Consider the following 56,128-nt stretch of genomic DNA (forward strand, 5'->3'; position numbering starts at 1 on the left):
GCACCAGGCGGTGCAGATCCACGGCGGCATGGGGTACTCGAAAGAGATGCCGCTCGAGCGCTATTTCCGCGACGCCAAGATCACCGAGATCTACGAAGGCACCAGCGAGATCCAGCGTCTGGTCATCGCACGCAACGAAACCGGCGTGCGCTGAGTCTGCGGCAATCGCCGCCGCCTCGCGCGAGTGCCGAGGCGGCGGCGGGAAAACCCTATCCAGACGTGGCTCCGCGTGCGATCGTCGCAGCACGCAAAGTGCGAGTCTCTTCGTATTGACAGGCCGCTTCGCAGGCGCAGAGACTGCCGCTGCGCGCACTCTCCCGCGCGCAGCCGTCGTCTTCGAAACCTGGGGTGCTTCCATGTCGCAACGCGTCCGCCGCGTCTCCTTTCCTTTTGTCTTGACCCTCGTCGCGACGCTGCCGCCGGCGTTTGCCGGCGACGATCCGAACGACCGCATCTTCGCCAACGGTTTTGAGCCGATCGCCTCCGAGTGCGCGCCGGTGCAAGCGACGATCGGCACCGAAGGCGGCACGCTGAGCTTGTGCGGTGCCGAGCTGAAAGTGCCGGCCGGCGCGGTCGCGCAACCGACCACGTTCGGCATCGAGCGCCTCGAGCAGCCGCCGCCGCCACCGTTCGACATGAGCTTTGTCGGGCCGGTGTTCCGCTTCACGCCGGCCACCGTTTCCTTGCAGGAGCCGGTCAGCATCACCGTGCCGCGCACGGACACCGCCCGCGGCGGCCTCGCTCGCTTCGACGCCGAGCAGGACGGCTTCATCCTGATCGAAGCCTGCGGCGTCACTCCCACCAGCCTGCAGCAATTCCAGTTCGCCTTGAACACGTTCGCCGCCGCGCGCTACGTCGGCGACCTGCCGGCCGACACGCAGGGGCTCGGCGACGGTACCGCGACAGGCACGGTCGACGGCCAGGCGCGCAGCTACGACGCCGACGAACCGGGCAACTACGCGATCTACGAAGATCGTTCGGACGGGGGTCGTCTGGTCACGGTGTCCTTCTTGCGCTCGCCTGCGGAAGGCGATTTCGAGAGCTTGCGCATGCTCTTGGTGGTGAACGCGGCCGACGCCAGCGGCGAGGTCATCCAGATCGAATACCTCAGCAGCATCGGCGGCGAATTCGTCGGCGGTACCTACATCACCGGCATCTTGGGCACCGCCTCGATCCATTTCGGCGATCTCAGCGATGGGCGCGTGCGTGCGAACGTCGACGCCGGCCTGGCTCGTTCCGGCCAAGCCGATCTTCCGCTGCAGATGACGCTCGATCTCGGCGTCGAGCGCTTCATCTTCCCGCCGTCGTTGTCGTGCCCCGGACCGGAGTGAAGCGCTCAGTCGAAGCCGTCGGCGAAGATGCCGTCGCCGCTGGGAGTGTCGAGTTCGACCACGTACTCGCTGGCGCCGCCGGCGACGTCGATGCGCCAGCCTCGGTTGTAGGTCTCGTCGTCGTCGCTGCGCGTGCTCCAGTCGAGCGCGCTCAGCGTCGCGTTCGCGGGTGACAGCACGCGCACGCGCAGCGCACCCGCTTGTGCGGTGTTGCCGGCGATGACCGGCTGCACCGGCACGTTGACCTGAAACACCGCCTGCGTATTCGCGCCGAGCGTGAAGCGGTCGTGCACGGTCAGTTTGCGATTGGCGAAGTCGAGCGTGCGCTGCCAGTTGGGTACGGCCGCATCGCCGTCGTAGGCCGGCGTCAGATTCGCTTCGACGTGAACCGCGCCGCCCGTGCCGGGCGTGACCGTCATGGTCGAGGTCGTGCCGACGCGCTGCGGCACGATATCGCCGCCGCGCTCGAAGCGCACGAGGTTGTGCACGTCGGTGCCTTGCTGGATGCCGCTGTGCGTCCAGATGTTTTCGGTCACCGCGAGCCAGCTGTTTTGGTACAGCGTGAACGAACCTTGGTCTTGATGCGCATGGCTCTCGACGTAGGGGCCGGCCGAGAATTGCAGCCACATCGCGCCGACGTCCCAGCCGGTGCGCGCAAACAGTTGGCCGGTGCCGGTCGCGTGGTAGACGAGTGCGGCCGGCGGCGCGCCGGCATCGCCGGCCGGCAGCAGGTCGTGGCGGAAGTTGAAGCCGCTTTCCATCTGCGCCTGCGAAACCGAGTGCAGCCACCAGGACGCGTTCGAGCGCGCGGTCGCGTCGTTGGTCATGCGGCGCGCTTCCAGCATGAGATGCCGGTGATAGTCGTACAGCACCGGTTCGGACACGCGCGACTGGTCGCCGATCGGCGCGACGCGATCGAGCGTCGGCACGGTAGCGTGAATCCACCACGCGATGCTGTCGGTCAGGTGCGTGTTCGCGTTGGCCAGATCGCTGCCGCTCGCGTCGCGCCAGAGCCGGTACAGCGAGAACAGCGAGCGGTGCGAAAGGCCGTAGCCGCTGCCTTCCTGGCTGCCGCCGCCGGCCAGCGTCGCCATGTATTGCTCGAGCGCAGGCAGCTTGTCGGTCTGCAAGAGCTGCGTCCAGGTCGCGCTGTTGCTGGCCAGCGCCCACGTCATCGTCGCTTCGACGAAGCTGTAGTAGTAGTTGTTGGCCGGGTTGTCGATCGACCAGCCCGACCACGGATGCGGATGCCCGCCCCATTGCGCCTGCGCCGGATGCCACACGTTCCACACGGCCTGCTCGGCGTAGGCAGCCCAGCGCGCACGCTGCGGCGCGGTGGTCGAAGCGGCGCACCAGTCGTAGGTCAGCGCCAGGTCGCGCAGCATCTCGCCGACGTGGAGATAGGAGTCGCCGGAAATTTCCGGGCGATCGCCCTGGGCGATGACGGCCTCGGCCGCGGCGACTTGCTGCTCGACCATCTGCACCGCCAGCGTCGCGTATTGCGCCTGGCCGCTGAGCTTGTACATGTAGGCTGCGTCGGTGGCCGAGAACGCGTAGCCGGGGTTGCCGGCGACGGCCTGGTCGACCCAGCTCTTGAAGCGCTGGTAGGCCGGCGATTGCAGATCGACGTAGGACAGATCGAGATCGATCGCTGCTCGACAGGGTGGGGCGGCGGACATCGACAGAACTGCCGCGAAGACTATGGGCAGAAGGGCGCGTGACATGGTTTCACTCCGAAAGGTGAAGGCCGGATTTCGTGCCGACGCTGGATACGCTGTAACGAGACGATTTGCGACATCCGGCCCCACTTGCGCGGCACGGTGACGACCCGCACTTCCGGCCGCATGAACCGTCGTGGCAGGCTTCCCCCCATGATCCGCACCGGACTCCCAGCCCTGTTGCTGGCCGCCGCGCTGTTGCCGGGCGCAGTATCCGCGCGCACGGTCTATCGTTGTGTGCGCGATGGCACGGTTAGCCTGGCGACGGCGCCGGAACCGGGCTCGGAATGTTTCGCCAAGCAGCTCGACGACGGCGCCGCCGCGGTGCCGAATCTGTGGGGTGCGCTCGGCGTCGTGCACGGCAAGTTGTACCGGCGCGAGCAGGACGGCAAAACTGTCTACAGCACGCGCAACTTGCCCGGCTCGACACCGCTGCTCGCGTTCACCGTGGCGACGCCGCCCGGTTCGCCCGCGCACGCAGGTCTGGGCAAGATCGGCCAGCCGCGCCTGGCCGAGTTCAAGCAGCAGTTCAAGGCGGCGGCCAAGGCGACCGGCATCGACGAAGCCTGGCTGCGTGCGATCGCGCACGCGGAAAGCGCGTTCGATGCGAATGCGCTGTCGGAAAAGGGCGCGCAGGGCGTGATGCAGCTGATGCCGCAAACCAGCCGCGAGTACGGCGTCAAGGATCCGTACTCGGCCAAGGCTTCGATCGACGGCGGCGCGCGCTTGCTGCGCGACCTGCGCAAACGCTACGAAGGCGACCTGACCCTGGTCGCCGCGGCCTACAACGCCGGCATCGGCGCGGTCGAACAATACGGCGGCGTGCCGCCGTACGCGGAAACGCAGGCCTACGTGGTCAAGGTTCAAACCTTGTACGCGCGCTATCGTGTCGCGATGGGCTTGAAGCCGCTGCCTGCGCAGCTGCAGGCAGCGGAGTAGCAGCGGAACGGTCGAACACGGAGTGCGCCGAGAAAACTTCGAATCGGCTCGTTCTTCGTGTTTCAGGCGTTTCTCTCGACGGCGATCGAGATCAGTCGACGTAGCCGGCGACCATCACGCGCTTGCCGTAGCGCAGCTGCTCGTAAGCGTCTTCCGGCGGCGGCACCAGTTCGACGCGGGTGAAGCCGACCTTGCGCATGATCCAGAACAGCGCTTCCAGGCTCGGCACCAGGCAGATGCCGGTGGTGCTGGTTTCGGGGCCGTGGGTTTCCTCGGTCTCGTCGATGATGCCGAACGAGCCTTTCAGCGGGCGCACGAAGCGGTAGCTGCCGTAGTCGACCATGCCGGTCATGCCGGGCACGATCTGGGTTTCGACCAGGCATACCTGGCGCGTCAGCGCGCGTGCCTGGCGCAGCGCGCCGACCGGATTTTCCAGGTGGTAGATCAGCCCGAGCATCAGTACGACGTCGAAGGTGCCGAGCGCTTTCGCGTCGAGCGCATGCACGTCGCTTTGCGCGACGCGCAGATTGGCGAGGCCCAGCGTGTCGCGCACCAGGGTGGTGTCGGCGACGTGTTCGGCGCGGGCGTCGATCGCGAGTACGTCGTCGGCGTGCGCTTGCGCGAGCTGAGTCGCGAACCATCCTTGATGACAGGCGATGTCGATCGCGTTGCGCCCGACCAGGCTGGCGCCGAAGCGCGCGCGCAGCACGCCCTGCATCATGGCCAGGCGGGTGTCGTGGATCGCGTCGAGTGCGCCGTCGTCGTAGGTGGCGGTGACGCGTCCGCTCGGCAGCCGGAAGCGGTAGAACCAGATCTTGTCGAGCAGGGCTTGTTCGTTCGCGCTCATTGCAGGCAGAAAGGAAGGGCAAGGCGCGCGATTGTAGCGCTCACAGCGAGATGCCGACGAAGAAGGTGACGTCTTGCGCGTGCCGCGCCGGTAAGTCCTCGACCAGGCCGGCGCGCACGGTCCAGCCGGCGCGCGCGTGCCAGGCGGTCGACAGGCTCAGGTTGCCGGCGGCACGCAGCAGCGGAATGGCCGAATCGTAGGGCGCGTCGTGCCATTGGTACTGCGCCGCGACGTCCCATTGTGGCGTCAGCAAATAGCCGAGCGTGGCATCGACGAACGCCACGGTGTCGTTCGCGCGCCGCGGCAGCAGGTCGGTGTCGCCGCGGCGCATGAGACCTGCGCGCACGCCCCACGGCAGTCGTGTCGCGGCGGTCGATTGCGCGGCCAGCCACAGGCTGAGATCGGTTGCGCGGTCGTCCAGCAGCGTGCTCGCGTGCGAGGTCGGCAGCTTCAGCGTCGCGCCGTACAACCACTCGTAGCCGTCCGCCGGCGCGCGCCATGCCAGGTCGAGCACGAGCGGTGCGACGCCGCTGCGCGCGCGCGTCAGCGCGACACTCTCGCCGCGCGTGTCGGCATAAGCGATCGTATGGCCGTTGCCGCCGAGCCGTCCGCGGTCGCCGTTGGTGAAGCCGAAGGCGCGATGGAAATCTTCGATGAACGAATCGAGGAAGCCGCCGTCGAAGCGCGTGCCGGCGAGCGTCGCACGTGCGATCCAATGCTCGCCGAAGCTGCGCGTCACCGCGACGCGCAGTTCTTGAACTTCCATGTCGTAGCGCAGGCTTTCGCCGGAGCGCTCGAAGGCGATCTCGGTATTGCTGGCCGCGAGCAGCGTCTCGACGTGCCAGCGATCGTCTGCGGCCGCCGCCGGTGGCGCGAACGGCAGGCCGCCGGCGGCGACGAACGGATTGGTGTCGCGATACAGCAGCCACGGCGCGGCAACGTAGTCGGCTGCCTGCGCCGTGCCGGTCAGACCGAGCGCGAGCAGCGCGGCGAGGCGATGCTTCGCGCCGAGCGCGTCGTTCGATGCGCGCGCTCGGAGCAGACCGGCAGCGCTGGAGAAGAAATTCATCGGCGTTCGAGCAGTGAGTCGAACGCCGATTTTGACACGGCGGACTCCCGCCGCCTTCAGCGCGTGCCGCCCGATGCGACGAGCTTCTCACCGGTCAGCCAGGCCGAATCGTTGGAGGCCAGGAATACCGCGATCGATGCGATGTCTTCCGGCTGGCCGAGTCGGCCGAGCGGCGTCTGCGCGATCATCTGCTTCTCGAAATCGCTGCCGATGATGCCGGCCGCGTGCGTGCCTTCGGTTTCGACGCCGCCCGGATTGATCGAGTTGACGCGAATCTTCTTCGACGCGAGTTCCTTCGACAGTACGTGCGTGATGGTGTCGACCGCGCCCTTGGTCGCTGCGTAGACGGAGGAACCGGGCAGGCCGAGCTGGCTGGCGACCGAACTGATGTTGATCACGTTGCCGCCTTCGGCACCGAAGTGCTTGGTCGCCTCGCGTGTCGCCTGCAGGAGGCCGAGCACGTTGATGTCGAACTGACGATGGAACAGCTCCGCGGTCGTCTCCTCGAGCGGCGCGAACTGATAGACGCCGGCGTTGTTCACCAGAATGTCGAGGCGGCCGTAGGTCGTTTTCGTTTGCGTGAACAGGCGCTCGACGTCGCTGCTCTTGGCGACATCGCCCTGCACCGCGACCGCCTTGCCGCCGGCTTGGGTGATTTCGGCGACGACGCGGTCGGCGCCTTCGCGGCTGGCCGAATAGTTGACGACGACGGCGGCGCCTTCCGCGGCCAAGGCCTTGGCGATGCCCGCACCGATGCCTTTCGAAGCGCCCGTCACCACTGCCACTTTGCCCTGTAACTTGCTCATGTCTTGGTCTCGATTGGAGGATTAACAATTAGATGATTATCTAATCGTCTAAGTGATAAGGGGCAAGGAAGGAGCCGTTTCAAGAGTTCGGCGAAGAAATTTTCGAAGCCCTGGTGGGCGGGATCAGATCGTCGCGAGACGGGCGAGATAGGCGGACAACACGTCGCGGCGCAGGCTCAGGCGTACGAACTTGCCTTCGCGCGTCATCTCGATCAGGCCGGCGGTTTCCAACTCTTTGATGTGATGCGAAATCGTCGCCGCGCTGACCGCGTGCGTGTCCTGCAGCGCGCTGCAGGCCATCGATTCGGTGCAGGCCCCGATCTGGCGCAGGATCTCGACGCGACGCGGCTCCGCCAGCGCGCGCGCGATGCGTTCGATCTGCCGTTCGTCGAGTTTGATCTTGGCGTTGACCACGACGCTAGGATGGGTGCGCGATGAGGCCGGTGCAAGTCGGACCGTCTACACCGGCGCTACTTGCGGAGACGAAACGGCCCGGAAATCCGGGCCGTTTGCGTCGATGCATGAGCAGCTGTCGGCGTCAGTGCGCGCCGTGCTCCGCTTCTGCCTCGGCCAGCGCTTTCTGCGTCTCCTCGCGCGATTCGAGCTTGTCGCCGAGCAGGCGGCGCACGAACACGTAGAAGACCGGAATGAACAGGAGTCCGAGGAATGTCGCGAACAGCATGCCGCCGATCACGCCGGTGCCGATCGCGTGGCGCGAGTTGGCGCCGGCGCCGGTCGAGATGGCGAGCGGGAACACGCCGAGGATGAACGCGAACGAGGTCATCAGGATCGGTCGCAGGCGCAGACGCGCCGCGTCGATCACGGCGGCGCCGAGCGGGCGGCCGCGACGCTGCTCGTCGACGCAGAATTCGACGATCAGGATCGCGTTCTTCGCGGCCAGGCCGATGATGGTCAGGATGCCGATCTTGAAGTAGACGTCGTTGCTGAGGCCGCGTCCCCAGGTCGCGAGCAGGGTGCCGGTGATGCCGAGCGGCACCACCAGGAGCACCGCAAACGGAATCGACCAGCTCTCATACAACGCGGCCAGGCACAGGAACACGACCAGGATCGATAGCGCATACAGCATCGGCGCCTGATTGCCGGAGATGATTTCCTGCAGCGACTGGCCGGTCCAGTCGAAACCGAAACCCGGCGGCAGGTCGTTGTTGATGATGTTCGTGATCGCATCCATCGCCGCGCCCGAGCTGCTGCCGGGCGCTTCGGCGCCGACGATTTCGATCGCCTCGAAGCCGTTGTAGCGAGTCAGCGCCGGCGAACCGAAGCTCCATTTCGTGTGCACCACGTTCGACAGCGGGATCATCGCCGGGATCGTCGCGGTGCCGCCGCCGCTGGTCGGCACCGACGTACTTTGCGTCGAAGACGGCAAGTAGAAGCGGCTCAGGCCTTCGGTCGACGCGCGATACTGCGCGTCGGCCTGCATGTTCACGCGCAGGACGCGGCCACCATAGAAGAAGTCGTTGGCGTAGACCGGTGCGAGCATCAACTGGATCGCGGTATAGACGTCCGACAGCGACAGGCCCATCGATTGCGCCTGCACGCGATCCACCTTCATCTGCAGCTGCGGCGCGCTCGGCAGTACGTTCGGGCGCACGTTGGCGAGCAGGTCCTTCTTCTCGGCGGCCTTGCCGAGCAAGGTGTTCTGCGCGTTGATCAGCGCTTCGTGGCCGAGGCCGGCGCGATCCTGCAAGTAGAGGTCGAAGCCGCCGAACTGCGACAGGCCGCGGATCGTCGGCAGATTGACGACGAAGACGGTCGCGTCCTTGATGCCTCCGAACAACTGCCCTTGGAACTTGTGGATCAGCTCGATCGCGGTGTGTTGGCGATCGTCCCAGGGTTTGAGCTTGGTGAACGCCATACCGACGTTCTCGCCGCTGCCGACGAAGCTGAAGCCGCTGATCGCGAAGACGTGGTCGACTTCGGGGTCTTTGCGCAAGGTTTCGGAGACCTGGTCCATGACCGCGTTGGTGCGCTGGATGCCGCTGCCCGACGGCAGCGTCGCGATGACCAGCGCGTAACCCTGATCTTCTTCGGGCACGAAGCTGGTCGGCAGGATCTTGAACAGGAAGCCGCACAAGATGGCGACGAGGAGGAACACACCCATCCACGACGGCATGTGGCGGATCGCGCCGGTGATGTGGCCGACGTAGGTGCCGCGCACCCATTCGAACACGCGGTCGAAGCCGCGGAAGGCGATGTTCTTCTTGCCCTGCGTGTGCACCGGCTTGATCAGCGTGGCGCACAGCGCCGGCGTGAAGGCGAGGGCGAGGAAGGCGGAGAATGCGGTCGACAGCGCGATCGTCAGCGCGAACTGCTTGTAGATCACGCCGACCGAACCGGACTGCAACGCGCTCGGAATGAACACCGCCATCAGCACCAGCGCGATCGCGACCACCGCGCCCGAGATCTGGTCCATCGCCTTGCGCGTGGCTTCCTTCGGCGACAAGCCTTCTTCGGTCATGATGCGTTCGACGTTCTCGATCACCACGATCGCATCGTCGACCACGATGCCGATCGCGAGCACCATGCCGAACAGGGTGAGCTGGTTGATCGAAAATCCGACCGCCCACATCGACAGGAAGCCGCCCATCAGCGCGACCGGAATGACCAGGGTGGCGATGATCGTCGCGCGGAAGTTCTGCAGGAACATCAGCATGACGATGAAGACGAGCACGATCGCTTCGAACAGCGTCTCCACCACTTCCTTGATCGAGATCTTGATGAAGTCGGTGGTGTCGTAGGGCAGCACGTAGACCACGCCGGGCGGGAAGGTCGGCTTGAGCTGCTCGAGCTTGGCGATCACCGCATCGCGCACGGTCAGCGCGTTGGCATCGCCCGACAATTGCACGCCGAGACCGGCGACGCCTTTGCCGTCGAAGGTCGAGCGCAGGCCGTAGCTGAACGGTCCGAGCTCGACGCGTGCGACGTCCCTCAGGCGCACCGAGGTGCCGTCGGCATTGGTGCGCAGGATGATGTTGCGGAACTCGTCGGGGCTGGTGAAACGGCCTTCGGCGATGACCGGCGCGGTGAACGCATCGCCCGGCGGCGCCGGCTCGGAGCCGATCGATCCCGCCGCGATCTGTACGTTCTGCGCGCGCACGGCGTTGAGCGCGTCTGCTGGCGACATGCTGTAGCCGTGCAGCTTGTCGGCATCGAGCCAGATGCGCATCGCGTATTCGGAACCGATCTGGCGGATGCTGCCGACGCCGGGAAGGCGCGCGATCTGGTCGGCCACGCTCTGCGACATGAAGTTGTTCAGCGCGGCCGAATCGTAGCGTCCGTCCTCCGACACCAGCGAGAAGAACATCAGGAAGTCGGGGTTGGTCTTCAGCACCGTGATGCCTTGCGCAGTCACCTCGGACGGCAGGCGCGGCGTCGCCAGCGAGACGCGGTTCTGCGTCTGCACTTGAGCGATGTCGGGATTGGTGCCGGGCTGGAAGGTCAGGGTGATGGTGGCGTTGCCGTTCGCGCTCGAGGTCGAGCTGAAGTACATCAGGTTGTCGATGCTGGTCAGCTGCTGCTCGATGACCTGGGTGACGGTCTTCTGCACCGTATCGGCGTCGGCGCCCTGATAGGTCGCGCTGACCGCGACCTGGGTCGGTGCGATCGCGGGGTAGGAGGCGATGTTGAGGTTGAGGATCGCGATCGCGCCGCCCAACGTGATCAGGATGGCGATGACCCAGGCGAAGATGGGACGGTCGATGAAGAATCTGGGCATGGGAAATTCCTACGAACCTTGGACTGTGCCGGTCGTTCCGGCTTGCGCCGGAACCCATCTGCTTGTCGCGCTATCGGATCGAACGCGGCGCTCGCGTGCGCAATCCCGCCGGCCCATAGACCGAGGCGCGGTGATTGCGGTTGGCGAGAGTCATGCTTCGATCCACCTTCGTTCTTCTGCCGTGGCGATCGCTACGCAGCGTCAGTGTTTTTCCGCCGGCGCCGCAGCCGTGGCTTGCGTCGGCGCGCCGGGCGTTGGGGCCTGGTAAGGAACCGCTTTCGCCGCTGCGCCCGGCTTCACCTTCATGACGCCGGAGACGACGATCTGATCGCCGTCGGCGAGGCCGTCGGTGACGATCCACTCGCTGCCTTTGAGGGTGTCGGTGGTAATCCGCTTTTGCACGACCTTGCCGTCCGCGCCGACCACGAACACGTAAGGGCCTTGCCCATCGCGCTGCACGGCGGCTTGGGAGACGCGCCAGGCCTGCGCCAAGTCACCCACGGTCAGGCGTACGCTGACGTATTGGCCGGGCAGCAGCCGGCGCTCGGTGTTCGCCAGGGTGGCGCGCAGCGTGACCGCACCGGTCGAGGGATCGACGGCGGTGTCGGAGAAATCGAGCACTCCGGCGACGCCGTTGGGATTGCCGCTCGGATCGAGCAGTTCGACCTTGGCTTTGTCCTGTTCGGCGAGCTTGACGCTGCCTTTGGCGGCGGCCTGGCGCAGCGAATCGATCTGTCCGACCGCTTGACTGAAGTTCACGTAGATCGGATCGATCTGCTCGACCGTGGTCAACAGCGTGGCCGATCCTTGACCGACCAGTGCGCCTTCGGTGACCTGCTGCTGACCGGAACGGCCGGAAATCGGCGCCACGACGTCGGTGTAGCTGAGGTCGATCTTGGCCGTGTCGACGCTGGCCTTGGCCTGCTGCACCGATGCCGCCGAAGTGCGCTCGGCGGCGATCGCATTGTCGACGTCGCTCTTGGACAACAGCCCCTTGGCGCCGACCGAGCGTGCGCGCTCGGCGGCGACGTGGTTGTTCGCGTAGGTCGCGTTGGCCGAGGCGAGATTGGCGAGCTGCACGTTCAACGCTGCGCGGTAGGGCGCTGGGTCGATCTTGAACAGCAACTGGCCTTCTTTGACGTCGCTGCCTTCGGTGTAGACGCGCTTCTGCAGCACGCCGGCGACGCGCGCGCGCACATCGGCGCTGCGCGTGGCGGACAGGCGCCCGACCAAATCCTGAGTCAACGGCACGACTTCCGCCTTCGCCGCGACCACGCCGACTTCGGGCGGCGGCATTTGCTGCTGTTGCTGCTGAGGCTTGCCGCAGCTGCTCGCAACGGCAGCGATCGCGGCGACGCCGGCGCAAGTCAAGGCGCTATGCAACTTCATGGCGAAGTCTTCCTCGTCTGTAGCTGGGGATGGGGTCGTGCCGCGAGAGGCTGCGGCAGTCCGACGTCAAAGGGGACGCGCTCCAGAGCGCGCCGCAGGCCGAGAAGCCGGGCATGCGCGGCCGCACCCACACGTCGTTCAGGGGCTCACTATACCGGCCGGTATAGAAATAGTCACGCATGACGGCGCGATTCTGACAGACCTTTTGTCGCAGGTAGCGCAAGCGTGCCACGCCAAACGTGGAAGATTCGTTTCATGGGAGCGACTTGGCGGTGCCGACGGCATGGTTACGAGGTGGAATAAGCAATGCCAGCGGCATATCCTTCGCGCCCCGTAGTTCCCCCTCTTCGGATGTCTTCATGACCGCTCAAGGCGCCGTTGCCAACACGCCCGTCGATTCGATCCTCGCCCAGCAAGCCGCGCAGCTCAGCGGCGCGCGTTTGCGCGACGCGCAGACCTTCACCAGCGAATTCCTAAGCCGCGTTCCAGCCGACGAGCTGGCCGAGCGCAGCGCTCCCGAATGGGCCGCTCTGGCGCAGAGCGTGCTCGAGTTCGCGCGCGAACGGCGCGCCGGCACGGCCAAGGTGCGTGTGGTCAACGCGGTCGAGGGCGAACACGGCTTCGAAGCCGCGCGCACCCTGGTCGACGTAGTCACCGAGGACGCCCCGTTCCTGGTCGATTCGGTCGGTATGGCGATCAACGCTTGCGGTTGGCAGGTGCACGCGGTGATCCATCCGATCTTCCGCATCACGCGCGATCCGGGCGGCCACCTGCTCAGCTTCGCCGCCGAGGGCGCCGCGGGGACGGCCGAATCGGTGATGCATTTCGAGGTCGATCGCATCACTGAGCCGGCGGAACTGGAGCGTCTCAAGCGCGTCGTTTGCGCGGCGCTCGAGGATGTGCGCGCCTGCGTCGGCGATTGGAAGGCGATGCGCCAGCGCATGCTCGACATCGCCGACGAGCTGACCCAGCGCAAGCTGCCGATCGATGCCGCCGGCGTGGCCGAGGCGCAGGAATTCCTGCGCTGGGCCGCAGACGACAATTTCACCTTTCTCGGCTATCGCGAGTATCGCGTCGAGAAATCGGGCAACGACGAAGTGCTGCAGGCGGTCGACGGTTCCGGTCTCGGCATCCTGCACGGTGGCGAGCGTTCGCTCGCGCCGCGCTCGCTGCGCACCCTGGTGGCGAAGGACCTGCCGCAGTCCGGCTCGATGGACGCGATCATCCTGACCAAGACCAATGCGCGCGCCAGCGTGCATCGTCCCGGCTACATGGATTACATCGGCGTGCTCAGCTTCAACGAGGCCGGCGTGCCGGTGGTCGAGCAGCGCTTCCTCGGCTTGTTCACCACCGCCGCCTACATGGCGCGGCCGCAGGACGTGCCGCTGGTACGGCGCAAGGTCGAAGCGGTCATGCAGCGTTCCGGCCTGCGTCGCGATTCGCACTCGGGCAAGGCGCTGCGCCACGTGCTCGAACTGTTGCCGCGCGACGAGCTGTTCCAGTGCAGCGAAGACGAGCTGTACGACGTCGCCACCGGCATCCTCGCCCTGCGCGAGCGCCCGCGTACGCGTCTGTTCGTGCGTCGCGACAAGTACGGCCGCTTCTTCTCCTGCCTCGTCTACCTGCCGCGCGACCGTTTCAATACCGACGTGCGCGAGCGCATCGAATCGACCCTCAAGCGCGCCTTCCACGGCGAGCGCATCGATTCGACCATCGCGATCGGCGAATCGCCGTTGGCCAATCTGCACCTGGTGATCCGGCCCAAGCCGGGCGACAAGACCAGCTACGACGTCGCCGAACTCGAAGCGAAGATCGTGCACATCGTGCGCAACTGGCACGACGACCTGCGCGACGCGCTGGTGCAGCGCCACGGCGAGGACAAGGGCCTCAAGCTCGCCGCGCGCTACGGCCGCGCGCTGCCGATCGGCTACATCGAGGAAGTCACGCCGCACGTGGCCGCGGCCGACGTCGAGATGGCGGCGAGCTTGCGCGATGCCGACGACATCCGCCTCAGCCTGCAACGCTCGCGGCGCAAGCCCGATGCGCTGCAGTTCAAGGTGTTCCGCGTCGGCAGCGCGATCGAGCTGTCGGAAGTCATCCCGCTGCTCGAGAACATGGGCGTCAAGGTGCTGACCGAGCAGTTGTACGAGCTCGACGTGCACGGCAGCCAGCTCTACATCCAAGACATCGCGGTACAGCCGGCGCAGCGCTTCGAGTTCGATCTCGATCAAGTGCGCGAGGCGTTCCAGAACGCATTCGGGCAGATCTGGCGCGGAGCGGCCGAGAACGACGCGTTCAACAAGCTGATTCTCGGCGCGCAGCTCGACTGGCGCCAGGTCGCCGTATTGCGCGGCTACTGCAAGTATCTCTTGCAGACCGGCGTGACCTATTCGCAGAGCTACATGGAGGAAACGCTCAATCGCTATCCGGCGATCGCGGGCCTCCTGATCGAGCTGTTCGAAGCCGGTTTCGACCCCAAACGCGAGAGCGCCGGCAAGCCCGCGATCGAGGCCGCGCGCAAGCGTCTGGCGAAGGAGCTGCAAACCCTGGTCGCCGAAGACGTGCTGAAGGCACAGCCGCGTCTGATCGACGACTTGGTGGCCGTGCGCAGCGAACCGCGCGCGCAGCAGATCACGGCCATCGTCAGCGCGATCAAAGCCTTGCTCGAGCACGTCGCCAGTCTCGACGAAGACCGCATCCTGCGTGCCTATCTCGGTGTGATCGGCGCGACCCTGCGCACCAACTACTACCAGCTGCATGATGGCGCGCCGGCGTCCTACATCAGCTTCAAGTTCGACTCCGCCAAGGTGCCGGAGCTGCCCAAGCCCAGGCCCTATCGCGAAATCTTCGTCTACGGCCCGCGTGTGGAAGGCATCCACCTGCGCTTCGGTCCGGTCGCCCGCGGCGGTCTGCGTTGGTCGGATCGGCGCGAGGACTTCCGCACCGAGGTGCTCGGCCTGGTCAAGGCGCAGATGGTCAAGAACACCGTCATCGTGCCGGTCGGCTCCAAGGGCGGCTTCTTCGTCAAGCGCCCGCCGGCCAGCGGCGAGCGCGACGCCGTGCTGGCCGAAGGCGTGGCTTGCTACCGCATGTTCATCAATGGCCTGCTCGACATCACCGACAACCTCGTCGACGGCGCCGTCGCGCCGCCGGAAAACGTGGTGCGCTACGACGGCGACGATCCGTACCTGGTCGTCGCCGCCGACAAGGGCACGGCGACGTTCTCCGACATCGCCAACGCGGTCAGCGCCGAGCACGGCTTCTGGCTCGGCGACGCGTTCGCCTCGGGCGGTTCGGTCGGCTACGACCACAAGAAGATGGGCATCACCGCGAAGGGCGCCTGGGAATCGGTCAAGCGCCATTTCCGCGCGCTCGGCCACGACAGCCAGAGCCAGGACTTCACCTGCGTCGGCATCGGCGACATGTCCGGCGACGTGTTCGGCAACGGCATGCTGCTGTCCAAGCACATCCGCCTGATCGCCGCGTTCGACCACCGCCACATCTTCATCGATCCCAACCCGGACGCGGCGACTTCGTTCGTCGAGCGCGAGCGCATGTTCAACCTGCCGCGTTCCTCCTGGGCCGACTACGACGCCAAGCTGATCTCGCAAGGCGGCGGCATCTACCCGCGCAGCGCCAAGACGATCGCGCTGTCGCCCGAAGCGAGCCGCGCGCTCGGCCTCGGCGACAGCAGCGAACCGTTGACGCCGGCGGCGCTGATGAGCGCGATTCTCAAAGCGCCGGTCGACCTGCTCTGGAACGGCGGCATCGGTACCTACGCCAAGGCGGAAACCGAAACCAATGCCGACGTCGGCGATCGCGCCAACAACGCGCTGCGCGTGAACGGCGGCGAGCTGCGCTGCAAGGTGATCGGGGAAGGCGGCAACCTCGGCTTCACCCAAAAGGGCCGCATCGAAGCGGCACGCAAGGGCGTCCTGCTGAACACCGACTTCATCGACAACTCGGCCGGCGTGGACACCTCCGATCACGAGGTCAACATCAAGATCCTGCTCAACGACGCCGTGCAGCGCGAAGAGCTGAACTACGAGCAGCGCAACGCGCTGCTGGCGGAAATGACCGACGAGGTCGGCCGCCTCGTGCTCAACGACAACTATCGCCAGAACCAGGCGATCACGGTGATGGAGCACATGTCGGTGCAGCGCCTCGGCTCGAACGCGCACTTCATCCGCGTGCTCGAATCGGAAGGCCTGCTCGATCGCCAGATCGAGTTCCTGCCCAGCGACGCCGAACTGGCCGAGCGCAAGGCGCGCCACCAGGGTCTGACGCGGCCGGAACTGTCGGTGCTGTTGTCCTACTCCAAGCTCAAGCTGTTCGAGCAGCTGCTCGACTCGGACGTGCCGGAAGATCCGTTCTTGTCCAAGGAGCTGGTGCGCTACTTCCCCGAACCCTTGCAGGCGAAGTACGCCGAGCACATGCAGCGGCACCGCTTGAAGCGCGAGATCATTGCCACCGCGGTGACCAATTCGATGGTCAATCGCATGGATGCGACCTTCGTGCTGCGCATGCAGGAAGACACCGGCCAGCCGCCGGCAGCGATCGCCAAGGCGTATTCGGCGGTGCGCGAGATCGTCGATGCGCGCGGCTTGTGGGCCGAGATCGAGGCGCTCGACGGCAAGGTCGCCGAAGACGTGCAGATCGACGCGTTGCTGAAGATCTGGGACCTGCAGCGCAACCTGACGCGCTGGCTGCTCAATCACCGCGGCGGCGTTCTCGACATCGCCGGCATCGTCGAACGCTACGCGCCTGGCGTGGCGCAGCTGCGCGCGGCGACGCCGAACGTGCTGACCGCCACCGGCCGCGCCGACTACGAAGTCGACGTTGAGAAGTGGCAGGGCATGGACGTGCCGGAAGCGTTAGGCAAGCGACTTGCGGCGCTGCCGGTGCTCGGCGTTGCGTTCGACATCGTCGAGGTCGCGCGCGAGGTCGGCAAACCGGTCGAGCGCGTCGCGGCGGTGTTCTTCGAACTCGGCCAGGCGCTCGAGATCGACGGCCTGCGCCGGCAGATCGAAGGCCTGCCGGTGGAAAGCCGCTGGCACGCGCAAGCGCGCGGTTCGCTGCGCGACGAACTCGCCGCGCAGCATCGTGCGCTCGCGGCGCAGATTCTCGCCGGCGCGTCGGACGAGGTTGCTCACCCGGTCGCGACGTGGCTGGAGCGCGACGATCCGACGCTGAAGTTCACCCTCGGCCTGCTCGGCGAGATCCGCACGCAATCGGTCGACTACCCGATCGCGTCGGTTGCGCTGCGCCGCTTCGCGCAGCTGGTGCAGGCATCGGCGAAAGCGTAGCGGCCGCGCAGCGGCTCGGATCGCCGACCCCTTACCCCGCCGTGCCGGCTTCCTCCGGCGCGGCGGAGATGCGAAGCTTCGCGTACTTCCGCTGATCCAGCCGCGCCATGTCCCGACGCATCGCGTTCGTCGCCAGCCCGACCGAGGAAGCGCAAACCGCGCTGGCCACACTGTCGGCGCGTTATGGCGATGCGCCGCTGGATCAGGCCGAAGTGATCGTCGCGCTCGGCGGTGACGGCTTCATGCTGCGGACCTTGCACCGGCATCGCGCGCGCGGCCTGCCGGTGTACGGCATGAAGCTCGGCACCGTAGGGTTCTTGATGAACCAGCACCTCCCGGACGAACTGCCCGAGCGTATCGCTCGCGCGCAGGCGACCGTATTGCGTCCGCTGTTGATGGAGGCAGTCACCGAATCGGGCAGCAACGCATCGGCGCTGGCGTTCAACGAGGTTTCGCTGCTGCGTCAGACCAAGCAGGCGGCGCACGTGCGCGTCGCGCTGAACGGTGTGGTCAAACTGCAAGAGCTGATCTGCGACGGCGTGCTGGTGGCGACGCCGGCCGGTTCCACCGCCTACAACCTGTCCGCGCACGGACCGATCCTGCCGTTCGGCTCGCAGCTCCTGGCGATGACCCCGATCAGTCCGTTTCGGCCGCGGCGCTGGCGCGGCGCGATCCTGCCGGCGCACAGCGAGATCACGATCGAGATCCTCGACCCGTACAAGCGCCCGGTCAGCGCCACTGCCGATTCGAACGAGGTGCGCGACGTGGTCGAAGTGCGCATCCGCGAGTCGCGCGAGCAGACCATGACCCTGCTGTTCGATCCGGAGCACGGATTGGAAGAGCGCATTCTCGACGAGCAGTTCGAACTCTGACGCGCGCTTCGATGTTGCTGCGTGCATTGGCGATCGTCGGCGTGCTGCTCGTGACCAGCGCCTGCACCAGCCTGCGCTACTACGCGCACGTCTCGCACGGCCAGCTCGCCCTGCTGGCCAAGCGCGAGTCGATCGAGCGCATCGTGGCCGACCCCAAGCGCGACGCGACCTTGCGCCAGCGCTTGGCGCAGGCGCAGGCGGCGCGCGCGTTCGCTGCGGAGCGGCTCGATCTGCCGCGCAACCGCAGTTATTCAAGCTACGTCGAGCTCGGTCGTCCGTACGTGACCTGGAATGTGTTCGCGACGCCGGAATTCTCGATCGAGCCGGTCACGCATTGCTTTCCGTTCGCCGGCTGCGTCGCCTACCGCGGTTACTTCGAGCGCGGGCTGGCTGAAGGGGAGGCGGCGCGGTTGGCCGGGCAGGGCGACGACGTCGCGGTCGAGGGCGCCGCCGCGTATTCGACCTTGGGTTGGTTCGCCGATCCGATCCTGTCGAGCATGCTGCGCTGGAGCGGCGACGAACTCGACGGCACGATTTTTCACGAGCTCGCGCATCAGAAACTCTACGTGCGTGACGACACCGCGTTCAACGAGTCGTATGCGAGCTTCGTGCAGGAACAGGGCCTGCGCGAATGGCGCGCTGCCCGCAACCTGCCCGCGCCCGACGAGAGCGGACAGGCGCGCGACGACGCCTTCACGCGCCTGGTGCTCGATCTGCGCGAACGGCTGAAGACGCTGTACGCCGGCGAGCAGGCACCGGCGACGATGCGCGCGGCCAAGCAAGCCGAATTCACCGCATTCCGCCAGCGCTACGCGCAGTTGCGCGACAGCCAGTGGAACGGCAGCCCGCGTTACGACAAGTGGGTTGCGGCGCCGCTGAACAATGCGAAGTTGCTGCCGTTCGGTTTGTACGAGCGCTGGGTGCCGGCGTTCGAGCGGCTGTTTCGCGAGGCGGGCGGGGCGTGGCCGGCATTCCATGCGCGGGTGAAGGCGCTGGCCGCATCGTCCAAAACCGAACGCGACGCCGAACTGGCGCGGCTGGCTCCCGCTTCCTGAACGGGCGTTCCGGCACGCGCTTGATCGTTTCAGGTCAGTACCTATTTATCGATGTGGGCGTAAGGTAGTCGCCTGGAAGTTGCGGAGGGTTGCGCCATGAAACGGTTCGGTAAGGCGGGTTTTCTGAAAGCGGTCGCGCTGCTGGTGTTGCTGTTGGGACTGGCTGGCTGTTACTACGAGCCGGGCTACTACACCCGCGGCGACGCCTACTACGGCACCGAGTACTACAGCGACGGCTACTACGGCGATTACTACGGGCCGGGTTACTACGGCTATGGGCCCGGCTATTACGGCTCCGTGGGGCTTGGCCTGTATTACGACAACGACTACTACTGGCGTCACCGCCACGATCACGGCCACGGCTGGAACGGCGATCGCACCAGCCGCAGCGGGCGCTGGGCCTCGCCGGTCGACGGCGACCGCGGTCGCGGCGCATCGGCGCCGCCGCGCGGAGTGGCTTCTTATCCGTCGCGCAGCCCCGGTGCCTCGATGCCGTCGCGCGGTGGCATGTCGTCGTTCCCCTCGCGCAGTTCGGGCGGCTCGTCGGCCCCTACACGCAGCATGGGCGCCTCGTCCGGCCCGCGCTCTTCGGGGTCGTCCCGCGGCGGGTCGAGTCGAAGTTCGGGACAGAGCGTGCGCTGAGTCATCGCGCTACGCCGTTTGAGCAATCGGCCCGCTTCGGCGGGCCGATTTCGTTTGTGGGGAGTTCTCCCGATCGCGGCGATCCGATCGGATGCGCGATACGCGTCCTCAGCAACGCGTCAATACCATTCGAGCAGGGACACGCCGAGACCGAAGTACCAGGCGCGGTGGTTGTAGTCGATCAGGCTCTGGCCGTAGCCGTCGAACAGTTGCAGGTGGCCGCGCAGCTCGCCGGAGATCGGAAACGCCCAGTCGAACTGCAGCGCACCGCGCGAACGGTCGCCGCCGCGCAAAGTGTGGCGCGCCATCAGCGAGAACTCGTGGCCATTCCATTCGTGCACGAGCTGCAGGTCGGCACGGCCGACGTAGTCGCTGATGTCGGGGTTGTCGTCGTCGCCGTCGTGCACGCGCCACCACGGTCGCAGCATCAAGGTCCAACCGTCGCGCTCGAAACCGAGGTTGAGCATCACGCGGTTCCAGCTGCGCGACAGCGGCTGGCTTTGCCCGTTCGACTGATGATTGACGGTCACGCCGAGCAGGCGCCCGTTCCAGCCGAACACGTCGTAGTTGGTGCGGAACATGAGCATCAACTCGGGCTCGTAGTTGGTCTCGCTGAACGGACGCGATTCCTTTTCGTTGTAGATCTGCCAGTGCGAAACCTGCGTGTAGCCGGTCCACAGATCGCCGTTGTCGCCGAACACGTTCTCCCACAACTTGGTCTTCAGGCTGAGCTGATAGAGCGCTTCGATCGCCTGCAGATCGCGCGAAGCGGTGACCGTGCGCCCCGGCGCTGGGCTCGACGGCCTCTGATTGGTGTCGCTGGTGTAGAACACCGGCAGCAGATAGACCGGCTTGTAGGCGCGGATGTGGAACTCACCCTTCTTGCTCGCCTCGTCGAGTTCCCAGCGGCTGTCGAGCAGCGAAGCGACCAGGGCGTGCTCTTCGGTGCCCGCCGCTGCGCGCTCATGCGGGAAAACCACGTTGCGCATCGCTTCCGCCGCGCGTGCCGGCGCCGCCGGCGCGGCCGGGCGTTTCAGTGCGAGGTCGTAGCAGCGCAGGCGTACCGCATCGTCGTTGATCCCGATGCAGCGCGCGGCGTCCTGTTCCGTGCCGGCCTGCACGCAGGTTGCGCCGAGCGCCAGCCACACGCTCGCGCCGATGCATCGCAAACGGAATTGGCGATGATCGTTGATCGGCATGCGTACACCTCGGTTGCGGGACTGGTGCCCCGCAGGTTCGCATACGCACGCGACCGAATGAAACCTTGCCCGATCCGCCGCGGTCGCTCAGCGACTACGCGCCCAGCGGTCGTACTCGGCCTTGGAAACGCGGCCGTCGCGATTGGCGTCGGCATGAATGAAGTCGTTCGCCAGCGGCGGATAGGCGGCCGCTTCCTCGCCGCTGATGTAGCCGGCGCCGCGACGGTCCAGTTGCGCGAACGCGGGCGGCGCACCGAAGTTGCGTGGCTCGGCCGGGCCGGTGTGCACGACCAATTCGCCTTGCGCGTTGCGGATCGTCGTGGTGTTCGAGTCGGCAGTGGACTGCGCCATCGCCGCGGCGCAGGACAGCAATAGTGAAATCGGGAAAAGTATGCGCGAATTCATGGGGTTACCTGCTCGTCTATGGGTGTTCGGCGACGGTGTCTGGCGCGCGCGGAAGTCGGCCTCGAGCGCTCGGAACGTCGTCCGGCCGATCCTATTCCAGCCAAGCTGAAGCGTTCTTGCAGCGGCGAATGCCTGCGCACGGTATCGTGCGGGATTGTTATCGAGAGACCTGCGTGCAGATGGCGAATCCGCAGACGAGCGCCCCGCGCCCCGCGTCGCTGCTGAAGTTGATCGCGGCGTTCAAGCTATTCAAGGCGCTGATTGCCGGGCTTCTGGCCGTGCTCGCATTCCACCTGCTGCAACCCGACTTCGCCGCGGCCGTCGGCGCGTGGCTCGAGTCGCTGCACTGGTTGACACGTTACGGTCTGGTCGTGCGCCTGATCGATCAAGTGCTCGGTCTCGATCCGCATCGCTTCCGCTTGTTCGGTTTGGTCGCGACCGCCTACTGCGTGCTCTATCTGGTGCAGGGAGTCGGCTTGTGGCGCGGCCGCCGCTGGGCCGAGTATCTGGTCGTGGTCGAGGGGGCCTTGCTGCTTCCGCTCGAACTGTGGGAGCTGTGGCATCGCTTCAGCGCGTTCAAACTCGGCGTGCTGCTGGCCAACCTCGCGATCGTCGCCTATCTGCTGCAGGTACTGCGCAGGTCGCGCACGCGATGACGACGCGTTTCCTTTCTCGCGGGTTGATGGTCGCGCTGACTGCGCTGGCCGGCTGTGGGCGCGACCTGCCGCCTGCGGCCGTCACACCGCCCACGCCTGGCGTCGCAGCTCCCGTGAACGCAGCGCCCGCGACGACGACGCAAGTACCGCCGCCCGAAGCGATCGTCGAGCAATTGACGGCGATCGCCCGCGCGATCGAAGTGCGGCCACCGCTCACAGCCGCTTGCCTGGCGAACTCTTCACCGCAGAAGGCACCCAGTTCACAGTCCGTGCACCGTTGGGTCGATGCGGCCGGCATCACGCACTATTCGGACCAGGCGCCGCCACGCGATGCACGCGAGCATCGTGTGATCGACGTGCGTAAGCAGGAACCGATCAGCGTGCAGGCATCCGGCTACGACGCGAACCTGCCGGTCGAACTGCAGCGGCGCGCGGTCGCCGATGCGCTCGGCGTGCAGCGCGTGTTGCGCGACGCGCTCGGTGTGTTGCCGCCGTCCGACATCTCGCTGCGCATTGTCTTCGTCGACGACGGCGCGACCTATGCGAGATTGATCGGCAATCCCGCGCTGGCCAGTTCGGCCGGCGCTTATTCGACCGCGCAACGCACGATCTTCGTACGCCGGCAAGCGCAGGAAGAGGCCAGTTTCGCCGTGTTGCGGCACGAGATCACGCACGCCCTGGTGCATGAGTCGATCGGCAGTCTGCCCACCGCGATCAACGAAGGCTTGGCCGAATACTTCGGCCGTTATCGCGTCGCCGGTCTCGGCGGGCAGGTCGACGTCGGCGCCGGCCGCGACATGATCGCCGCTGCCGCTGCGGAAGGCGACGGCGGCGATGCCTTGGTCGATCTGCTCGCGCGCGAGGGCGATGGTTTCTACGCGCTCGATGCCGGCGCCGCAGCGCGCGAGCGTCGTTATCTGCGCGCTTACTCGTTGATCGCGGTGCTGATGCGCGATGCGCCCGGCCGCACGGCCTTGAGCGAGCTATTGACGCGGCAGCGCGCCGATCCGTGTCGCGCGGTGGCCGCCGAACAGATTCTCGACCAGCGCTATCCCGGCGGCTTGGCTGCATTGGCCTCGGCCTGGGCCGTATTCATGCGCAATCCGCCGACGGATATCCGCGCCTATTAATCGCGTTTGCGCGGCGACGGAAATCGCAAATAGGCGAGAAGACTTCCGCGGCGCGGTTATTGGCGTCGAGCGAGCGCGATTTTGTGATCGAGTTCCCATAATCGAACGACGCCTACCTCCAAAACCCCGCCTCGGGTAGACTCGATTCGCTGTGTTTGCAGGGTCGCTCGCGCGTGCGGCCGGTGCAGCGTCGATCGACGATCCGCTTCATCGTTTGGCCGTGAAAACCTGCATGCTCAGTGTTCGGCATGCCCTGAGTGGGGAAGGGTGATTTCAATCTGGTCAATCAGCGGAGAGTTTCATGTCGGATCGTCAAACGGGTACTGTGAAGTGGTTCAACGAAAGCAAGGGTTTCGGTTTCATCAGCCGTGACAACGGCCCGGATGTGTTCGTGCATTTCCGCGCCATCAGCGGCACCGGTTTCCGCACCTTGCAGGAAGGTCAGAAAGTTTCGTTTCGCGTCGTGCAAGGTCAGAAAGGTTTGCAGGCCGAGGACGTGGCGGCGGCCTGAGCGGCGTTCGTTTCGTTTGAGAAAGCCGCGGCTGGCCCGCGGCTTTTTTTATATTTTTACGTTATTGCATGCAATTGCATGCGGGGCCGTTCCTAGGTGGAATGGCTGCGCTGCAACCAGATCAGCATGCCTTTTGCGTTCAGTTCGGCGTCGATCGCGAGCAGGCGTCGCGTTTCCTGTTGCGATACCGGTGCGTCGATACGGCGGACTTCGGCGTAGAACAAATCGTGCAATGCCTCGGTCAATGCTTCGACGGTATCCGCGCGATCGGCGTAGCGGCGGGCTAATTCGACCTGGGCATCGATAAGGCGCAACAAAGTTCGTGCGCGGGTTTCGACGTCTTCGATGCGCGAGTAGTGCGTCAGCAGCATGGCACGCGGCCGGCGTTCGAGCATGCGCGAGATCGTCGCCTTCATCGCCTCCGGCTCGAACTGCACCGGGCTGGTGGTGGGGAAGATCAAGGGTTCGCTGCCGCCGTCGAAGTCGCGGTAGCTGATGCCGAAGCAGTCGCCGGTGAACCAACTCGCCGCGGCCGCGTCGTACAAGGTCACGTGGTGGCGCGCGTGGCCCGGACTGTCGATGAAATGCAGGATGCGACCGGCCAGATCCACGTCTTCGCCGTCGGCGAGCGCGCGAATGCGTTCGGCCGGCACCGGCACCAAGTCGCCGTAGGTGCGCGCGACCACCTCGACACCGTAGACCTGCTCGGCGCTGGCTTGCAGCGCGGAAGGATCGAGCAGGTGACGCACGCCGCGCGCGTGTGCGAGCACTTGCGCACGCGGGAGCTCACGCAACAGGGCGCCGATACCGCCGGCGTGATCGAGATGGACGTGGCTGGCGATCAGGTAGCGCACCGCGTCGCGTGCGACCCCGCGCGCGTCGAGCGCGGCGAGGATGCGCGGCACGCTGTAGTTGGTGCCGGCGTCGAAGATCGCCGCGCTGCCGTTCGCCTCGATCAAGTAGCAGGCGCCGAACTGCGGCCGTTCCAGGCCGATGTCGACGACGGTGATGCCGTCGCCGAGATACTGGTGGTGCATGCCGTGCCTCGTGATGACGAACGCGCGACGCGGATGATGGCATCATGGCGCTTTCCGGCCCAATACCGAACGAACGCATGTCCGCCGAAACCGCCTTGTCGATCGAACCGCGCCTGCACGACCTCGGCGACGGCTTCAACGTGCGGCGGCTGTTGCCGTTCCGCCTGCGCCGTCACGTCGGGCCATTCGTGTTCTTCGACCATATGGGTCCGGCCGCGTTGGCGCCCGGGCGCGGGCTCGACGTGCGTCCGCATCCGCATATCGGTCTGGCCACGGTGACGTATCTGTACGAGGGCGCGATCGCACATCGCGACAGCCTCGGCAGCGAACAGGTGATCCGCCCGGGCGACGTGAACTGGATGACCGCCGGCCGCGGCATCGTGCATTCCGAGCGCACGCCGGCGCCCGAGCGCGCCGCCGGGCATCGCGTGCACGGCATCCAGACCTGGGTCGCGCTGCCGCGCGAGCACGAGGAAGTCGAGCCGGGATTCTTCCATCATCCGGCCGCAAGCTTGCCGCAGATCGAGCGCGACGGCGTGCGCCTGCGCGTGATCGCCGGTTCCGCGTTCGGACTGGAATCGCCGGTGCGCGTGTACGCACCGACCTTGTATGTGGACCTGCATTTCCTGCGCGACGCCGTGTTCGTGTTGCCGCCCGAGCATGTCGAGCGTGCGGTCTACCTGGTCGAAGGCACGGCACGCGTAGGCGATGAGCCGCTGCCGGCTACGCACATGCGCGTGCTCGCTGCAGGCGGCGAGGTCGAGATCGCCGCTGCCGCCGGCACGCGCGTGATGCTCTGCGGCGGCGCGCCGCTCGACGGTGAGCGTACGATTTGGTGGAACTTCGTTTCGTCCAGCAAGGAACGCATCGAGCGCGCGAAGGCCGACTGGCTCGCGCAGCGTCTGGGTCAGGTGCCGGGCGAAACGGAGTTCATTCCGCTGCCGGAGCATTGAGCCATGTCCGAATTCGCCAGTTTCCGCGATTTCTATCCGTACTACCTCGGCGAGCACACCAATCGGGTCTGCCGCCGCCTGCACTTCGTCGGCAGTTGCGTGGTGCTGCTGGTGCTGGCGTTCGCAGTGCTGACCCGCGATGCGTGGTGGCTGTTGCTGGCGCCGGTTGCCGGTTACGGTTTCGCCTGGTTCGGGCACTTCGTGTTCGAGAAGAACCGGCCGGCCACGTTCAAGCATCCGCTGTACAGCCTGGCCGGCGACTGGGTGATGTTCTGGGACGTCCTGCGCGGCCGCGTTTCGATCTGACGGACGTTGCATGACCGCGCAAGACCTAGCCGCCGCGCGCGGATCGCCTGACGCGCGCCTGCGTTACGTCGACGCGCTGCGCGCCATCGCGGCCTTACTGGTTTTGTGGCTGCACGTGGCCGACAGCTTCGTGCATTTGAACGGCGCGGTCGCGCTGCGCGGCGCCTGGCTGCAGGATTTCGCCTCGAGTGTCGATGTCGGCCGCGTCGGCGTGGTCGCGTTTTTCCTGATCAGCGGTTTCGTGATCCCGTTCAGCATACGGCCGACGCAGCCGGCGCCGATTCGCAGCTTTCTGATCAAGCGCTTCTTCCGTGTGTTCCCGGCGTACTGGTTGTCGATCCCGTTCGGCGCCGCGACCGGCTGGTGGTTGTGGGGACGCGAATTCGGCGCGGCGGATTTTCTGGTCAACCTGACCTTGCTGCAGGATGTGTTCGGCATGCGTTCGGCGGAAGGGCTGTATTGGACCTTGCTGGTCGAGCTGGTGTTCTATGCCTTGTGCATCGCGCTGCTGCTGACGCGCAGTCTGCAGCGGCCGCGCCGTCTGCTCGTGCTCGCCTGCGTGTTGGGAGCGGTGCATACGGCGGCGATGATCGCACGCTGGTTCGGCACGCCGCTGATGGGTTCGACCGCGGCGTTCTGGTTTCTCAATCTGTCGATCATGCTGTGCGGCACGCTGTATCGGCAGCTCGTGTTCGAGCCGGATGCTGCGAGCGATCGTCTCGCACACGGTGGTACCTTGCTGCTGCTCGGCTATTACCTGATCGTGCTGCCGTTGGCGGCGATATGGGCGATCGGCGTCGAGCGCAACGCATTGGTCGCCTACGCGCTCGGCCTGCTCTTGTTCATCGTCGGCACGCGCTACCTGCGCATCCAGACGCGTCTGACCGATCGGCTCGGTGCGATCAGCTATTCGATCTACCTGTTCCATCCGGTGGTGTTCATGTCGCTGCTGTGGTGGCTGGCGCGTCAACCGCTCGGATCGTGGTGGCGTACGCAGCACCTCGGCGTCTACCTGATCGTCAATCTGCTGCTGACGGTTGCGATCGCGGCGCTCGTCTACCGTTGGGTCGAGCAGCCGTGCATCCGGCTCGGTCATCGCCTCGCGCGCGGCCTGCAACGGCACCGCGAAGGATTTCCCGTGGCCGAGCAGGCATTGCCGCCGCAGGGCTGAGCGTCGGCCGCAGCGAAAAGTTTTCGAGCGCAGCGCCGGGCTTGTCGATTTCCTCGTTCCTCGTTCGTCGTACCTGCAAGAGCATGGCTCTCGATGCGCGTCCGCCAGGACCGCTCGACGCGCTGCGCTCGAATATGCCGGTCCCAGCGAACACGAGGAAACTCCGATGAAATACTTCAGCATCTACACGCCCGACCCGAAGACCAATCCGCCCAGACCGCCGAGCGCCGAGCAGAAAGAAGAAATGGACCGCTTCGTCGCCACGGCGATCGAGCGCGGCGAGTTCCTCGGTGGCGGCGGCTTCCTCTCGCTGCAGCGGCACGGCGCGGTGGTGCGCCGCAGCGACGGCGTCAGTCGCGTCATCGACGGGCCGTACGCCGAAGCGCGCGAAATCGTCGGCGGTTTCGCGATGGCGCAGTACGACTCGCGCGAGGCGGCGATCGAAGCTTCCAAACGCTTCATGGAGGTGGCCGGCGACGGCGAATGCGTGACCTACGCGATCTCGGAAGATCCCGACGACTGCGGCTGACTCCGCGACGCCGACGCAGTTCCCCAATGCCGGCAAGAAGGACTCTTGCCGGCCGGCAGCGATGATGGTCTGATCCGTCGCCATGACGGCGACCGACATCCGCAAAACGATCGAAGCGGTTTGGCATATGGAATCGGCCAAGCTGATCGCCGTGCTGGCGCGCATGCTGCACGACGTCGGCCTCGCCGAAGAGCTGGCGCAGGACGCCCTGGTCACCGCGCTCGAACAGTGGCCCGAGCGCGGCGTGCCAGACAACCCGGGCGCATGGCTGATGGCCACCGCCAAGCACCGCGCGATCGACCGCCTGCGGCGGCAGCAGCTCTTGCAGCGCAAGCACGAAGAACTCGGCTACGAGATCGAAATCGGCCAGGACACGGTACAGGGCGCGGGATCGGACGTGAGCATCGAAGCGGCCATCGATGACGACATCGGCGACGATTTGTTGCGCCTGGTGTTCGTCGCCTGCCATCCGGTGCTGTCGTCGGAGGCGCGCGTCGCCTTGACCCTGCGCCTGCTCGGCGGCCTCACCACCGACGAGATCGCGCGCGCCTTCCTGTTGCCCGAGCCGACCATCGCCCAACGCATCGTGCGCGCCAAGCGCACCTTGTCCGACAAGCAGGTGCCGTTCGAGGTGCCGCGCGGCGACGAACTCGCCGAGCGGCTGTCGTCGGTGCTCGAAGTGATCTACCTGATCTTCAACGAAGGCTACGCGGCGACCGCCGGCGACGACTGGACGCGTCCAGCCTTATGCGAAGACGCGTTGCGCCTCGGCCGCGTATTGGCCGAGCTGATGCCGGACCAGGCCGAAGTGCACGGCTTGGTCGCGCTGATGGAAATCCAGGCTTCGCGCCTGCGCGCACGCGTAGGTCCAGGCGGCGAACCGATCCTGTTGCTCAAGCAGAACCGCGGCGCCTGGGATCGGCTGCTGATTCGTCGCGGTTTGGCCGCGCTCGAGCGCGCCGACAGACTCGGCGGTTCGCTCGGCCCGTACACGCTGCAGGCGGCGATCGCCGCCTGCCATGCGCGCGCGCCCACGGCCGACGCCACCGACTGGCCGCGCATCGCCGCGCTCTACGCGCAGCTCGCCGAGTTGATGCCGACGCCGGTGGTCGAACTCAACCGCGCCGTCGCGGTGTCGATGGCGTTCGGCGCGCAAGCCGCGCTCGCAATCGTCGATGCGCTCGGCGCCGAGCCGACTCTGGCCAACTACCACCTGTTGCCCAGCGTGCGCGGCGATCTGCTCGAGAAGCTCGATCGTCGCGACGAGGCGCGCGCCGAGTTCGAGCGCGCCGCCGCGCTCGCGCGCAATGTGCGCGAGCGCGATCTGCTGCTGCAGCGTGCGGCGGCGTGTCAGCGAGTCGCCTGACGCCGACTACCGAAATTCGCGAGTTCCGCTGTGGATTACGACGCGGTGGATTCGGCCACCGCGGCGGCCGGTATCTGCGCACGCAGAAACACCGCGCCGATCAACGCCGCCAGCGCGGCGAAGCACGCACCGACCAGAAACGCCTCGCGATAGCCGCTGTTCAACGCGACCAGCGCATCGGCGCCGGCGGCTGTCAGCGCGCTGCTGCGCGAGGCGGCTAGGCTGGCGAGCACGGCGAGGCCGAGCGCGCCGCCCATCATGAACGAGGTGTTGACGATGCCAGAGGCGAGGCCGGAGTCGCTCGGCGCGACGTCGTTCATCGCGGCGAGCAGCACCGGATTGAACGCGATGCCGGCGCCGAGGCCGAGCAGCAGCATGGCCGGCAGGATGTCGATCAGGAAGTTTCCCTGCACCGGTGCGCGCGCGAACAGCGCGAGGCCGATCGTCGCCAGCACCAGTCCGCTTGCCAACGGCAGGCGGATACCGAAGCGCATGACCAGCTTGGCCGAGAGGCCGAGCGAAAACACCGCCATGATCAGATTGGCCGGCAGGAAGGCGAAACCGACCTGGCTCGGCGTGTAGCCGAGCACCAGCTGCATGTACAGCGCGGACAGGAAGAACCAGGCGAACATCGCCGCCGCCCACAGCACGCCGATGACGTTCGCGGCAGCGAGATTGCGCAGGCGGAAGAGACCAAGTGGCATCAGCGGCGCGCTCACGCGCGACTCGATGGTGAGGAACAACACGAGCAGGGCGACGGCACCGCCGAGCTGGAGCAGGGTACGCGTGGAGGTCCAGCCGACCTCGTTGCCGTTGACCACGGCGTAGACCGCCAGCATCAGCGCGGCCGTCACCGACACCGCGCCGGCGACATCGAGGCGCACCGCTTGTGCGATACCGCGCACGGCCGGCAGCAGCTTGAGCGAAAGCGCGATCACGGCGACGCCGATCGGCAGGTTGATCAGGAAGATCGAATGCCAACCGAGCGAGCCGGTCAGCACGCCGCCGAGCATCGCGCCGATGCTGCCGCCGCCGGCGCAGACGAAGCCGTACACGCCCATCGCCTTGGCGCGGTCGGCCGGTTCGGTGAAGAGATCCATGATCAAGGACAGCGCGACCGCGGTGACCACGGCGCCGCCGAGGCCCTGCACTGCGCGTGCGGCAATCAGCAAGCCCTGCGTCGTCGCCATGCCGCAGAGCAGGGAGGCGAGGGTGAACACCGCGGTGCCGATCAGAAACACGCGCCGGTGCCCGTACAGATCACCGAGTCGTCCGCCGAGCAGCAAGAAGCCGCCGTAGGTCAGCATGTAGGCGTTCACGACCCAGGCCAGCGAGGTATCGTTGAACTTGAGATCGGCCTTGATCGAGGGCAGGGCGACGTTCACGACGGTGGTGTCGAGCACGATCATCAGCACACCCAAGCAAAGAACGCCGAGCGCGAACCAGCGCTGGCGGCCGTGGGAGTCGTGGGGGGTATCGGGGCTTGGATGAGGCATGAGGTTCTCGTCGGATGGGCAGTAGCAGGTTGAACGAACGGCGGGGTCGGGAATCGACACCTAGGGTGCCGAAACTCGTCGCACGGCATGCGATTGAAGTCGCGCCGGGTTGCACCATGTCTACAATCGCAAAATTATAACGGCCGCATTCCCCGTTCCGAAGGAAGACTGCATGCGAAGCGTGACCGAGCCGGTAGCGACCGGCGCGAGCGAACCGATCGTCCAGGTCTCAGGTCTCGGCAAGACCTACGCCGGCGGCTTCCAGGCGCTGAAGAACATCGATCTGAGCATCCGGCGCGGCGAGATTTTCGCCCTGCTCGGGCCGAACGGAGCCGGCAAGACCACTCTGATCAGCATCATCTGCGGCATCGTCAACCCGAGCGTCGGTACGGTGCTCGCCGACGGCCACGACATCGTGCGCGACTACCGCGCGGCGCGCGCGAAGATCGGCCTGGTGCCGCAGGAGCTGCACACCGACGCGTTCGAGAGCGTGTGGGCGACCTTGCGCTTCAGCCGCGGCCTGTTCGGCAAGCCGCCCGATCCTGCGCATCTGAAGAAGGTGCTGCGCGAGCTTTCTCTGTGGGAGAAGAAGGACAGCAAGATCATGTCGCTCTCGGGCGGCATGAAGCGGCGCGTCCTGATCGCCAAGGCGCTCGCGCACGAACCGAAGATTCTGTTTCTCGACGAACCCACCGCCGGCGTCGACGTCGAACTGCGCCACGACATGTGGCAGATGGTGCGGCGCCTGCGCGACGACGGCGTCACCATCATCCTGACCACGCACTACATCGAGGAAGCCGAGGAAATGGCCGACCGCATCGGCGTGATCCGGCGCGGCGAGCTGATCGTGGTCGAGGACAAGCACGTCTTGATGCGCAAGCTCGGCAAGAAGCAGCTGAGCTTGACCCTGCAGAGCCCGCTGGCGCAGATCCCGAGCGAACTGGCCGCGCTGCCGCTGGAGCTGTCCGAGGGCGGCGCCAACCTGGTCTACACCTTCGATGCGCAAAGCGAGGAAACCGGCATCGCCGAACTGTTGCGGCGCCTGGGCGAACACGGCATCGCGTTCAAGGATCTGCATTCGAGCGAGAGTTCGCTGGAGGACATTTTCGTCGGACTGTTGCACTCGGGCGCTGCGGAGGAGAAGGCATGAACATTCACGCGATCCGCGCGATCTACCGTTTCGAGATGGCGCGCACTTTCCGCACTCTGACGCAGTCGATCGCCTCGCCGGTGCTGTCGACCTCGCTCTACTTCGTCGTGTTCGGTGCTGCGATCGGCTCGCGCATGGGCGCCATCGACGGCGTCAGCTACGGCGCCTTCATCATTCCCGGCCTGATCATGCTGTCGCTCTTGAACGAGAGCATCTCCAACGCTTCTTTCGGTATCTACCTGCCGAAATGGTCGGGCACGATCTACGAACTGCTGTCGGCGCCGGTGTCGTATCTGGAGGCGCTGATCGGCTACGTCGGCGCCGCGGCGACCAAGTCGGTGATGCTTGGTGTCCTGATCTTGATCACGGCGCGCCTGTTCGTGCCGTACCACATCGAGCATCCGCTCTGGATGCTCGGTTTCCTGCTGCTGACGGCGGTCACCTTCAGCCTGTTCGGTTTCATCATCGGCATCTGGGCCGACGACTTCCAGAAGCTGCAGGTGATCCCGCTGATGGTGGTCACGCCGCTGACCTTTCTCGGCGGCGCGTTCTACTCGATCGGCATGCTGCCGCCGGTGTGGCAGAAAATCGCGCTGTTCAATCCGGTGGTGTATCTGATCAGCGGCTTCCGCTGGAGCTTCTTCGGTCAGGCCGACGTCAATGTCGGTGTCAGCCTCGCGGCGACGCTCGGTTTCCTGGCGTTGTGCCTCGCGATCGTGTGGTGGATCTTCCGCACCGGCTACAAGCTGAAGTCCTGATCGGCTAGCCGGACTGCGGCATCGCTTTGCCAGTCTCCCGCTTGCGAGAGCGGGCTGGGCGAGGCAAGCGGAGCGCAACACTGCGATCCCCTCATCCGAAGCGCTGCGCGCTTTGACCTCTCCCGCTCGCGGGGGAGGTGATGGACTCAGTGACCGCCGGGCCCCGCGGCGACATTGCCGAACGGCGGCTTGGCCAGCCACACGACCGGGATCATCGCCAGGAACAGGAAGGTGCAGAGCAGGAACACGTCGTTGACCGCGAGCGTCAACGCCTGCCGCGTGACGATGCCTTCGATAATCGCCCAGCTGCGCTGCACCGGGCCGCCGAGCATCGAGAGTCCGTCGAGATAGCCGGTCGTCGCCGCGCTGGCGCCGTTCAGATGCTCGGCCAGCACGGCGTGGTGGTAGTCGCCGCGGTGCTGCCAGATCGTCACCGTGACCGCGGTCGAAATGCTCGCCGCCAGCGTGCGGCAGAAATTCGCCAGGCCCGAGGCGGAGGCGATCTCGTGCGGCTTCAGGCCGGACAGGAAGATCTGGTTCAGCGGAATGAAGAAGCACGGAATCGCCATGCCCATGATGAAGCGCGGCCAGACCAATTGCTCGAACGAGGCGTTGTCCGGAAAAATCGCGAACCAGTACGAGGTGATCGCGAACACGACGAAGGCGAAGGTGACGACCGAGCGCAATTCCAGCCGCTGGATGTTGCGTCCGATCACCGGCGACAGCAGGAAGGCGAGGATGCCGACCGGCGCGGTCGCCAATCCCGCCCACGACGCGGTGTAGTTCAGCACTGTCTGCAGCCACAGCGGGTAGACCACGTTGATGCCGAAGAAGCCGAGCATGCCGAACGACATCGCGGCGACGCCGACGGCGAAGTTGCGTTTGCGGAACAGGCTGAGGTCGACCACCGGGTGCTTGTCGGTCAGCTCCCAGGCGACGAAGAAGGTCAGGCAGACCACGGCGATGATGCCGAGCGTGGTGATGAAGGTCGAGGAGAACCAGTCCTTGTCGTTGCCGTTGTCGAGCATGAATTGCAGGCAGCCGACGCCGACCACCAAGAGAATCAGTCCGATCGCATCGATCGGCGCCTTCACGATCGTCGTTTCGCGATGGCGCAGCACGGCCCAGGTCACGATCACGGCGAGGATGCCGACCGGCACGTTGATGTAGAAGATCCACGGCCAGGAGTAGTTGTCGGTCAGATAGCCGCCGAGGATCGGGCCGAAGATCGGCGCCACCACCACCGTCATCGCCCACAGCGCGAGGGCGAGTCCCTTGCGTTCGTTCGGGTACGCATTCAGCAAGAGGCTCAACGACAGCGCCACCATCGGGCCGGAACCGGCGCCTTGCAGCAGGCGCGCGACCACCAGCATCGGCATGCTGGTGGCGAGGCCGCACAGCATCGACATGGCGACGAACAGAAAGGCCGAGACGCAGAAGCTGCGCACTTCGCCGAAACGGCGCGCGATCCAACCCGACAAGGGCTGCATGATCGCGCTGGCGAGCGAGTACGAACTGATCGCCCAGGTGCCTTCCTGCGGGCTCACGCCGAGGCTGCCGGCGATGTGCGGCACCGACACGTTGACGATGGTGATGTCGAGCACTTCCATGAACGTCGCGAAGGCGACGGCGATGGTCAACAGCACCAGCGGCGCGCCCTGCAGCGGCGGCGGTGCCGGTTTTCCCTGTTCGGCGGCCACGCGGGCGGTTCCTCAGCGAGCGGTCGGCAGGTTCGCGGCGACGATCGTGTCCGCCTCGGCTTCGGCTTTGGCCAGGTCACGCTCGTAGACGGTGGTTTGCGCGACCGGCGTGGTGGTCGGCGTCGCCGCCAGCACCTTGCCGGAGCGATCGTGCGTATCGACCGTCACCGCGGTCGACAGACCGATGCGCAGCGGATGCTGCTCGAGCTGCTTTTCTTCCAGCGCGATGCGCACCGGCACGCGCTGCACCACCTTGATCCAGTTGCCCGACGCGTTCTGCGGCGGCAGCAGGGCGAAGGCCGAGCCGCTGCCGGCACCGAGGCCGACGACCTTGCCGTGATACTCGATGCCGCCGCCGTACACGTCGCTCTCGATCTTGGCCGGCTGGCCGATGCGGATGTGCTGCAACTGGCTTTCCTTGAAGTTCGCATCGACCCATAAATCGTGCAGCGGAATGATCGTCAGCAACGCCTGGCCCGGCTGGATGCGCGCACCGACCTGCACGCTGCGCTGCGCGACGTAGCCGCCGATCGGCGCCACGATCGCGTTGCGCTCGTTGGCGATCCAGGCTTCGCGGAACTCGGCTTTGGCCTGCAGCACCGACGCGTTCTCGGCGATTTCGGTGCCGTCGACCAGAGCGTGCGAAGCGGCGGCCTGGCGCGTGGCCAAGTCGAGTGCGGCTTTGGCGGTGTCGACCGCCTCGCGTGCATGCGCCACTTCCTCCGGTGCGATCGCCTTGTCGGCGAGCAAAGGCTGGCGGCGCTTGAGATCCGCTTCGGCGCGGCTGAGATCGAGCTTGCGCGCGACGATCGCGGCGTCGTACTGACCGGCCATTTCGGTCTGCTGGCGCACTTGGCGCACGGCGTTCGCCAGCGCGCTCTTCGCTTTGGCGAGGTTGACCTGGGTATCGGTCGGATCGAGCTTGATCAAGGCCTGGCCGGTTTCGACCCGCTGCGTGTCGTCGACCAGCACGGCGACGACGGTGCCCGGCTGCTGCGCCGAGACCGCCACCTGGTTGCCGGCGACGTAGGCGTCGTCGGTCACTTCGCGCAGCGAAAATACGAACAGATACAGCAGATACCAGCCGATGCCGGCGGCGATGAAGACCAGCGCGATGATCGTCAGGATCAGGCGGCGCTTGCCTTTGCCCTTGCCGTTGTCGGCATCGGCGGCCCCGGCGGAGTGGTCGGTGTTGGAGTCGCTCATCGGAACGTGCTCACTGAAGGGAATTGGGAGAGTCGGTCGACGCGGCGGCCGTGCCGGCCTCATCGGCGGGAACCGAGCCTGCTTCGCGCAGGCGATAGCCGCCGCCGAGCGCCTTGGTCAGCGCGATCTCGGCGGCGATCGCGTCGGCCGCCAAGGTCGCCGCGGCATCGCGCTGTTGCAGCACTTCGGCTTCCGCGGCGAGCAGGCTGCGGTCGTCGGCGAGGCCGCGTCGCGCACGCGCATCGGCGGTGCGCTTGAGATCTTCGCTCGCCGCGATCTGGCGCTCGCGCTCGCGTTGCCGCGCATCGATCTGCTTCAAGCTCAGCGCCTGCGTGGCGACATCGCGCGCGGCGTCGACGACGCTGGCGTCGTACGCGGCGGCGGCGGCTTTGAGCTGCGCCTGCGAGGCGCCGTATTGCGCCTTCAGGCGGCTCAGTGCGAACAGCGGCAGATGCAGGGCGGGACCGACGCCGAATACGCGGCTGTCGGCATTGGCGAGCTTGTCCAGATCGATCGAGGAGAGGCCGGCCATCGCGCCGAGGCTGACATCCGGATAGAACTCGGCACGCGCCTGATCGACGCGCCGCAACGCGGCCTCGACGCGCCAGCGATTGGCGGCGATGTCGGGCCGACGCGCGAGCAGATCGAGGCCGACGTCGTCGGGCAGCGCGGCGTCGACCGTCGGCAGCGGCTTGGCCGCCAGCGTCGGCAGCTCGGCCGGTGCGACGCCGAGCAGGGCGGCGAGCGCGGCGAGACGAATCGGTGCCGCTCCGGCATAGGCGGCTTCGACTTCGCGCACGCTGGCGAGCCGTGCCGCCGCTTGATGCACCAGGTCGGGCGGATCGATGCCGCGCGCGGCGCGCTTTTCGGTCAAGCGCAGGCTGCGTTCGAGCGCTGCCACCGATTCGCGCGCCAACGCCAGCCGCTTCTGATCGGCCTGCCAGCCGAAGTAGGTGTCGGCGACCGCGGTGGTCAGCATCAGCGCGGCCGCGCTGCGTTCGGCTTCGGCGGCGCGCGCCTCGTCGACCGCGGCGGCGACGGCGGCGCGCGTCTTGCCCCAGAAATCGAAGTCGTACTGGAACTGCAGGCTGAGATCGCCTTGGTTGTACCAGGTGAAGCCGAGAAACTGGCTAGGAATCAGACCGTTCTCGCTCATGCGCAGGCGCTGCACCTGCGCGTTCGCCTGCACCGACGCGCCGCCGGCGGCGCGCGCGATGTCGATCGAGCGCAGGGCGGTGCCGAAGCGCCGGCGCGCTTCGTCCAGGGTCGGCGCCTTGGTCAGGGCTTTGCTTTCGAGCGCATCGAGCTGCTCGTCGCGGTAGCGCTTCCACCATTCGGTTTCCGGCCAGGCACCGTTCTGCGCGACGCCGACGCCGGCCAGCGGCGCTTCCTGGCGCAGCGCCGGGCGATCCGGCTTGGGGGGAATCGAACAGCTCGCCAAAGCGAGCACAGCAGCGACAGCGGCGAGGCGGGTGGCGACGCGGGTCATCGACAAACTCGGAAGGTGGGCGCGGCTGCGCTCCATAAATATACTAATCAGTTCTGTAATCGCCGGCAACGGGCCATGCGGCCGCGTCTGTTCAGCGGTAATCGCGATGGCAGGCGTCACAGGCCTGCGCCACCGCGCCGAGCGCGGCGCTCTGGCTTGCGCACTCGATGTCGGGGTCCCAAGCGTCGATGGCCTTGCGCAGCTCCTGCGCGTATTGGCCGAGCACGCGATCGGTGGCGCCGGGCTCGATCAAGGCAAGCTCGAGGTCGCCGGCGAGCACGATCAGATGCACTTTTGCCTCCTGCATCGCCGCATCGGTGCACTGGCCCGGCCGCGCCGATTTGCGTGCCTCCGCCAGTTCGTGCTGCATCACGGTCATGATCGCGCGCGGCCAGGCATTGCGCCGCTGCAACGAGCTGGCGGCGGTGAGGGCGAGTATCGCGCCGAGCAGGGCGCCGCCGATGAGACAAAGCAGGTAGCGCATGCTCAGCCCGGCCTCAGCGGCCGCTTGCGCCGGCGCAGATTGGTCAGCAGCAGGGTCGCGAGACCGAGCAGGATTTCGTCGACGAACGGGATGAAGTCGGGAATCACCAGGTCGAGCACGAACAGACCGGCGGTGAGGGCGGCCAGGCGCGGGAAACGCAGGCCCTCGGCCCAGCGCAGCAAGGGGCCCGTAAGCGGATTGGGCATCGGATACTCCGGCAATTTGCGCAGTTACGATGAGGTCAGTGCGACAGCCGCGTCAACGCGGCGATGGCCCCGCTTCGTCGGCGACGCGGAAATCCTTGCCGCGGCGATCGATCAGACGCAAAGCGAGACGGTCGGGCAAGAGTTTGAAGAAGCGCTTGATGGTGCGATTGACGCCGCCGCTGACGTGCACGGCGTCGCCGCGTTCAAGCGCCGCGAGCGCTTCGCGCACCACCGGTTCGGCTTCCATCCACAGCCATTTCGGCATGTCCTTGACCAGCGCGCGCGCGCCGTTGACGTCGTGGAACTCCGAATAGGTGAAGCCCGGGCAGAGCGCGCAGACCTTGACGCCGTGCGCACGGTTCTCCAACGACAGCGCTTGCGAGAACTTGATCAGATAGGCCTTCGAGGCGGCGTACAGCGTGTGGCCGGCCGGCGCCGGCAGCAGGCCGGCGAGCGAAGCGACGTTGACGATGCGACCGCCGCCGCGAGCTCGCATGCCCGGCAGCAGGCGGTGACACAACTCGGTCGGCGCCGTCATCATGACCTGGATGAAGGCGGCATGCGTGGCCCAGTCGCGCGCCAGAAACGTACCGGTGACGCCGTAGCCGGCGTTGTTGACCAGCATCTCGACGGCGAGGCCGCGTCGAGCGATCTCCTCGCACAGCTGCTCGGGCGCCTGCGGATCGGCCAGATCCGCAGGCAGGCACTGCACGTCGACGCCGTGTTGCTGACGCAGCTCGGCCGCCAGCGCGTCGAGGCGGTCGGTGCGGCGCGCGGTCAGAATCAGAGCCTGGCCGCGTGCGGCCAGCTCGCGCGCGAAAGCGCTGCCGATGCCGGCCGAGGCGCCGGTGACCAGTGCGTGAGCCCCATTCATCGGCCGCGATCTCCCGTAGTAGTGGGGCGCAGCCTAACGCAACGCGAGCGCACGGTAAGTGTGTCGGTTGTCGACTCGATGGTCGCTGGCTATCCTGCGCGCCTTCGCAAGGCTCGGGATGCTCATGCGCCGTTCTCTGGTTGCCGGAAACTGGAAGATGCACGGTTCGCGCGCAAGCGCGCTCGAACTGGTCGGCGCGATCGCGGCGGCGCTGCCGCCGCACGTCGAGATCGCCGTGCTGCCGCCGTTTCCGTACCTCGACGGCCTGGTCGTATTGCACGGCGCCAGCGCCATCGCGTTCGGTGCGCAGGATCTGAGCGCGCACACGCAGGGCGCCTACACCGGCGAGGTCGCCGGCGCGATGCTCAAGGACATCGGTTGCCGCTACGTGCTGGTCGGCCATTCCGAGCGCCGCCAGTACCACGCCGAATCGGATGATCTGGTGGCAGCGAAATTCGTCGCCGCGCAGACCGCCGGCTTGGTGCCGATCCTTTGCGTCGGCGAAACGCTCGCCGAGCGCGAAGGCGGCACCACGGAAGCGGTGATCGCGCGCCAGCTCGATGCGGTGGTCGCGCGTGCCGGCATCGCCGCGTTCGCGCAGGCGGTGGTCGCTTACGAACCGGTGTGGGCGATCGGCACCGGTCTGACCGCCTCGCCGGAGCAGGCGCAGGCGGTGCATGCGTTCATCCGTGACAAATTCGTTCGCCTCGATGCTACAATCGCAAACTCGCTGCGGCTTTTATATGGCGGCAGCGTCAAACCCGCCAATGCGGCCGAATTGTTCGGCCAACCCGATGTGGATGGCGGATTGATCGGCGGGGCTTCGCTGGTGGCGTCGGATTTCATCGCCATCGGTCAGGCCGCGCGAAGGTAAAGAGCTTCCAGCTTATGTTGTCCATCGTTGCAAACATCTTCTATGTGCTGATCGCGATCGCCATGATCGTCCTGATCCTTTTGCAGCGCGGCGCTGGCGCCGCGGCGGGATCGGGCTTCGGTGGCGGCGCGTCGGCGACCGTTTTCGGTGCGCGCGGCTCGGCGAACTTCTTGTCGCGCAGCACGGCGGTCCTGGCCGGTTTGTTCTTCCTGCTCAGCCTCGGCATGGGCATTTACGCGAGCCGCGTCGGGGTACAAGCCCCTGTCGCAGCGGACGATCTGGGCCTGATGTCCGGTGTCGCCACCGAGGCGAAACCGGCTCCGGCGGCACCTGCCCCGGCAGCACCTTCGTCCAATGGCGAAGTGCCGCAGGCGGTGCCCGCAGCTTCTCCCGAGAAGCCGCAGCCGACGCCCGCTCAAGCCGCCGACAAACCCGCGGCGACCGGCGACAAGCCGGCCGCCAGCACGCCGGCGAAAGATGCGCCGAAGGCTGGGGGGAAGGACGGAAAGTAAGCTGTGCCCAGGTGGCGGAATTGGTAGACGCACTACCTTGAGGTGGTAGCGACGCAAGTCGTGGAGGTTCGAGTCCTCTCTTGGGCACCATAATCGGTCGATCGCGCTGCAGTGAAATACCACTGCAGCGGTTTCGCCCGATCTTCTTTACCGTCGTCGCCCGGCCCGGCCGGAGCGATCGCTGATGCGTCGCCAGGCGCGGAGGTGTGTGTGCTCACCGAGTATTTACCGGTGCTGTTGTTCCTCGTCGTCACCGCGATCGTCGGCATCGCGCTGATCGTAATCGGCAATCTGCTCGGTCCGAAGCGGCCGCAGGCGCAGAAATACACGCCCTACGAATGCGGCTTCGAAGCCTTCGAAGACGCGCGCATGCGTTTCGACGTGCGCTACTACCTGATCGCGATCCTGTTCATCATCTTCGATCTGGAAATCGCGTTCGTGTTTCCGTGGGCAACCGTGTTCAGTCAGCTCGGCCTGCTCGGCCTGGTCGAGATGGGCATGTTCCTCGCGCTCTTGGTGCTCGGTTTTGTCTACGTCTGGAAGAAAGGAGCGCTGGAATGGGAGTGATCGATCGCATCGGCGAGACGATGCACAACCCGGCGCCGGTCAACGTCGTCGACGACATCCTGCGCCCGGGTGAAGACAACCCGCTGATCCAGCGCGGCTTCGCCACCGCACGCTTGGATGAACTGATCAACTGGGCACGCACCGGCTCGATGTGGCCGATGACCTTCGGACTCGCCTGTTGCGCGGTCGAGATGATGCATGCCGGCGCCGCGCGCCTGGATCTCGATCGCTACGGCGTGATCTTCCGCCCCAGTCCGCGCCAGTCCGACGTGATGATCGTCGCCGGCACCCTGGTCAACAAGATGGCGCCGGCCTTGCGCAAGGTCTACGACCAGATGCCCGACCCGAAGTGGGTCATCTCGATGGGCAGCTGCGCCAACGGCGGCGGCTATTACCACTATTCCTATGCGGTCGTGCGCGGCTGCGATCGCATCGTGCCGGTCGACATCTACGTTCCCGGCTGCCCGCCGACGGCCGAAGCGCTGATCCACGGCATTCTGCAGTTGCAGAAGAAGATTCGTCGCACCAACACGATCGCGCGCTGAAAACTCGGGCGAGCGGCCTTCGCGAACACTCGAAGGCGCCACGCCGGCGCAAGCGCAAACGGCGGCAGGGAAGTCAGTGCAAGTTGAGCAGGCGAGAGCGATGACAGAAGCCAAATCACAATTCGCGCAGAAGCTCGAAGCGCGGCTCGGCCAGAAGCTCGTGACACTGAGCGAGCAGGGCGGCGAGACCACGATCGAAGTGCTGCCGGAGAACTGGCTCGCCGTGGCGACTTTGCTGCGCGACGATCCCGAGCTGCATTTCGAGCAGGCGATGGATCTCTGCGGCGTCGACTACTTGTCCTACGGCGATGCCGAGTGGGACACCACCGGCGTGTCGTCGGAAGGGTTCTCGCGCGGCGTCGAAGGCGAAGGTCCCGGCCGTTTCGGCTGGGCCAACCGTCCGCACGCAAAACACATTCCGCACCGCTTCGGCGTGGTCGTGCATCTGTTGTCCGTCAAGCACAACCATCGCCTGCGTCTGCGCGCGCATTGCGCCGACGACGAATTGCCGAGCGTGCCTTCGCTGATCGGCGTGTGGCCGAGCGTGGACTGGTTCGAGCGTGAGGCGTTCGATCTCTATGGCATCGTGTTCGAAGGCCATCCCGATCTGCGCCGCATCCTGACCGACTACGGTTTCGTCGGCCATCCGTTCCGCAAGGATTTCCCGCTGATCGGCAACGTCGAGGTGCGCTACGACCCCGAGAAGCAGCGTGTCGTGTACGAACCGGTGACCTCGGTCGAGCCGCGCGTGCTGGTGCCGCGCACGATTCGCGACGACTCGCGCTACGAGCAGGCAAATGCCGAGCGCAAGGCCGGGGCAGGGAAGTAAGCCATGCAGGAAATCAAGAACTACACGATGAATTTCGGCCCCCAGCATCCGGCCGCGCACGGCGTGCTGCGACTGGTGCTGGAGATGGACGGCGAGACGATCGTGCGCGCCGACCCGCACATCGGCTTGTTGCATCGCGCGACCGAGAAACTGGCTGAATCCAAGCCGTTCAATCAGTCGATCGGCTACATGGACCGGCTCGACTACGTTTCGATGATGTGCAACGAGCACGCCTACGTGCGCGCCATCGAAACTTTGCTCGGCGTCGAGGCGCCGGAGCGGGCGCAGTGGATCCGCACGATGTTCGACGAGATCACGCGCATCCTGAACCACCTGATGTGGCTCGGCTCGAACGCGCTCGATCTCGGTGCGATGGCGGTGTTCCTGTACGCGTTTCGCGAACGCGAAGAATTGATGGACTGCTACGAGGCGGTGTCCGGCGCGCGCATGCACGCGACCTACTACCGTCCCGGCGGCGTCTACCGCGACCTGCCCGAACAGATGCCCAAGTACGGCGAGTCGAAGTGGCACAAGGGTAAGGATCTCGAGCGCCTGAACGAATGGCGCGGCGGTTCGATGCTCGACTTCCTCGACGCGTTCACCGCCGACTTTCCGCGCCGCGTCGACGAATACGAAACGCTGCTGACCGGCAACCGCATCTGGAAGCAGCGCACGGTCGACATCGGTGTGATCCCGCCGGAGCAGGCGCTGGCTTGGGGCATGTCCGGTCCGATGCTGCGCGGTTCGGGCATCGAATGGGATCTGCGCAAGAAGCAGCCCTATGCGAAGTACGCCGAGGTCGACTTCGACATTCCGGTCGGCGTGCACGGCGACTGCTACGACCGCTATCTGGTTCGCGTGGAAGAGATGCGCCAGTCCAACCGCATCATCAAGCAGTGCGTGGAGTGGCTGCGCAAGAATCCCGGTCCGGTGATGGCGCGCAACTACAAGGTGGTGCCGCCTTCGCGTGTCGAGATGAAAGACGACATGGAAGCGCTGATCCATCACTTCAAACTGTTCACCGAAGGCTATTCGGTGCCGGCCGGCGAGACCTACGCCGCGGTCGAGGCACCCAAGGGCGAGTTCGGCATCTATCTGGTTTCCGACGGCGCCAACAAGCCGTTCCGCCTGAAGTGCCGCGCGCCGAGCTTCGTGCATCTGTCGTCGATGGACGCAATCGTGCGCGGCCACATGCTGGCCGACGTGGTCGCGATGATCGGCACCTACGACGTCGTATTCGGAGAAGTTGATCGATGAAGGCGACCGGCACCTACGAAGCGGTCAAGGACGTCGATCCGCTGGTCGAGCTGAACGCGCACACGCGCGAGCACATCGACCATTGGGTCGCGAAGTTTCCGCCCGACCGCAAGCGCTCGGCGCTGATCCAGGGTTTGTGGGCGGCGCAGGAGCAGAACGGCGGCCATCTGACCGACGAGCTGATCACGGCGGTGACGAAGTACCTCGGTCTGCCGCAGATCTGGGGTTACGAGGTCGCCACGTTCTATTCGATGTTCGAGACCACGCCGGTCGCGCGCAACAACGTCGCGATCTGCACCAACATTTCCTGCTGGCTCAACGGCGCCGAAGACATCGTGCGCCATTGCGAGAAGAAGTACGGCATCAAGCTCGGCGAGAGCAGCGCCGACGGCCGCATCTATCTCAAGCGGGAAGAGGAATGCCTGGCTGCCTGCTGCGGCGCGCCGATGATGGTGGTCAACGGCCACTACCACGAGAAGCTGACGCTGCAGAAGGTCGATCAGATTCTCGATGAACTGAAGTAAGCCAACCGATCTTCATGGCGTCATGCCCGCGAAGGCGGGCATCCATGAAGACAAGATCAAGATGGATTCCCGTTTCTGCGGGAATGACGTCGACCGTGATTTGAGAGCGACACGATGGCATACGGCGCAGCACCACAGGAACACCAAGTCGTCTACACGACGCTGCACTACGAGCGGCCGTGGACGCTGGAAAACTATCTGAAGGTCGACGGCTGGAAGGCGTGGAAGAAGATCCTCGCCGAGAAGCCCGACCCGGCCACGATCGTGGACGAGGTCAAGAAGAGCGGTCTGCGCGGACGCGGCGGCGCCGGCTTTCCGACCGGGCTGAAGTGGTCGTTCATGCCGCGCACCGCGCCCGGCCAGAAGTACATTCTGTGCAACTCGGACGAATCGGAGCCGGGTACCTGCAAGGATCGCGACATCCTGCGCTTCAACCCGCACGCGGTGCTCGAGGGCCTCGCGATCGCCTGCTATTCGACCGGTTCGACCGTCGCCTACAACTACCTGCGCGGCGAATTCCATCACGAGCCGTTCGAGCACATCGAGCTGGCGCTGAAGGAAGCCTACGAAGCCGGCCTGCTCGGCAAGAACATCCAAGGCAGCGGCATCGACGTCGACATCCACAACGCGCTCGGCGCCGGCGCCTACATCTGCGGCGAAGAAACTGCGCTGATGGAATCGCTCGAAGGCAAGAAGGGCCAGCCGCGCTTCAAGCCGCCGTTCCCGGCCAACTTCGGTTTGTACGGCCGCCCGACCACGATCAACAACACCGAAACCTACGCTTCGGTGCCGACGATCCTGAACAAGGGCGCCGAGTGGTTCTTGAACCAAGGCAAGCCCAACAACGGCGGCCCGAAAATTTTCTCGGTGTCCGGTCACGTCAACAACCCGGGCAACTTCGAAGTCCGCCTCGGCACATCGTTCAAGGATTTGCTCGCGATGGCCGGCGGCGTGCGCAACGGGCACAAGCTGAAGGCGGTGATTCCAGGCGGTTCGTCGATGCCGGTGCTGCCGGCGGAAACGATGATGGAATTGACGATGGACTACGACGCGATCCAGAAGGCCGGTTCCGGCCTCGGTTCGGGCGCGGTCATCGTGATGGACGAGACCACCTGCATGGTGCGCGCGTGCCGCCGCATCAGCCAGTTCTACTTCAAGGAAAGCTGCGGTCAATGCACGCCGTGCCGCGAAGGCACCGGCTGGATGTACCGCATGCTGACGCGCATCGTCGAAGGCAAGGCCGAGCTCGGCGACCTCGACACGCTGAAGGCCGCGGCCGGACAGATCGAAGGCCACACCATCTGCGCGTTCGGCGAAGCGGCGGCGTGGCCGGTGCAGGGCTTCCTGCGCCACTACTGGCACGAGTTCGAATACTTCATCAAGAACGGCCGCTCGATCGTGGACGGCCAGCTGGGAGTGGCCGCATGAGCGCGCAACCCGCAGCGCCCGGCGTGCCGCCGGATCATGTCACGGTCGAGATCGACGGCCGCTCGCTGGTGGTGCCGAAGAACTCGATGATCATCGCGGCGGCGGACAAGGCCGGTATCGCGATCCCGCGCTTCTGCTACCACGAAAAACTGCCGATCGCCGCGAACTGCCGCATGTGCATGGTCGAGGTCGAGATGGGCGGCAAGCCGATGCCCAAGCCGCAACCGGCTTGCGCGACGCCGGTCGCCGACGGCATGAAGATCCAGACCCAATCGCAGCGCGCGCTGTCGGCGCAGCGCAACGTGATGGAATTTTTGCTGATCAACCATCCGCTCGATTGCCCGATCTGCGATCAGGGCGGCGAGTGTGAATTGCAGGATTTGTCGGTCGGCTACGGCCGTTCGGTCAGCCGTTTCGTCGAGCGCAAGCGCACGATTCCGGACGAGGATCTCGGCCCGCTGGTCGAAACCGAGATGACCCGTTGCATCCAGTGCACACGTTGCGTGCGCGTGATGGCCGACGTCGCCGGCACCTACGAGCTGGGCGGCATGGAGCGCGGTGAGCGCCTGCAAATCGGCACTTACGTCGGCAAGCCGCTGATGAGCGAACTATCGGGCAACGTCATCGACGTCTGCCCGGTCGGCGCGCTGACCAACAAGCCGTTCCGCTTCAAGGCGCGCGCGTGGGAACTGATCGCGCGCGAGTCGATCGGCTACCACGATGCGCTCGGCTCGAACCTGTGGCTGCACACGCGCCGCGGCGAAGCCTTGCGCGCGGTGCCGCGCGACAACGAAGCGATCAACGAGTGCTGGCTGTCGGATCGCGACCGCTACTCCAACGATGCGCTGCGCGCGGAAGACCGCGCGACCAAGCCGATGATCCGCAAGAACGGCGAACTGGTCGAAACCAGCTGGGCCGAAGCGCTGGCCTTCGTCGCCGACCATCTGCGCACCGCGCGCGGCGACCTCGGCGCGCTGGTCGCGCCGCTGACCTCGAGCGAAGAGGGACATCTGCTCGGCAAGTTGCTGCGTGGTCTCGGCAGCGACAACATCGACCATCGCCTGCGCCTGTCGGATTTCTCCGACTCTCCGTTCGCGCAGCCGTTCGAGCGCGCGGTCGCCGAGATCGAGAAGGCGAAGACGATTCTTCTGATCGGCTGCAATCCGCGCCACGAAGTGCCGCTGCTGAGCCAGCGCATCCGCAAGGCGGTGCGCGGCGGAGCGAAGGTGTACGCGCTCAATCCGGTCGATTTCGATTTCAACTTCGAGCTGGCCGCCAAGACCATCGCGACGCCGTCGGCACTGGTCGACGCTGCGCTCGCGCTGGCGAAGGCGGCCAACGACCTCGGCCATCTGCCCGAGTCGTCGGCGCTGGCGCAGGCGATCACCGGGCTCGACGCCGGCGCGACCGCGGCGGCCTGGATCAAGCAGCTCACTGAAGCGAGCGCCTCGGTGGTGATTTTCGGCGAGAGCGCAGCGCAGCATCCGAACGCGGCCTGGTTGCGTGCAGCGGCGCGTTTCCTGGCCAAGGCCACCGATTCCGCCTACAACGAGATCCCGTCCGGCGCGAATGCGCTCGGCCTCGCACGCGCCGGTGCGCAGCCGCAGTCGGGCGGCCGCGACGCCGCTGCGATGTTGACCAAGGGTCCCAAGCAGCTGGTCGTCTATCACGCCGGCTCGCAAGACACGGCGCTGCCGGCCCTGTTCGACCAGGTGCGCAGCAGCGCCGATTTCTATGTCTACCTCGGCGCCTATGCCTGCAGCGGAGTTCGCCGCAGCGCGCATGCGGTACTGCCGATCGGCCTGCCGCCGGAGATCGACGGCAGCTACACCAATCTCGACGGCCAGACGCAAGTCGTCGCCGCGGCGACTAAGCTCCCGGGCGAAGCGCGGCCGGGCTGGAAGGTGTTGCGCGCGCTCGGTTCGGCGCTCTCGCTCGACGGTTTCGGTTTCACCGAAATCGAGGAAGTGCGCGCGCAGATGAGCGCTGCCGCGCCGCCTGCGGTCAACGCTCCTGCCGCGCGCAAGCAGCCGGCGGCCGGACGTCTCGAACGCGTCACCACCACCGCGATCTACCGCGCCGATGCGGTGCTGCGCCGCTCACCTGCGCTGCAGGCGCATCCGCTTTCGCGCGCGGCGGCGGTGGTGCTGCATCCCGAAGACGCGCTCGCGCTCGGCCTCGGTGCTGGCGCGAACGCCAAGGTGTCGGGCTCGGTGGTGCTGCCGGTCGAGATCTCCACGCGCGTGCCGCGCGGTGCGGTCTGGATCGAAGCCGGCCACGCCGCCAGTGCCGGCCTGCCGCCGTACGGCGCCACTCTCGACTTGGTCAAGGCGTGACGACGACATGAGCTGGATCATCGATCTCTACACCGGGTTCGTCACCACCTTCCCGACGCTGTCGATGGCGATCGGGTTGTTCCTGTTCCCGCTGCTGCCGCTGATCATCGCGGTCGCGTTGTACGTGTGGTGGGAGCGCAAGGTGATCGGCTGGATGCACGTGCGCATGGGACCGAACAAGGTCGGCCCGTTCGGTCTGGCACAGACCTTCGCCGACGTGTTCAAGCTGCTGCTGAAGGAAGTCATCTACCCGGCCAACGCGAACAAGAAATTGTTCCTGCTGGCGCCGCTGTGGGCGCTGATTCCGGCGTTCGCGGCGTGGGCGGTGGTGCCGATCGGCCCGCACAAGGCCTGGTCCGATGCGAATGCGGGGCTGTTGTTCCTGCTCGCGATGACCTCGATGGGCGTGTACGGCATCATCCTCGCCGGTTGGGCTTCCAACTCGCGCTACGCCATGCTCGGCGCGATGCGCGCAGCAGCGCAGACGATCTCCTACGAAATCGCGATGGGCTTTTCGCTGGTCAGCGTGCTGGTGCTCGCCGGCAGCCTGAACTTGTCTGAGATCGTCAATGCACAGGCCGGCGCGAAAGGCTTCCTCGACTGGTTCGTCGTGCCGCTGTTGCCGATGGCGGTGATCTACTTCGTCTCCGGCGTGGCCGAAACGAATCGCGCGCCGTTCGACGTCGCCGAAGGCGAATCGGAAATCGTCGCCGGCTTCCACGTGGAATATTCGGGCGCACCGTTCGCGGTGTTCTTCCTGACCGAATACGCGAACATGATCCTGGTGTCGTTCCTGGCGCCGATCCTGTTCCTCGGCGGCTGGCTGTCGCTATTTCCCGTGTCGTGGGGCTTCATCGGCGCGCCGGGCTGGTGGTGGCTGGCGATCAAGGCGTTCCTGTGCGCGACCGCGTTCATCTGGTTCCGCGCGAGCTTTCCGCGCTATCGCTACGACCAGATCATGCGGCTCGGCTGGAAGGTCTTCATTCCGATCACGATCGTGTGGGTGTTCGTGGCCGGCTGCATGAAGTATTTCGGCTGGGTCACGACGGGCGCCTAAGGCAGACCAATGAATCAAGTGACTTCCTATCTCAAGAGCCTGCTGCTGCTGGAGTTGTTCTCCGGCCTCTGGCTCACGTTCAAATATCTGTGGCGCCCGAAGTACACGGTGCGCTATCCGATGGAGCACATCCCCAAATCGAACCGCTTCCGCGGCCTGCATGCGCTGCGTCGTTATCCGAACGGCGAAGAGCGCTGCATCGCGTGCAAGCTGTGCGAGGCGGTGTGCCCCGCGCTGGCGATCACGATCGACTCGGCCCCGCGCGAGGACGGCACGCGCCGCACCACGCGTTACGACATCGACTTGTTCAAGTGCATCTACTGCGGTTTCTGCGAAGAGAGCTGCCCGGTCGATTCGATCGTCGAAACGTCCATCCACGAGTACCACTTCGAGCAGCGCGGCGAGAACATCGTGACCAAGCAGAAGCTGCTCGCGATCGGCGACCGTTTCGAGAACGACATCGCCGCGGCGCGCGCGCAGGATGCGGCGTACCGATGAGCAGATGCGCGGATGTTGTCTTTTCTTCTCCCGCTTGCGGGAGCGGATGGCCCGCAGGGCCGGCTGAGGGAAATGCGTGCGACGCGGTCGCACGATCTGCCCTCACCCCGGCGCTCTCCCGCACGCGGGAGAAGGGGAATAGAGGAATGGCTGCATGAGCTTCCAACTGATCTGCTTCTACGCCTTCGCCGCGGTCACCGTCGCCGCCGCGCTGGCCGTGGTCACGCTGAAGAGTCCGGTGCATGCGGCGCTGAGTCTGGTGCTGACCTTCTTCTCGACCGCTTGCATCTGGCTCCTGGCCGATGCCGAGTTCCTCGCCATCGCCTTGGTGCTGGTCTACGTCGGCGCGGTGATGGTGCTGTTCCTGTTCGTGGTGATGATGCTCGACCTCGATCTCGACCCGCTGCGCGAAGGCTTCACGCGCGCGCTGCCGTTCGGCCTCTTGGTTGCGGTGGTCATGCTGGTCGAAATGCTCGGTCTGATCGGCGTGCGTGCGATGAACCTGCAGGCGCCAGTCGATCCGGCCGCCGCCGCCGGCTTGTCGAACACGGCTTGGCTCGCGACCGCGTTGTTCAGTCAGTTCTTGCTGCCGTTCGAAGTCGCCGCATTGATCCTCACCGTCGGCATCATCGCGGCGATCCCGCTGACCTTGCGTCATCGCGTCGGCATCAAGACGCAGAATCCCGCGCGTCAGGTCCGCGTCGAGGCGCGCGATCGCATCCGCGTGGTCAAGATGGCCGCGGAGAAACCGGCCGCCGCGAACCAGGAGACTCCAGCGCCATGATCCCGTTGTCGCATTACCTGACGCTCGGCGCGATCCTGTTCTGCGTCGCGGTCGCCGGCATCTTCATCAACCGCAAGAACGTCATCGTATTGTTGATGGCGATCGAGCTGATGCTGCTCGCGGTGAACACGAACTTCGTCGCGTTCTCGCGCTACCTCGGCGATCCGTCCGGACAGGTGTTCGTGTTCTTCATCCTGACCGTCGCCGCGGCCGAGGCCGCGATCGGTCTCGCCATCCTGGTCGTGCTGTTCCGCAACCGCGCGACGATCAACGTCACCGAAATCGATAGTCTGAAGGGTTGAGCCGATGCCTCTGTCGAAGACCCTGCTGCTGACGATCGTGCTGGCGCCCTTGTTCGGCGCCGTGGTCGCCGGCCTGTTCCGCCGCCAGGTCGGCCGCGCCGGCGCCGCCGCGATCACGATCGCAGGCGTCGCGCTGTCCTGCGCACTGTCCTTCTACGTGCTCTACCAGCTGGTCTGGGGCGGCGCGCCGGTGTTCAACCAGAACCTCTACACCTGGTTCGAAGTCGGCCGCCTCAGCGCCAACGTCGGTTTCCTGATCGACCGCCTCACCGCGATGATGATGGTGGTGGTCACCTTCGTCTCGCTGATGGTGCACATCTACACGATCGGCTACATGGCCGAAGACGACGGCTTCCAACGCTTCTTCAGCTACATCGCGCTGTTCACCTTCTCGATGCTGATGCTGGTGATGAGCAACAACTTCCTGCAGCTGTTCTTCGGCTGGGAAGCGGTCGGTCTGGTCTCTTATCTTTTGATCGGCTTCTGGTTCAAACGGCCGAGCGCGATCTTCGCCAACATGAAGGCGTTCCTGGTCAATCGCGTCGGCGACTTCGGCTTCCTGCTCGGCATCGCCGGCGTGCTGCTGTGGTTCGGCTCGCTCGACTACGCGCACGTGTTCCAGAACACGCTCGGCGGGCCGGTCACGACGAAGACGGTCGAGATTTTTGCCGGCCATCCATGGTCGGTCGCGACCATCGTCTGCATCTGCCTGTTCATCGGCGCGATGGGCAAGTCGGCGCAGGTGCCGCTGCACGTGTGGCTACCCGATTCGATGGAAGGCCCGACGCCGATTTCCGCCTTGATCCACGCGGCGACGATGGTGACCGCCGGCATCTTCATGGTCGCGCGCATGTCGCCCTTGTTCGAGCTCAGCGAAACGGCGCTCTCGTTCGTGCTGGTGATCGGCGCGACCACGGCGCTGTTCACCGGATTGATCGGTATCGTGCAGAACGACATCAAGCGCGTGGTCGCCTATTCGACTCTGTCCCAGCTCGGCTACATGACCGTCGCGCTCGGCGTGTCGGCCTACGCCGGCGGCGTCTATCACTTGATGACGCACGCGTTCTTCAAGGCGCTGCTGTTCCTCGGCGCAGGCTCGGTCATCGTCGCGATGCATCACGAGCAGGACATGCGCTACATGGGCGGCCTGCGCAAGTACATGCCGATCACCTGGATCACGATGTGGCTGGGGTCGCTGGCGCTGGCCGGCGCGCCGGGCTTCGCCGGCTTCTTCTCCAAGGACGCGATCATCGAGGCGGTCGGCGAATCGCATCGCTGGGGTGCCGATTGGGCCTACTTCTGCGTGTATGTGGGCGTCTTCGTGACCGCGCTATACAGCTTCCGTCTGCTCTACATGACCTTCCACGGCAAGGAACGTTTCGTCGTCGACGATCATCACGGCCACGGCCATGACGACCACGCGGCGCATGACCACCACGAGCCCGGCCATCTGGCGCACGCGCCGCACGAATCGCCGTGGGTCATCACCTTGCCGCTCGTGCTGCTGGCGATTCCGTCAGTCGTGATCGGCTGGTTCACGGTCGGGCCGATGCTCTACGACGGTTGGTTTGGTGCTGCCATCCGTGTCGCCGAACACAACGATGTACTGAAGGAACTTGGTCACGAGTTCCACGGTGCATGGGCTATGGTGCTGCACAGCTTCGGCTTGACGTCGCCATTCTGGCCGGCGCTAGCGGGCTTCGCGGTCGCCACCTACATCTGGCTGCTCAACCCCGGCATCGCCGACAAGGCGAAGAACGCGCTGCGTCCGCTCTACAACGTGCTCGCGAACAAGTACTGGGTCGACGAGCTGTATCAGACGGTGTTCGCGCGCGGCGGCCTCGCGCTCGGCCGCGGTCTGTGGAAGGGCGGCGACGTCGGCGTCATCGACGGCGTCGTCGTCAACGGTTCGGCCGCAGCCGTCGATCGCCTAGCAGCGACCGTGCGCCGCTTGCAGTCGGGTTATCTCTACCACTACGCATTCGCGATGATCCTCGGATTGATCGCGCTGCTCGGTGGCGTCTGGTGGATTGCGCAAGCCGCGCCTTGATCGACAGGGGATTGCATAGGACATGGCTTCGCATCTTTTGAGTCTCCTGATCTGGCTGCCGATCCTCGGCGCCGTCGCCGTGCTCGCGTTCGGCCGCCAGGCCAACACCGCACGCTGGCTGTCGCTGCTGGTCGCGCTGGCGACGTTCGCGCTGTCGATTCCGCTCTGGAGCGGCTACCAGCCGAGCGGACCCTTGATGCAGTTCGTCGAGAGCATGGCGTGGATTCCGGCGCTGAAGGTCAACTACGCGCTCGGCGTCGACGGCATCTCGGTCGCGCTGATCGTCCTGACCACCTTCACCAGCGTGCTGGTGATCCTCGGCTCGTGGGGGCCTATCGACAAGCGCGTGTCGCAGTACATGGCGGCGATGCTTGCGCTCGAGGGCCTCTTGATCGGTGTGTTCGCCGCCACCGACGCGCTGCTGTTCTACGTGTTCTTCGAAGGCATGCTGATTCCGATGTTCATCATCATCGGCATCTGGGGCGGCCCGCGGCGCGTCTACGCCACGCTGAAGTTCTTCATCTACACCTTCCTCGGCTCGATCTTCATGCTGGTCGGGCTGATCTACCTGCACATGAAGACCGGGCAGTTCTCGCTCGAGGCGTTCGCCGGTGCCGGGCTCGGCACCAAAGAGCAAGCCTGGCTGTTCTTCGCCTTCCTGATCGCGTTCGCGATCAAGGTGCCGATGTGGCCGGTGCACACGTGGCTGCCGGATGCGCACGTCGAAGCGCCGACCGGTGGTTCGGTGATCCTGGCCGCGATCATGCTGAAGGTCGGCGGCTACGGTTTCTTGCGCTTCTCGCTGCCGATCACACCGGATGCGTCGCAGGAATACGCCTGGGTCGTCATCGCGATGTCGCTGATCGCGATCCTCTACATCGGCTACGTCGCGCTGGTGCAGGAGGACATGAAGAAGCTGATCGCGTATTCCTCGATCGCGCACATGGGCTTCGTCACGCTCGGCCTGTTCATCGCGCTGGCCTTGGTGCGCGAACACCACAACCCGGTCGGCGCGCGTCTGGCGATCCAGGGCGCGATGGTGCAGATGATTTCGCACGGTTTCGTTTCGGGCGCGATGTTCTCGTGCATCGGCGTCATGTACGACCGTCTGCACACGCGCATGATCAAAGATTACGGCGGCGTCGCCAACGTGATGCCGTGGTTCGCCGCCTTCATGGTGTTTTTCGCGATGGCCAATTGCGGCCTGCCCGGAACCAGCGGCTTCGTCGGCGAATTCATGGTGATCCTGGCCGCATTCCAAGACAGCCCACTGATCGCGTTGCTGGCCGCGTTCACCTTGATCATCGGCGCTGCCTACACCCTCTGGCTGGTCAAGCGCGTGATCTTCGGCGAAGTCGGCAACGACAAGGTCGCCAAGATGAAGGACCTCGACGCACGCGAATGGATCGTGCTCGGCGCGTTCGCCGTCGCCGTGCTCGCGCTCGGCGTCTACCCCAAACCGCTGACCGATCTGATGGAGCCGGCCGTGCTCGAGATCGTGAAAGCTTTGACGATGGCCAAGGCATAGGTCGCCCGCGATGATCTCATTCAACCCCGCCGATCTCGCGACCTTGCGGCCGGAGCTGGTCCTGCTCGGCGCGACCTGCGCGATTCTCTTGATCGACCTGTTCCTGAAGGCCGCGCAGCGCGACATCACCCATTGGCTGTCGCTGCTGGCGTTGCTGGTCACCGCCGGTTTCGTCTGCTGCGGCACCCCGGCGCCGGGGCAGAGCGTGTTCGCCTTCAACGGCATGTTCGTCAGCGACGGCGTCGCCGGCGTGTTGAAGCTGTTCGTGCTGCTGATGACCGGTCTGGTCTTCTTGTACGGCCGCAGCTATCTGCGCGACCGCAAGCTGTTCATCGGCGAGTTCTATCTGCTGCTCTTGTTCGCCACGCTCGGCATGATGTTGCTGGTTTCGGCCGGCAGTCTGGTCACGGTCTACCTCGGCCTGGAACTGTTGACCTTAAGTTCGTACGCGCTGGTCGCCTTGAATCGCGATTCGGCGGTGTCCTCGGAAGCGGCGATCAAGTACTTCGTGCTCGGCGCGCTGGCCTCGGGTCTGCTCCTGTACGGCATGTCGATGATCTACGGCGCCACCGGCACCTTGGATCTCGCGAAGATCCACGCCGTGGCTGATTTCTCCGCCAACAGCCCGCACCGCACCCTGCTTGCGTTCGGTCTGGTGTTCCTGGTGGTCGGCATCGCGTTCAAGCTCGGTGCGGCGCCGTTCCACATGTGGTTGCCGGACGTCTACCAAGGCGCGCCCACCGCGGTGACGGTGTTCATCGGCTCGGCACCCAAGCTCGCCGCTTTCGGTATGACCTACCGTCTGCTCGACGGCGCAATGGGCGGGCTGCACGGCCAATGGACCCTGATGCTGGCGGTGCTAGCGGTGCTGTCGCTCGCAGTCGGCAACCTGTTCGCGATCGCGCAGAGCAATCTGAAGCGCATGCTGGCCTACTCGACGATTTCGCACGTCGGCTTCCTCCTGCTCGGCTTCGTCAACGGCAGTACGGCCGGCTACGCGGCGGCGATGTTCTATGCGATCAGCTATGCGCTGATGGCCGCCGTCGCGTTCGGCATGATCCTTCTGCTCGCGCGCGCCGGCTTCGAGGCGGAGGAAATCGACGACTTCAAGGGCTTGAACCAGCGCAACCCGTGGTACGCCGGCATCATGGCGATCACGATGTTCTCGCTCGCCGGCGTACCGCCGCTGTTCGGCTTCTTCGCCAAGCTGATGGTGCTGAAGGCGGCCATCGATGCCGGCCAGCTGTGGCTGGCGATCGTCGCGATCGTGTTCGCCATCATCGGCCTCTACTACTACCTGCGCGTGGTCAAGGTCATGTATTTCGACGAGCCGGTCGATCACACGCCGCTGGCGCTGCCGCCGGACCTCGCGTTCCGCTGGAGCCTGTCGCTGAATGGTCTGGCCTTGCTCGTGCTCGGCTTCGCATGGAGCCCGCTGCTGGAATGGTGCAGCCGGGCGTTCGCGGTCGTTCGCTAAGCTTTGCCGCTGAGTGGGATGCCGCGCCGAGATCGCGCGCGGCGGCGCGGTAACGATCGCAAGCCGCCGAGAGACTCCATCGGGCGCAGCCGCGCAAGGCCGGCGTATTTTGTTTTCCGGTGAAGCGGGCGGCGCGGCGCATCGCTCGCCTGCGCAAACCCTTGCGACTATGCACCGTGTGGCCGCCGCCATGAGCATCTCGCTGCTCGTAGCTCGGTAGAGGCGACCACCAGCGCCGGCGAATGGCTCACGCTGGCCATGCGCAGCCTGCCTCAGGCCATGCTCATCGGGCAGCCGACCCAAGGCGCCTTTACCGGGGATTTCGTCAAAGGCCTGCCGAACGGCTGGATTTTGACCACCTCCGTCGCCATCTCTCGTGACGCGGCCGGTGTCGACCATGAAGTTCGCGGCGTCTCCCCGGATATCGACTGGGAGGTCTACCCCGATGCGACGGCCACCGATGCGCAGTTCGACGACGGTCGTGCGCGCGCCGTCGACGCCCTGGCACGAGCGATCACCGCGAATTGAAGCGGCATTCGCGCGGCGATCAGCAAAATCTAGTGACATCGTTAACGGACGTCGCTATACTTCGCGGCTCGGTGCGGGGTGGAGCAGTCTGGCAGCTCGTCGGGCTCATAACCCGAAGGTCGTAGGTTCAAATCCTACCCCCGCTACCACCGAGGTCTAAGGGAAAAGGCCGCTCTATGCGGCCTTTTTTTGGATCGTGAAAAGTGCGGCAGGATCGCCGCGCTGGATTTTCGCGAGCAGGAACGCTCGCAAAGGCTGCATTTAGGCGCAAGGATTGCGCCGGCTGCTTTCGGGCAGCTCGCCGATGTTGGATACGACACAACGGCGAACTACGGAATGGGCCTCGTGCCCATTTTTTGTTTGTGTTTTCCGCGCTTTTCGATACCAGCGGCCAAGGATGGACGCTCTTTAGATTTTCGCGATCGAGGACGATCGCACAGGCGAGCCCTTTGAACGTCGAACTGAACGAACTGCTGGCGCCGACGATTGCCGACCTCGGTCTGGAACTGATCGGCATCGAGTTCAGCCCGGGAACGGGAGGCAGCCTCTTGCGCGTCTACATCGACGAGCCGGAGCGCGGCATCACCATCGACGACTGCGAGCGTGCGAGCCGCGAGATTTCCGCGCTGCTCGACGTCAACGACGTGGTCGCCGGCCGCTACACCCTGGAAGTGTCTTCGCCGGGCCTGGAGCGAC

At 65.7% G+C, this 56,128-nt stretch carries 52 protein-coding genes and 2 tRNA genes (2 of these 54 only partly in view); 37 read left to right on the top strand and 17 right to left on the bottom strand.

Annotation, left to right across the window (positions count from 1 at the left end):
* Positions 1 to 154, top strand: partial view of an acyl-CoA dehydrogenase family protein gene (locus AC3QL3_RS07150; protein WP_492897687.1) — the end only. 1,007 nt of this gene lie to the left of the window's left edge; only the last 154 of its 1,161 coding nucleotides appear in the window; its start codon lies off the left edge, out of view; it ends in the stop codon at positions 152 to 154.
* A 202-nt stretch (positions 155 to 356) separates the two neighbouring features.
* On the top strand, positions 357 to 1,331 hold the full coding sequence (locus AC3QL3_RS07155; RefSeq protein WP_492897688.1) for a hypothetical protein: 975 nt from the start codon (positions 357 to 359) through the stop codon (positions 1,329 to 1,331).
* A gap of 5 nt (positions 1,332 to 1,336) precedes the next feature.
* Here AC3QL3_RS07155 and AC3QL3_RS07160 read toward each other — a convergent pair whose 3' ends face one another.
* A complete protein-coding gene (locus AC3QL3_RS07160; protein ID WP_492897689.1) occupies positions 1,337 to 3,010 on the bottom strand; it encodes a heparinase II/III family protein in 1,674 nt (557 codons plus the stop codon).
* A 192-nt stretch (positions 3,011 to 3,202) separates the two neighbouring features.
* Between AC3QL3_RS07160 and AC3QL3_RS07165 the strand changes: the two genes are divergently transcribed.
* A complete protein-coding gene (locus AC3QL3_RS07165; RefSeq protein ID WP_492897690.1) occupies positions 3,203 to 3,988 on the top strand; it encodes a lytic transglycosylase domain-containing protein in 786 nt (261 codons plus the stop codon).
* 91 nt (positions 3,989 to 4,079) lie between these two features.
* On the opposite strand, the gene AC3QL3_RS07170 is transcribed toward AC3QL3_RS07165, so the two are convergent.
* The 6 genes from AC3QL3_RS07170 to AC3QL3_RS07195 all read right to left on the bottom strand — a co-directional run bounded on the left by AC3QL3_RS07170 (position 4,080) and on the right by AC3QL3_RS07195 (position 11,835).
* On the bottom strand, positions 4,080 to 4,835 hold the full coding sequence (locus AC3QL3_RS07170; protein ID WP_492897691.1) for a class I SAM-dependent methyltransferase: 756 nt from the start codon (positions 4,833 to 4,835) through the stop codon (positions 4,080 to 4,082).
* 40 nt (positions 4,836 to 4,875) lie between these two features.
* Positions 4,876 to 5,904 (bottom strand): DUF3187 family protein, encoded by a 1,029-nt coding sequence (locus tag AC3QL3_RS07175; RefSeq protein WP_492897692.1) that lies wholly within the window; start codon positions 5,902 to 5,904, stop codon positions 4,876 to 4,878.
* Between the two features lie 56 nt (positions 5,905 to 5,960).
* A complete protein-coding gene (locus AC3QL3_RS07180; protein WP_492897693.1) occupies positions 5,961 to 6,710 on the bottom strand; it encodes an SDR family NAD(P)-dependent oxidoreductase in 750 nt (249 codons plus the stop codon).
* A 123-nt stretch (positions 6,711 to 6,833) separates the two neighbouring features.
* Positions 6,834 to 7,124 (bottom strand): ArsR/SmtB family transcription factor, encoded by a 291-nt coding sequence (locus tag AC3QL3_RS07185; protein ID WP_492897694.1) that lies wholly within the window; start codon positions 7,122 to 7,124, stop codon positions 6,834 to 6,836.
* A 124-nt stretch (positions 7,125 to 7,248) separates the two neighbouring features.
* A complete protein-coding gene (locus AC3QL3_RS07190) occupies positions 7,249 to 10,446 on the bottom strand; it encodes a multidrug efflux RND transporter permease subunit (protein ID WP_492897695.1) in 3,198 nt (1,065 codons plus the stop codon).
* Positions 10,447 to 10,647: 201 nt separating this feature from the next.
* On the bottom strand, positions 10,648 to 11,835 hold the full coding sequence (locus AC3QL3_RS07195) for an efflux RND transporter periplasmic adaptor subunit (protein WP_492897696.1): 1,188 nt from the start codon (positions 11,833 to 11,835) through the stop codon (positions 10,648 to 10,650).
* A gap of 359 nt (positions 11,836 to 12,194) precedes the next feature.
* Here AC3QL3_RS07195 and AC3QL3_RS07200 point away from each other — a divergent pair, with 359 nt between their 5' ends.
* From AC3QL3_RS07200 to AC3QL3_RS07215, 4 genes are all read left to right on the top strand, one after another.
* Positions 12,195 to 17,141, top strand: coding sequence for an NAD-glutamate dehydrogenase (locus AC3QL3_RS07200; protein WP_492897697.1), 4,947 nt, complete (start codon positions 12,195 to 12,197; stop codon positions 17,139 to 17,141).
* Positions 17,142 to 17,248: 107 nt separating this feature from the next.
* On the top strand, positions 17,249 to 18,013 hold the full coding sequence (locus AC3QL3_RS07205) for an NAD kinase (protein ID WP_492897698.1): 765 nt from the start codon (positions 17,249 to 17,251) through the stop codon (positions 18,011 to 18,013).
* Positions 18,014 to 18,024: 11 nt separating this feature from the next.
* Positions 18,025 to 19,068, top strand: a complete 1,044-nt coding sequence (locus tag AC3QL3_RS07210; protein ID WP_492897699.1) for an aminopeptidase — start codon at positions 18,025 to 18,027, stop codon at positions 19,066 to 19,068.
* Positions 19,069 to 19,164: 96 nt separating this feature from the next.
* On the top strand, positions 19,165 to 19,710 hold the full coding sequence (locus AC3QL3_RS07215) for a hypothetical protein (RefSeq protein ID WP_492897700.1): 546 nt from the start codon (positions 19,165 to 19,167) through the stop codon (positions 19,708 to 19,710).
* Positions 19,711 to 19,829: 119 nt separating this feature from the next.
* Here the strand turns inward: AC3QL3_RS07215 and AC3QL3_RS07220 are convergent, their stop codons facing one another.
* Together AC3QL3_RS07220 and AC3QL3_RS07225 are read right to left on the bottom strand one after the other, a co-directional pair.
* Positions 19,830 to 20,909, bottom strand: a complete 1,080-nt coding sequence (locus tag AC3QL3_RS07220) for a phospholipase A (RefSeq protein WP_492897701.1) — start codon at positions 20,907 to 20,909, stop codon at positions 19,830 to 19,832.
* Between the two features lie 87 nt (positions 20,910 to 20,996).
* Positions 20,997 to 21,314, bottom strand: coding sequence for an EF-hand domain-containing protein (locus tag AC3QL3_RS07225; protein ID WP_492897702.1), 318 nt, complete (start codon positions 21,312 to 21,314; stop codon positions 20,997 to 20,999).
* A 179-nt stretch (positions 21,315 to 21,493) separates the two neighbouring features.
* On the opposite strand from AC3QL3_RS07225, the gene AC3QL3_RS07230 reads away from it, so the two are divergent.
* The 3 genes from AC3QL3_RS07230 to AC3QL3_RS07240 all read left to right on the top strand — a co-directional run bounded on the left by AC3QL3_RS07230 (position 21,494) and on the right by AC3QL3_RS07240 (position 23,611).
* Positions 21,494 to 21,970 carry a DUF2127 domain-containing protein gene (locus AC3QL3_RS07230; protein WP_492898890.1) on the top strand — a complete coding sequence of 159 codons (477 nt, stop codon included), beginning with the start codon at positions 21,494 to 21,496 and terminating at the stop codon, positions 21,968 to 21,970.
* A gap of 113 nt (positions 21,971 to 22,083) precedes the next feature.
* Positions 22,084 to 23,100 (top strand): DUF4124 domain-containing protein, encoded by a 1,017-nt coding sequence (locus AC3QL3_RS07235; RefSeq protein WP_492897703.1) that lies wholly within the window; start codon positions 22,084 to 22,086, stop codon positions 23,098 to 23,100.
* Positions 23,101 to 23,401: 301 nt separating this feature from the next.
* Entirely contained in the window at positions 23,402 to 23,611 is a 210-nt protein-coding gene (locus AC3QL3_RS07240; RefSeq protein WP_492897704.1) for a cold-shock protein, read from the top strand.
* Between the two features lie 92 nt (positions 23,612 to 23,703).
* On the opposite strand, the gene AC3QL3_RS07245 is transcribed toward AC3QL3_RS07240, so the two are convergent.
* Complete coding sequence (locus tag AC3QL3_RS07245; RefSeq protein WP_492897705.1) at positions 23,704 to 24,648, bottom strand: MBL fold metallo-hydrolase; 945 nt, start codon at positions 24,646 to 24,648, stop codon at positions 23,704 to 23,706.
* A 77-nt stretch (positions 24,649 to 24,725) separates the two neighbouring features.
* Here AC3QL3_RS07245 and AC3QL3_RS07250 point away from each other — a divergent pair, with 77 nt between their 5' ends.
* The 5 genes from AC3QL3_RS07250 (at position 24,726) to AC3QL3_RS07270 (ending at position 28,973) form a co-directional block, all read left to right on the top strand.
* Positions 24,726 to 25,601 carry a pirin family protein gene (locus tag AC3QL3_RS07250; RefSeq protein ID WP_492897706.1) on the top strand — a complete coding sequence of 292 codons (876 nt, stop codon included), beginning with the start codon at positions 24,726 to 24,728 and terminating at the stop codon, positions 25,599 to 25,601.
* 3 nt (positions 25,602 to 25,604) lie between these two features.
* Positions 25,605 to 25,907, top strand: a complete 303-nt coding sequence (locus AC3QL3_RS07255) for an Mpo1-like protein (RefSeq protein ID WP_492897707.1) — start codon at positions 25,605 to 25,607, stop codon at positions 25,905 to 25,907.
* A 10-nt stretch (positions 25,908 to 25,917) separates the two neighbouring features.
* Positions 25,918 to 27,078, top strand: coding sequence for an acyltransferase family protein (locus AC3QL3_RS07260; RefSeq protein WP_492897708.1), 1,161 nt, complete (start codon positions 25,918 to 25,920; stop codon positions 27,076 to 27,078).
* Positions 27,079 to 27,244: 166 nt separating this feature from the next.
* The gene (locus AC3QL3_RS07265) at positions 27,245 to 27,607 is read left to right on the top strand and encodes a YciI family protein (RefSeq protein ID WP_492897709.1); all 363 of its coding nucleotides are present in this window, start codon (positions 27,245 to 27,247) and stop codon (positions 27,605 to 27,607) included.
* Positions 27,608 to 27,689: 82 nt separating this feature from the next.
* Positions 27,690 to 28,973, top strand: a complete 1,284-nt coding sequence (locus AC3QL3_RS07270) for an RNA polymerase sigma factor (RefSeq protein WP_492897710.1) — start codon at positions 27,690 to 27,692, stop codon at positions 28,971 to 28,973.
* A 35-nt stretch (positions 28,974 to 29,008) separates the two neighbouring features.
* Here the strand turns inward: AC3QL3_RS07270 and AC3QL3_RS07275 are convergent, their stop codons facing one another.
* Positions 29,009 to 30,469, bottom strand: coding sequence for a DHA2 family efflux MFS transporter permease subunit (locus AC3QL3_RS07275; RefSeq protein ID WP_492897711.1), 1,461 nt, complete (start codon positions 30,467 to 30,469; stop codon positions 29,009 to 29,011).
* Positions 30,470 to 30,641: 172 nt separating this feature from the next.
* Here AC3QL3_RS07275 and AC3QL3_RS07280 point away from each other — a divergent pair, with 172 nt between their 5' ends.
* Positions 30,642 to 31,619 (top strand): ABC transporter ATP-binding protein, encoded by a 978-nt coding sequence (locus AC3QL3_RS07280; protein WP_492897712.1) that lies wholly within the window; start codon positions 30,642 to 30,644, stop codon positions 31,617 to 31,619.
* On the top strand, positions 31,616 to 32,377 hold the full coding sequence (locus tag AC3QL3_RS07285; RefSeq protein WP_492897713.1) for an ABC transporter permease: 762 nt from the start codon (positions 31,616 to 31,618) through the stop codon (positions 32,375 to 32,377). Before AC3QL3_RS07280 ends, AC3QL3_RS07285 begins: the two co-directional genes overlap by 4 nt.
* A gap of 146 nt (positions 32,378 to 32,523) precedes the next feature.
* On the opposite strand, the gene AC3QL3_RS07290 is transcribed toward AC3QL3_RS07285, so the two are convergent.
* From AC3QL3_RS07290 to AC3QL3_RS07315, 6 genes are all read right to left on the bottom strand, one after another.
* Positions 32,524 to 34,077: a DHA2 family efflux MFS transporter permease subunit gene (locus AC3QL3_RS07290; protein WP_492897714.1), complete on the bottom strand. Its 1,554-nt coding sequence runs from the start codon at positions 34,075 to 34,077 to the stop codon at positions 32,524 to 32,526.
* Positions 34,078 to 34,089: 12 nt separating this feature from the next.
* Complete coding sequence (locus AC3QL3_RS07295) at positions 34,090 to 35,283, bottom strand: HlyD family secretion protein (RefSeq protein ID WP_492897715.1); 1,194 nt, start codon at positions 35,281 to 35,283, stop codon at positions 34,090 to 34,092.
* Positions 35,284 to 35,293: 10 nt separating this feature from the next.
* Positions 35,294 to 36,772 (bottom strand): efflux transporter outer membrane subunit, encoded by a 1,479-nt coding sequence (locus AC3QL3_RS07300; RefSeq protein ID WP_492897716.1) that lies wholly within the window; start codon positions 36,770 to 36,772, stop codon positions 35,294 to 35,296.
* Positions 36,773 to 36,863: 91 nt separating this feature from the next.
* Positions 36,864 to 37,256 carry a hypothetical protein gene (locus tag AC3QL3_RS07305; RefSeq protein WP_492897717.1) on the bottom strand — a complete coding sequence of 131 codons (393 nt, stop codon included), beginning with the start codon at positions 37,254 to 37,256 and terminating at the stop codon, positions 36,864 to 36,866.
* A gap of 2 nt (positions 37,257 to 37,258) precedes the next feature.
* Positions 37,259 to 37,462 (bottom strand): DUF6116 family protein, encoded by a 204-nt coding sequence (locus tag AC3QL3_RS07310; RefSeq protein ID WP_492897718.1) that lies wholly within the window; start codon positions 37,460 to 37,462, stop codon positions 37,259 to 37,261.
* 52 nt (positions 37,463 to 37,514) lie between these two features.
* On the bottom strand, positions 37,515 to 38,336 hold the full coding sequence (locus AC3QL3_RS07315; protein WP_492897719.1) for an SDR family NAD(P)-dependent oxidoreductase: 822 nt from the start codon (positions 38,334 to 38,336) through the stop codon (positions 37,515 to 37,517).
* Between the two features lie 124 nt (positions 38,337 to 38,460).
* Between AC3QL3_RS07315 and tpiA the strand changes: the two genes are divergently transcribed.
* The 20 genes from tpiA to rimP form a co-directional block, all read left to right on the top strand.
* A complete protein-coding gene (tpiA, locus tag AC3QL3_RS07320) occupies positions 38,461 to 39,210 on the top strand; it encodes a triose-phosphate isomerase (protein WP_492897720.1) in 750 nt (249 codons plus the stop codon).
* Between the two features lie 14 nt (positions 39,211 to 39,224).
* On the top strand, positions 39,225 to 39,722 hold the full coding sequence (gene secG / locus AC3QL3_RS07325; protein WP_492897721.1) for a preprotein translocase subunit SecG: 498 nt from the start codon (positions 39,225 to 39,227) through the stop codon (positions 39,720 to 39,722).
* Between the two features lie 5 nt (positions 39,723 to 39,727).
* A tRNA-Leu gene (locus tag AC3QL3_RS07330) sits at positions 39,728 to 39,812 on the top strand.
* 120 nt (positions 39,813 to 39,932) lie between these two features.
* Complete coding sequence (locus tag AC3QL3_RS07335) at positions 39,933 to 40,289, top strand: NADH-quinone oxidoreductase subunit A (RefSeq protein WP_492897722.1); 357 nt, start codon at positions 39,933 to 39,935, stop codon at positions 40,287 to 40,289.
* Positions 40,280 to 40,834, top strand: coding sequence for a NuoB/complex I 20 kDa subunit family protein (locus tag AC3QL3_RS07340; protein ID WP_492897723.1), 555 nt, complete (start codon positions 40,280 to 40,282; stop codon positions 40,832 to 40,834). The genes AC3QL3_RS07335 and AC3QL3_RS07340 overlap by 10 nt, the downstream gene beginning before the upstream one ends.
* Positions 40,835 to 40,934: 100 nt before the next feature.
* Positions 40,935 to 41,663: an NADH-quinone oxidoreductase subunit C gene (locus tag AC3QL3_RS07345; protein ID WP_492897724.1), complete on the top strand. Its 729-nt coding sequence runs from the start codon at positions 40,935 to 40,937 to the stop codon at positions 41,661 to 41,663.
* Between the two features lie 3 nt (positions 41,664 to 41,666).
* Positions 41,667 to 42,920: an NADH-quinone oxidoreductase subunit D gene (locus tag AC3QL3_RS07350; RefSeq protein WP_492897725.1), complete on the top strand. Its 1,254-nt coding sequence runs from the start codon at positions 41,667 to 41,669 to the stop codon at positions 42,918 to 42,920.
* Entirely contained in the window at positions 42,917 to 43,444 is a 528-nt protein-coding gene (gene nuoE, locus AC3QL3_RS07355; RefSeq protein ID WP_492897726.1) for an NADH-quinone oxidoreductase subunit NuoE, read from the top strand. The genes AC3QL3_RS07350 and nuoE overlap by 4 nt, the downstream gene beginning before the upstream one ends.
* A gap of 114 nt (positions 43,445 to 43,558) precedes the next feature.
* A complete protein-coding gene (gene nuoF / locus AC3QL3_RS07360; RefSeq protein ID WP_492897727.1) occupies positions 43,559 to 44,872 on the top strand; it encodes an NADH-quinone oxidoreductase subunit NuoF in 1,314 nt (437 codons plus the stop codon).
* On the top strand, positions 44,869 to 47,208 hold the full coding sequence (gene nuoG, locus AC3QL3_RS07365; protein WP_492897728.1) for an NADH-quinone oxidoreductase subunit NuoG: 2,340 nt from the start codon (positions 44,869 to 44,871) through the stop codon (positions 47,206 to 47,208). The genes nuoF and nuoG overlap by 4 nt, the downstream gene beginning before the upstream one ends.
* A gap of 7 nt (positions 47,209 to 47,215) precedes the next feature.
* The gene (gene nuoH, locus AC3QL3_RS07370) at positions 47,216 to 48,265 is read left to right on the top strand and encodes an NADH-quinone oxidoreductase subunit NuoH (RefSeq protein ID WP_492897729.1); all 1,050 of its coding nucleotides are present in this window, start codon (positions 47,216 to 47,218) and stop codon (positions 48,263 to 48,265) included.
* Positions 48,266 to 48,274: 9 nt separating this feature from the next.
* Positions 48,275 to 48,763, top strand: a complete 489-nt coding sequence (gene nuoI / locus AC3QL3_RS07375; RefSeq protein WP_492897730.1) for an NADH-quinone oxidoreductase subunit NuoI — start codon at positions 48,275 to 48,277, stop codon at positions 48,761 to 48,763.
* A gap of 154 nt (positions 48,764 to 48,917) precedes the next feature.
* Positions 48,918 to 49,547 (top strand): NADH-quinone oxidoreductase subunit J, encoded by a 630-nt coding sequence (locus AC3QL3_RS07380; RefSeq protein WP_492897731.1) that lies wholly within the window; start codon positions 48,918 to 48,920, stop codon positions 49,545 to 49,547.
* Positions 49,544 to 49,849 carry an NADH-quinone oxidoreductase subunit NuoK gene (nuoK, locus tag AC3QL3_RS07385; protein WP_492897732.1) on the top strand — a complete coding sequence of 102 codons (306 nt, stop codon included), beginning with the start codon at positions 49,544 to 49,546 and terminating at the stop codon, positions 49,847 to 49,849. Before AC3QL3_RS07380 ends, nuoK begins: the two co-directional genes overlap by 4 nt.
* A gap of 4 nt (positions 49,850 to 49,853) precedes the next feature.
* Complete coding sequence (gene nuoL, locus AC3QL3_RS07390; RefSeq protein ID WP_492897733.1) at positions 49,854 to 51,899, top strand: NADH-quinone oxidoreductase subunit L; 2,046 nt, start codon at positions 49,854 to 49,856, stop codon at positions 51,897 to 51,899.
* Between the two features lie 22 nt (positions 51,900 to 51,921).
* A complete protein-coding gene (locus AC3QL3_RS07395) occupies positions 51,922 to 53,427 on the top strand; it encodes an NADH-quinone oxidoreductase subunit M (RefSeq protein ID WP_492897734.1) in 1,506 nt (501 codons plus the stop codon).
* A 10-nt stretch (positions 53,428 to 53,437) separates the two neighbouring features.
* Complete coding sequence (gene nuoN / locus AC3QL3_RS07400) at positions 53,438 to 54,904, top strand: NADH-quinone oxidoreductase subunit NuoN (RefSeq protein ID WP_492897735.1); 1,467 nt, start codon at positions 53,438 to 53,440, stop codon at positions 54,902 to 54,904.
* A gap of 258 nt (positions 54,905 to 55,162) precedes the next feature.
* A complete protein-coding gene (locus tag AC3QL3_RS07405; RefSeq protein WP_492897736.1) occupies positions 55,163 to 55,432 on the top strand; it encodes a hypothetical protein in 270 nt (89 codons plus the stop codon).
* Between the two features lie 72 nt (positions 55,433 to 55,504).
* A tRNA-Met gene (locus AC3QL3_RS07410) sits at positions 55,505 to 55,581 on the top strand.
* Positions 55,582 to 55,881: 300 nt separating this feature from the next.
* Positions 55,882 to 56,128, top strand: the 5' portion of a protein-coding gene (gene rimP, locus AC3QL3_RS07415) for a ribosome maturation factor RimP (protein WP_492897737.1). 278 nt of this gene lie beyond the right edge of the window; 247 of the gene's 525 nt are visible here — the first part of the coding sequence; it begins with the start codon at positions 55,882 to 55,884; its stop codon lies off the right edge, out of view.

This window comes from Dokdonella sp. GW821-FHT11D02 (assembly GCF_058808595.1).

Bases quoted from the DNA above. Each gene is read 5' to 3' on its own strand.
- AC3QL3_RS07245 (WP_492897705.1), bottom strand. From the start codon at position 24,648: ATGCACCACCAGTATCTCGGCGACGGCATCACCGTCGTCGACATCGGC.
- AC3QL3_RS07195 (WP_492897696.1), bottom strand. From the start codon at position 11,835: ATGAAGTTGCATAGCGCCTTGACTTGCGCCGGCGTCGCCGCGATCGCT.
- AC3QL3_RS07215 (WP_492897700.1), top strand. From the start codon at position 19,165: ATGAAACGGTTCGGTAAGGCGGGTTTTCTGAAAGCGGTCGCGCTGCTG.
- AC3QL3_RS07260 (WP_492897708.1), top strand. From the start codon at position 25,918: ATGACCGCGCAAGACCTAGCCGCCGCGCGCGGATCGCCTGACGCGCGC.
- AC3QL3_RS07310 (WP_492897718.1), bottom strand. From the start codon at position 37,462: ATGCCCAATCCGCTTACGGGCCCCTTGCTGCGCTGGGCCGAGGGCCTG.
- AC3QL3_RS07295 (WP_492897715.1), bottom strand. From the start codon at position 35,283: ATGAGCGACTCCAACACCGACCACTCCGCCGGGGCCGCCGATGCCGAC.
- AC3QL3_RS07285 (WP_492897713.1), top strand. From the start codon at position 31,616: ATGAACATTCACGCGATCCGCGCGATCTACCGTTTCGAGATGGCGCGC.
- AC3QL3_RS07350 (WP_492897725.1), top strand. From the start codon at position 41,667: ATGCAGGAAATCAAGAACTACACGATGAATTTCGGCCCCCAGCATCCG.
- AC3QL3_RS07230 (WP_492898890.1), top strand. From the start codon at position 21,494: ATGGCGAATCCGCAGACGAGCGCCCCGCGCCCCGCGTCGCTGCTGAAG.
- AC3QL3_RS07265 (WP_492897709.1), top strand. From the start codon at position 27,245: ATGAAATACTTCAGCATCTACACGCCCGACCCGAAGACCAATCCGCCC.
- AC3QL3_RS07200 (WP_492897697.1), top strand. From the start codon at position 12,195: ATGACCGCTCAAGGCGCCGTTGCCAACACGCCCGTCGATTCGATCCTC.
- nuoN (WP_492897735.1), top strand. From the start codon at position 53,438: ATGATCTCATTCAACCCCGCCGATCTCGCGACCTTGCGGCCGGAGCTG.
- AC3QL3_RS07225 (WP_492897702.1), bottom strand. From the start codon at position 21,314: ATGAATTCGCGCATACTTTTCCCGATTTCACTATTGCTGTCCTGCGCC.
- AC3QL3_RS07315 (WP_492897719.1), bottom strand. From the start codon at position 38,336: ATGAATGGGGCTCACGCACTGGTCACCGGCGCCTCGGCCGGCATCGGC.
- AC3QL3_RS07395 (WP_492897734.1), top strand. From the start codon at position 51,922: ATGGCTTCGCATCTTTTGAGTCTCCTGATCTGGCTGCCGATCCTCGGC.
- AC3QL3_RS07345 (WP_492897724.1), top strand. From the start codon at position 40,935: ATGACAGAAGCCAAATCACAATTCGCGCAGAAGCTCGAAGCGCGGCTC.
- AC3QL3_RS07170 (WP_492897691.1), bottom strand. From the start codon at position 4,835: ATGAGCGCGAACGAACAAGCCCTGCTCGACAAGATCTGGTTCTACCGC.
- AC3QL3_RS07160 (WP_492897689.1), bottom strand. From the start codon at position 3,010: ATGTCCGCCGCCCCACCCTGTCGAGCAGCGATCGATCTCGATCTGTCC.
- AC3QL3_RS07220 (WP_492897701.1), bottom strand. From the start codon at position 20,909: ATGCCGATCAACGATCATCGCCAATTCCGTTTGCGATGCATCGGCGCG.
- nuoK (WP_492897732.1), top strand. From the start codon at position 49,544: ATGATCCCGTTGTCGCATTACCTGACGCTCGGCGCGATCCTGTTCTGC.
- AC3QL3_RS07205 (WP_492897698.1), top strand. From the start codon at position 17,249: ATGTCCCGACGCATCGCGTTCGTCGCCAGCCCGACCGAGGAAGCGCAA.
- nuoH (WP_492897729.1), top strand. From the start codon at position 47,216: ATGAGCTGGATCATCGATCTCTACACCGGGTTCGTCACCACCTTCCCG.
- secG (WP_492897721.1), top strand. From the start codon at position 39,225: ATGTTGTCCATCGTTGCAAACATCTTCTATGTGCTGATCGCGATCGCC.
- AC3QL3_RS07180 (WP_492897693.1), bottom strand. From the start codon at position 6,710: ATGAGCAAGTTACAGGGCAAAGTGGCAGTGGTGACGGGCGCTTCGAAA.
- AC3QL3_RS07270 (WP_492897710.1), top strand. From the start codon at position 27,690: ATGACGGCGACCGACATCCGCAAAACGATCGAAGCGGTTTGGCATATG.
- nuoG (WP_492897728.1), top strand. From the start codon at position 44,869: ATGAGCGCGCAACCCGCAGCGCCCGGCGTGCCGCCGGATCATGTCACG.
- AC3QL3_RS07275 (WP_492897711.1), bottom strand. From the start codon at position 30,469: ATGCCTCATCCAAGCCCCGATACCCCCCACGACTCCCACGGCCGCCAG.
- nuoL (WP_492897733.1), top strand. From the start codon at position 49,854: ATGCCTCTGTCGAAGACCCTGCTGCTGACGATCGTGCTGGCGCCCTTG.
- AC3QL3_RS07405 (WP_492897736.1), top strand. From the start codon at position 55,163: ATGCGCAGCCTGCCTCAGGCCATGCTCATCGGGCAGCCGACCCAAGGC.
- AC3QL3_RS07255 (WP_492897707.1), top strand. From the start codon at position 25,605: ATGTCCGAATTCGCCAGTTTCCGCGATTTCTATCCGTACTACCTCGGC.
- AC3QL3_RS07300 (WP_492897716.1), bottom strand. From the start codon at position 36,772: ATGACCCGCGTCGCCACCCGCCTCGCCGCTGTCGCTGCTGTGCTCGCT.
- AC3QL3_RS07305 (WP_492897717.1), bottom strand. From the start codon at position 37,256: ATGCGCTACCTGCTTTGTCTCATCGGCGGCGCCCTGCTCGGCGCGATA.
- AC3QL3_RS07240 (WP_492897704.1), top strand. From the start codon at position 23,402: ATGTCGGATCGTCAAACGGGTACTGTGAAGTGGTTCAACGAAAGCAAG.
- AC3QL3_RS07250 (WP_492897706.1), top strand. From the start codon at position 24,726: ATGTCCGCCGAAACCGCCTTGTCGATCGAACCGCGCCTGCACGACCTC.
- nuoI (WP_492897730.1), top strand. From the start codon at position 48,275: ATGAATCAAGTGACTTCCTATCTCAAGAGCCTGCTGCTGCTGGAGTTG.
- nuoF (WP_492897727.1), top strand. From the start codon at position 43,559: ATGGCATACGGCGCAGCACCACAGGAACACCAAGTCGTCTACACGACG.
- AC3QL3_RS07175 (WP_492897692.1), bottom strand. From the start codon at position 5,904: ATGAATTTCTTCTCCAGCGCTGCCGGTCTGCTCCGAGCGCGCGCATCG.
- AC3QL3_RS07155 (WP_492897688.1), top strand. From the start codon at position 357: ATGTCGCAACGCGTCCGCCGCGTCTCCTTTCCTTTTGTCTTGACCCTC.
- AC3QL3_RS07380 (WP_492897731.1), top strand. From the start codon at position 48,918: ATGAGCTTCCAACTGATCTGCTTCTACGCCTTCGCCGCGGTCACCGTC.
- tpiA (WP_492897720.1), top strand. From the start codon at position 38,461: ATGCGCCGTTCTCTGGTTGCCGGAAACTGGAAGATGCACGGTTCGCGC.
- nuoE (WP_492897726.1), top strand. From the start codon at position 42,917: ATGAAGGCGACCGGCACCTACGAAGCGGTCAAGGACGTCGATCCGCTG.
- AC3QL3_RS07280 (WP_492897712.1), top strand. From the start codon at position 30,642: ATGCGAAGCGTGACCGAGCCGGTAGCGACCGGCGCGAGCGAACCGATC.
- AC3QL3_RS07210 (WP_492897699.1), top strand. From the start codon at position 18,025: ATGTTGCTGCGTGCATTGGCGATCGTCGGCGTGCTGCTCGTGACCAGC.
- AC3QL3_RS07165 (WP_492897690.1), top strand. From the start codon at position 3,203: ATGATCCGCACCGGACTCCCAGCCCTGTTGCTGGCCGCCGCGCTGTTG.
- AC3QL3_RS07190 (WP_492897695.1), bottom strand. From the start codon at position 10,446: ATGCCCAGATTCTTCATCGACCGTCCCATCTTCGCCTGGGTCATCGCC.
- AC3QL3_RS07340 (WP_492897723.1), top strand. From the start codon at position 40,280: ATGGGAGTGATCGATCGCATCGGCGAGACGATGCACAACCCGGCGCCG.